Here is a 56,593-nt window from a genome sequence, read left to right as displayed (position 1 = left end):
CGGCGCGACCGGCGTGTTCACGATGACCGCGTTCGCCGCCGCCGCGCCGCGCCAGACCCGGATCTTCGGGACGCTCGGCAGCGTCGAGGGCGACGGGACGCGGCTCGCCGTCCGCGACTTCCGCACCGGCGGGCTGGAGGTCATCGAGACCGAGACCGGAACCGACCCACCGCCCGACGGCCGCCACGACGAGGCCGACGAGGCGCTGGCCGACGCGTTCGTCGAGGCGATCGCCACCGGCGACCCGTCCGCGCTGCACTCGGGCGGGCGGGAGAGCCTCGCCTCGCACCGCGTCGTCTGGGCCGCCGAACGCGCCCGGCGGAGCGGAACGGTCGTCGAGCTGAGCCTCGATAAGTCACCCACCGATCCCCCGGCGAAAGGCACGGTCCTCCCATGACGACCAGATCCCTGCGGGCCGGCGCGGCGACGCTCGCCCTGGCCCTCGGCGCGCTCGGCCTCGCCGCGTGCGGCTCCGGCGACGACGGCGGCGAGGCGGCGGGCCCGTCCGGCAACGACGCCCGGGGCCCGATCACGATCGCGCTCGGCAAGGACCTCACCCGGACGGTGCCGAAGCTCGTCGAGCGCTGGAACGGGGCGCACCCGAACGAGAAGGCGCGGCTGGTCGAGCTGCCCGAGGACGGCGACCAGGCGCGGCAGCAGCTCGTCCAGAACATGCGGATCAAGTCCGACGCCTACGACGTGGTGCGGCTGGACGCGGTGTGGACGGCGGAGTTCGCCGCCCGCCGCTGGATCCGGGAGCTGCCGAAGGACCTCGCCGACGCCCGCACGCTCGTCCCGGCCGCGCTCGGGACCGGCATGTACCGGGGACGGCTGTACGCCGAGCCGTGGCTGACCGGGACCGGCGTCCTGTACTACCGCAAGGACCTGCTGGCCAAGGCGGGCGTGCAGGCGCCGCCGGCGACCTGGGCCGAGATGCGCGAGGACTGCGCGAAGGTGAAGCGGCTGCCCGAGGGCAAGGGCGTGGACTGCTACGCGGGCCAGTACGCCAAGTACGAGGGGCTCACCGTCAACTACGCGGAGGCGGTGCAGTCGGCGGGCGGGCAGGTGTTCGACGCCGCGGGCAAGCCCCAGGTGAACACGCCGCAGGCCCGGGCCGGGCTCCGGTTCCTCGTGGACGGCTTCCACAACGGCACGATCCCCGGCAAGGGCGTGACGTTCAAGGAGGAGGAAGGACGGCGCGCCTTCCAGGAGGGTTCGCTCCTGTTCCACCGCAACTGGGCCTATGTGTATGCGCTCGCGTCCGAGAAGGACGGCTCCAAGGTGGCCGGACGGTTCGACGTCGCGCCCATCCCCGGCGAGCGCGGCCCCGGCTCGGGCGTGCTCGGCGGCAACAACCTGGCGGTGTCGGCGTTCTCCAAGCACCAGGCGAGCGCGCGCGACTTCATCGCCTACATCGTCTCGCCGTCCGTCCAGGGCGAGTACGGGCGGGCGCAGTCGTTCCCGCTGTCGCTCGCCGCGCTCTACGACGACCCCGGAATGATCAAGAAGTACCCGTACCTGCCGGCGCTGCGCAAGGGCATGGACAGCGCCCGGCCGCGTCCGGTCGTCGTCCGCTACAACGAGGTCAGCGTCGCGATCCAGGAGCAGGTCACGGCCGCGGTGACCGGCGGGAAGACCGTCGAGCGCGCCGCCGACGACCTCCAGAAGGCCCTCACCGCCCTCGCCGACTGACCCCGCCACGCCGCACCCCGCCACACCGCACCCCGCGCCGCCCCGCGTCCGCCGATCACCACTTGGAGCACCCCAATGAGATCCCCCCTGCCCGCGCGCCGCACGTTCCTGGCGGCGACCGGCGCCGGAGCCGCCGCGTTCGCGCTCGGCACCGGCCGCGCCGGCGCCGCGCAGACCGCCGGCCCGAGGGTCCCGGCCGACCCGTTCACGCTGGGCGTCGCGTCCGGCGACCCGCTGCCGGACGGCGTCGTCCTGTGGACGCGGCTCGCCCCCCGCCCGCTCGACCCGGACGGCCACGGCGGCATGCCGCGCAGCGCCTTCACCGTCGACTACGAGGTCGCCGAGGACGAGCGGTTCACCCGCGTCGTCCAGCGGGGGCAGGCGGTCGCGTCGCCGGAGCTCGGCCACTCGGTGCACGCCGAGGTGAACGGGCTGAGCCCGGGCCGGGAGTACTTCTACCGGTTCCGCGCCGGGACGGAGCTGAGCCCGGTGGGCCGCACGCGCACCGCGCCCGACCCGCAGTCCAGCCCGTCCGAGCTGCGGTTCGTCGCGGCGTCGTGCGCGGCCTGGTACCACGGCCACTTCACCGCGTTCCAGCACATCGCCAAGGAGGACGCCGACCTCGTCCTGTTCCTCGGCGACTACATCTACGAGTACGGCATCACCGAGAAGAACATGTGGCGGCAGGGCGTCGCGCTGCCCGGCGCCGAGCACGCCGTCGAGGCCACGACGCTGGAGCAGTACCGGCTGCGATACTCCCTGTTCAAGACCGACGCGAACCTCCAGGCCGCGCACGCCGCCGCGCCGTGGGTGTTCACGACCGACGACCACGACGTGCAGAACAACTACGCCAACGACTGGTCGGAGACGGGCATCGCGCCGGGCGACTTCCTGCGCCGCCGCGCCGTCGCCTACCGCGCGCTGTACGAGAACCTGCCGCTGCGCGCCGCGTCCCTTCCGGACGGCCCCGCCATCGACCTCTACCAGCGGCGGCAGTGGGGGCGGCTCGCGCAGCTGGACGTCCTCGACAACCGGCAGTACCGCGACAAGTACCCGGCCGGGCAGGTCGTGGACGACTCGCCGGAGCGCCACGACCCGCGCCGCTCGATCCTCGGCGACCGCCAGGAGCAGTGGCTCTACGACGGGCTGCGCACCTCCGACGCGACCTGGAACCTGCACGTCACCGGCGTCGTCATGGCGCAGGTCGACCGGACGCCGGGCGCGGGCGCCTCGTACAGCAACGACATGTGGGACGGCTTCCCCGCCAACCGCGACCGGGTGTTCTCCGCGTGGAAGCGGTACGGCGTCGCCAACCCGGTCGTGCTGTCGGGCGACATCCACCGGCACGCCGCCGCCGAGCTGAAGGCCACCTGGTCGAACCCCTCCTCGGCGACCGTCGGCACCGAGCTCGTGTGCGGCTCCGTCGCCTCGGACGGGGACGGCGCCGACACCGACGGCAGCGCCGAGGTCTGGCTGTCGAACCCGCACGTCAAGCTCTACAACGCGCGGCGCGGCTACGTGCGCTGCCGCATGACGCCGACGGCGCTGACGTCGGAGTTCATGACCGTGCCGTACGTCACCAGGCCCGGCGCCCCGGTGGCGACCGCGGCGCGTTTCGTCACCGAGGCCGGACGCCCCGGTCTGAACCGGGAGGTCTGAACCATGTCGAATCCAGCCATGTCGCGGCGCGCCGCGCTCGGCACCGCCGCGGCGGCCGTCCCCGCGGTGATCCTCGCCGGCCCCGGCAGGGCGTCGGCGGCCGAGGATCCGCTCCCGCCGGAGCGGATCCGCGCCGCCGCCGAGGTGGGCCGTATCCGGCTGACCTGGGAGGGCGAGGCGTACCACCCGCTCGTCGACCACTACGCCGTCTACGCCTCGCGGTCCCGGGACTTCACCGTCGGCCCCGACACGCTGCTCACCAAGACCGTCTACGCCTCGTTCCTGCACGACCGGCAGGGCGGCCACCGGCAGGACTGGTTCTACCGCATCGTGACGGTGGACGCGTCGGGCGCGCGGAGCGAACCGTCCGCCCTGGTCGAGGCGCACAGCGCGGAGTCGGTCGCGCTGTCGGCCCAGCCGATCGCCAGGGTCGGCAAGTACGACCACAAGAGCCTCGGGTTCGCGCTCGCCCCCGACGGATACGCCCAGTACAAGGACCGGTTCCCGAACGGCGTCGACTACACCTACGGCACGAGCAAGCCCGAGACCGACTGGTCCTACATCCAGCCGGGCCCGGCGGACAAATGGGCGGGCAGCCGGGAGAGCACCACCACGTTCCGGTTCAACCTGGACACCGTGCCCGCCGAGACGTGGCTGTCGTTCTGGCTGATCGACACGCACGCCACCCTCCCGGGCACGCTGCTGATCTCGGCCAACGGCACCGCGGTCCCCGAGGTGAAGCTGGAGAACGGCGCGACGCGCGGGTCGCTCGAAGGCGACGCCACGGTGCCGGGGACGCTGCTCAAGCCGTCCTATGTCGAGCTGCAACTCCCCCGCGCCGCGATGCGCAGGGGCAAGAACGCGGTGACGATCAGGAAGAAGACCGGTTCCTGGCACGTCTACGACGCCCTCGGCATCTTCGCCCGCTAGCCGCCCGTCGGCGCGCGGGATCGCGCCGGTCAGCCGTCCTCGTAGGGCTGGCCGGCGCCGAGCGGGAACAGGGGGGTCTTGCCGTCGCCCGCGTTGATCGGCTCCTGCGCGGCGGAGCGGGGCCAGGAGACGGGCAGGCGTCCTGATGGCGCGGTGTCGCCGAACAGGACGTCGGCGACACCGGCGCCCTCGGTGCCCGGGAGCCAGGACGCGACGAACCCGTCCCAGTGCCGCAGTTCGGACGTGACGTCCAGCGGCCGTCCCGAGACCAGCACCACCACGACCGGGATGTCGGCGGCGCGGAGCCTGTCGATGGTCTTCAGGTCCGTGCCGCTGAGCCGCAGGTCGTCGGTGCGGTCGCCCTTGTACTCGGCGTACGGGCGCTCGCCGACGACGGCGATCGCCACGTCGTAGGAGCGGTCGACGCCGGCGCCGTCCTCGGCGTAGGTGACGGTCCGCCCCTTTCCTGCCACCTGCCGGATGCCTTCCAGGATCGTGGTGCCGGGCGTGGTCGCGCCCGGCGCGCCCTGCCAGGTGATCGTCCAGCCGCCGGACTGGCGGCCGATGTCGTCCGCGCTCCGGCCCGCCACGAAGATCTTCTCGTCGTCCCGGTCGAGCGGCAGCACGTCGTCGTCGTTCTTCAGCACCACCTGCGACGCGGCGACCGCGCGGCGGGCGAGGGCGCGGTGCGCGGCGCCGCCGACCGTGGCCAGGTAGCGGCGGTCGGCCAGCGGGCGCTCGAACAGCCCAAGCCGGAACTTCTGCGCGAGGATCCGCCGGTTCGCGTCGTCGATCCGCGACATCGGCACCTCGCCGCCCTGCACGGCGGCGCGCAGGTCGTCGATGAACTCGCGCCACCGCTGCGCCACCATCACCATGTCGATCCCGGCGTTGACCGCGGCGGCGACCTCCGCGCGGGTGAACCCGGGTTCGCCGTCGATCTGGTCGATGCCGTTGTAGTCCGACACGACGAACCCGGTGAACCCCAGCTCGCGCTTGAGGACCTCGGTGATCAGGTAGCGGTTCCGGTGCAGCTTCACGCCGTTCCAGGAGCTGTAGGACGCCATCACCGACCCCACGCCCCGCCGCACGGCCTCCCGGAACGGCGGCAGGTGGACGGCGCGCAGCTCCGCCTCCGGCACGCGCATGTCGCCCTGGTCGTCGCCGCCGTCGGTGCCGCCGTCCCCCACGAAGTGCTTCGCCGTCGCGAGGACGGACGTCGGGCCGTCGCCCAGGCTGCGCCCCTGAAGCCCCTCGATCACCGTCGTCATGGCGGACGGCAGCCCGGGGACCTCGCCGAACGACTCGTACGTCCGCCCCCACCGGTCGTCGCGGACGACGCACACGCACGGCGCGAAGTTCCAGTCCGCGCCGGTCCCGGTCATCTCCTCGGCGGTCGCGGCGCCGATCCGCCGCACCAGTTCCGGGTCGCGGGTCGCGCCGAGCCCGATGTTGTGCGGGAAGATCGTCGCGCCGACGACGTTGTTGTGGCCGTGCACCGCGTCCACCCCGTACATCATCGGGACGCGCAGCGGCGTGCCGAGGGCCGCCCGCTGGTACCCGTCGTACATGTCCGCCCAGGAGCGCGCGTTGTTGGGGCTGGGCGCCGACCCGCCGCTCGACAGCACCGACCCGATCCGGAACCGGGCGACATCGGCCGGCTCGATGGACCGCCGCTCGGGCTGGACCATCTGGCCGATCTTGTCGTCCAGGCTCATCCGGGCGAGCAGGTCCTCGACCCGCTCCCGGACGGGATGCCCGTGGTCGAGATAGACCACGGGCGCGGCGCTCGCTTCGAGGGGCGCGCCGGCCAGGGTCAGCGCGAGAGCGACCGGCATGCCGAACGCCAGGAACCGGCGGCGTGCGACGCTGGCGGCGGAGAAGTCCATGGCGCGAACGTTTCCGGAATCGGCTCATCGCAAGGTAAGCGCGCGGACAATATCTGGCGTGGACGATAGCCGGATCTGGCGCGCGCGATATCCACCGCCGCAATCCGACAGAACACGATAACCAAACCAGGTCACGACAAAAGGGCGTCCGCCCGGGATCGAACCGGAACCTTCAGGATCACAACCTGACGTGCAGGCCACCACACCACGGACGCCGCGTCTCCGGCAGGATTCGAACCTGCGCCCTCCGGGTCCGCGACCCGGCGCGCTTTCCGCTGCGCCACGGAGACATGCTCGCGGAGGGTGCGAGATTCGAACTCGCGCAGGGTCGCCCCTGACCACGGCTTAGCAAGCCGATGCCTTTCCGCTCGGCCAACCCTCCGGAGAAAAACGAGACCGCCCGGACGGACATCGGTCCGCGGGCGGTCGTCATCGAAACGCGGGAATCACGTCCGACGGCGGCCCCCGAGACCGAAGCGGCTTCGACTGTGCACTCGATGGCGACGCATCGGCCCGCTCCTTCCACCCTCGTCCGTTCCCTTTCGAGACCAACTCTGACAGCGCGGGCCGCCACCCGGCAACTCCTTTTCCGCGCCCCTATTCCAAGGCGCCGTGAAGCGCGCGGAGCGCCCGGTAGACGCGGACCTTCACCACCTCCACCGGCACCCCCAGCAACGCCGCCGCCTGGTTGACCGAGCGGTCCCGGAAGACCGTCTCGGTGAGGATCTCGCGGTGCGCGGGCGGCAGCGCCCGGAACGCCCGCAGGACCGCGGCGCGCGACGCGACCGAACCGATGTCCTTGCCCATTCGCAGTGCCACCCAACGAACGTCGCACCCCCCGCCACCCGAGGCGTCCCCCTTATGCCCCCGTTAAGGAAGCGTTGAGGAACGGGTCCGATTCCGTCCGCCGCAGCCGCTCTGACACCCACTCACCTGCGCGAGCACAGCAAGGGAGGCCCACGACCCGTCCCTCGCGGCCGAGCAGGAGCGATCCACCTGGCCGCCCTCCACCCCACCCGTTGCCAAGATCAGCACACTTTACCTTACTTTTACCTTTCGTCAATTCGGCTCCACCCGAACACAACTTTGACCTTGACTATCTGTCAACGTCAGTAACTGAAAAGACTCTTTACTGGCACCGGATTGTGCTCCATGATCATTGGCGTACCTCCCGCCGACCACCACCCGCACCACCGCGAAACAGGAGACCGGTAAGAATGCCCCCCATCATCGCTGACACGCCGGGCCGAGCCGGCCCGTGGGGTACGTCCATCCGGTGATCATCGATCCTGAGTCGTTAACGACCCCCCAGTGTCTCGGGCTGGCCTGCGTGGCGTGCCATAAGCGGTTCCCACTGCCACGGGTGCCGGTCGGCACCCTGCCTGACGGCACCATCGTGCGGGCCTGCGAAGACTGCGCGTTCCTCATCCGGCCTCAGCACTGAAGCCGCGCCTTTCGACCACTGCCGAAAGGCGACCCGCACTCCCCCTGAAACCAGAGGTCGCCCATTTGACAACGCCCTGTCGTGACGGCGCCCGTCCCGATCCGGTTCACGGAAAGGAGAGACTACGGCCGGACGGCAGACCGTCATTGGGGTGTTCTCCCGAGATCGGGTCGCCGAACGCGGGCACCCCCAAGCCCGGGCCGTCCCACCGCAGCGGCGCCGCCTACAACAGCCTGCTGCACGCCGCCGACGCCCCGACCGGGATGATCTCGCCCGGCTGGCGGTCCCGGCTGGGCCAGGACGTGCGGCTGCACAAAGACGACGACGGCAATCGCACCAACCAGACCGTCGAGGGCACCATCACCCAGTCGCTGGCCTTCAATCCGGGGAATCAGATCACCTCATCGGGGTACGGCTACGACGCCGCAGGCAACCAGACCTCCTCCCCGACCGTGACCCAGATGACCCACAACGGCGACACCAACCTCCTCGGCTACACCGGCGCCCTGACCGCCCCGCCACCAACAACCTCTACCTCTCCCATCGCCACTACGCCCCCGGCCAAGGGAGCTTCACCCAGCAAGACACCTTTCCTCGACTCACCGACCCGATTCACGGCAATCTCTACGCCTACGCCAGCGACAACCCCGTCAACTACACCGACCCCACGGGCCGGTTCTCCCTCGGCAAAGCCCTCGGGGCAGCATCCGCTTGTATCAGCGGCGCTTTCACCGCCGCCACGGCTGCCGCCCCCTACACCCCTCTCGGAGCTGCGGCTGGAGGCGTCGGCGAAGGTGTTGTACTGCTGGGCGCGGCGGGGTTTGGACGCGGAATCGGCGTCACCGGATCGTTGACCGTGGGAGTTAACCCTCTGGGTTGACGTCTGCACCCTCGATGAAAGGATGAGACTATGGCCCTACTGCGCCCAAAGCGCGAGGTCCCCGACTCCGCACTGATGCCCACGTACCAGTATTCGATCTTCATGGCCGGGTTTTTTCTGGGCGCCGTAGGGCTCACCGCCTACTTGGTGGCATCCGCCACAGGGACGGCTCACGACGGAAACATCATCGTCTATATGGTCGTAGGAATCGCCGCCCTCTGCGGATACTGGCTGTCCTATCTTGGCTTGAAAATGACCAGGTATGCGCGAGCGCGGCACAGGAGTCATTCCAATCGGTGAACACAGACTCTTGAATAGGCCATCGCCCACGGCCGCCTTAGAAACGTCGCCGATACAGTCAAAGTGGAGCCACTCCTCCTGGCATCCGGCCGTGGAGAACTCGCTGAGGCTGCCCTCCCCGCCGCTGGATGTGCTGCCGAGGTTGCCCAGTAGCACTCAGCTTGACAAGAATGCCCTCAACTTCCCCCAAGGCGGAAATGTCCCCGGAGAAGGCTCAGAAGCCATCCGTTCGACCTCTCACCAACCTGTCGATTTGGTTCATTTCCGCCGGAGTGGCCTTGATTGTTGCCGCGGCATCCATATGGCTCGGATTCGCCGACGGCGATTGGGGAATCGCTACCGGCTGCCTGATCATCGGCTCAGCGGCGGCCGCTCTGGGGCTCTTCTTCCTGCGGGGCGCACGATCTCTCCGCAAACAGGGGGCTCGCGATGGCCGAGTTTCGTCTGAGTGAAGACCAGCGAACGGACACGGAGTTGGCACGGTCGGCGGCAGACCTGGGGAGCAGGAGGTGCGGCGCTGCCCTCGTCCCATCCGCCGAGCGAATGCCACCGCTCGCAGGGGTCATACCGGCACCGCGTCGATCTGGATACCGAGGAAGATATGTATCGCTTCCATAAACTGCGGATTATCTTGGTGTGCACATGCTGGGCCGCCTTCATGATCTATAAACCGATATATTCACAGCAAAGCACGAAGGCGATAGTTTCTTGGATGATCGGCGCCACTCTTCTGGCCGCGCTTTTGGTCTGGCTGACGGAGAGAAACCAACGTTTCAGAGACAGAGAGAAGTGATCTCGTGTCGAGGTCAGTGGTCGGCACCGGGGATGGCGCGGTAGAGGGTGCCTTCACCGGTGAGTTTCGGGGTGGACGCGTTCGCGGGGACGAAGGCTGCTTCGCCTGGGCGTAGGGACAGCGCGCCGTCCTGGCCGATGATGCGGGCTTTGCCCTTCACGCAAAGGAGCGCCTGCGGAATGCCCGTGGGGAGTTCGTGCGTCGCGCCGTCCAGGTCGTGGCGGACGAGGGCGAACTCGCGGACGGGCGGGCTGTACCGAAATTCGCCGCCCGGCCCGGCGTCCGGCGCCACCCGGTGGGGCGTCGTGGGCGCGAAGTCGACGACGCGCAGCAGCTCGGGAACGTCCACGTGCTTTCCGGTGAGGCCGCACCGCAGGATGTTGTCGGAGTTCGCCATGACCTCGACGGCGAGGCCGCCGAGATAGCAGTGCGGGACGCCCGCGTCCAGGAAGACGGCCTGGCCGGGCCGCAACGTGAAATGGTTCAGCAGCAGCGCCGCGAGAATTCCCGGGTCGCCCGGGTGCGCGCGCGCGATGCCGGCGTGGACGGGCCCGAGAGAGCGTTCCACGCTGGCGACCGGGACCCTCCCGTCCAGCATCTCCGAAAGCACGGTGGGCAGCGCCTTCTCCGCCGGTTCCGCGCGGAGCATCCGGGCCCACGGGAGCAGTTCGGCCACGCCGAGGCCTTCGAGCAGGTCGGCGGTCGCCGACGGCTCGCGGAACCCGCACAGGCCGTGGAAGTCGGTGATCGCGCAGATCATCTCGGGCTTGTGGTAAGGGTCCTTGTAGCTTCGGGCCCGGTCGTCGACCGGGATGCCGCGCGCCTCCTCCGCGGCGAACCCCGCCTCGGCCTGCGCGAGCGTCGGGTGGACCTGGAGCGACAGCGGCCGCTCGACCGCGAGGATCTTGAGCAGGTAGGGCAGCGTCGCCCCGAACCGCTCCGCCGCGGGCGCGCCGAGCATGCCGTCCGGGTCGGCGGCGATGAGCTCGCCGAGCGGGGTCCCGTCGGCGGACGAGGGCGCCGCCGGGTGCGCGCCGACCCACAGCTCCGCCTGCGGCCGCCCGGTCGGCGCGGTGCCGAGCAGTTCCGGCAGCGCGGTCACCGACCCCCAGTCGTAGGGGCGGATCGACGTCGTGAGGGCCATCGGCGCGGTGGTCGGCACGGTCGTCTGCACGGTAGCGCTCCTGCGGTCGGGGCTCACGGAGAGGGGCACGGCACCGCCCTCACGGTCGGGCCTCCCGGATCGATCAAGAAAGTCAGCGTATGAGGTGACGCCGGTCCCCCGGGGACCGGCACCGTCAGCCGAGGATAGGAGATCCGGGCCCCGGACGAGGCACGCCGGGGCGGGCGGCGATGAGTTTCCGCGGATACGGCGGTCCACCTGTCCATGACCACGAACCTGCCGGTGGAACCGGCCGTCGAGGAGCGCCCCGCCGTCCCCTACGCCGCGGTGCGGCGGAACGTCACAGCCGCCACGGTCGCGGAGATCGCCGACCGCGTCCCCGTGATCCTGGAGTGGCTGGCGGCCCGCGGCGTCGCACCGGCGGGCGCGCCCTTCATCCGATACGAGGTCGTCGACATGCCGGGCACCCTCGTCGTCGAGGCCGGGGCGCCCGTGGCGGCGCCCGTCGAGGGTGAGGGCGAGGTCTACCCGGCCGCGCTGCCCGCGGGCCGCTACGTCACCTACACCCATGTCGGGCATCCCGCTCGGCTGGTGGAGGTCACCGCCGCCGTCCTCGCGTGGGGGACGTCCCAGGGCCACACCTGGGACAGGGCACCCGCCGAGGGGGGCGAGCGGTGGGCGTGCCGCCTGGAGGTCCTCAAGACCCACCCGGCGGAGGTGCCCGACCCGAACGACTGGGTCACCGACCTCGTCCTGAAGGTCGCGGACGCCTGACCCGCCGCCGGATCGCCGGGCCCCCGGGGGGATCGCACGCGAAATGGGGGCGGTCCGCCGGTCGGGGCCCTACGATGGCCCGGTGGGCAAGCACACCAAGCCGCCGACGCGCTCCTGTCCCGGCTGCGACGGCACCGGCACCAGCACCGCGACGGGCGTCCGGTGCAACGTCTGCCGCGGGGCGGGGCGCATATGAGGTTCCCCCCCGACGGCTGCTCCTACGAGGTCCGCTACACGCTGGGCCGCCGCGGCACGGGCCTGGAGAGCTTCGCGGACGAGTACGCGCTCGGCCGCTGGTTCGGCGCGATGGCGGCCGAGGGCATGTTCGTCCCCGAGGACTTCGCCGTCCCGGACGAGGACGGCCGCAACGGCTACCAGATCTTCTGCGTCACCGGCACGGCCCGCGTCGGCATCAGCTACTTCCACCCGCGCCTCGTCCGGGGCCGGATCGAGGGCTCCCGGCAGCCGATCTGACCCCGGCGGCGGGCCCGCGTCCGGCATAATGCGCTAATGGTGTGGACAGCTCCTGAGATCGACCGTGTCCTGCAACCGCTGAGCGAGCCGACCGCGGACGAGCGCGCGCTCACCGAGGCGTGGCTCGACCTGCAACGCGAGACGCTGCTCTGGAAATGCGGCGGGCTGACCGAGGAGCAGCTCCGGCTGCGGTGCGTCGAGCCGTCGAACCTGTGCCTGCTCGGCCTCGTCCGGCACATGGCCGAGGTCGAACGCGACTGGTTCCGGACGAGGTTCGCCGGCGAGACGCCCGGCTACCTGTACTGCACCGACGAGAACATGAGCGCCGAGTTCGACCTCGACGGCGCCGACGCCGAACGCGACCTCGCCACCTACCGGCGGGAGATCGAACTGTGCCGCCGGGCGACGTCCGGCCGCGCGCTGGACGAGGTCTACCTCGACCCCCGGCGCGGCGTCGAGATGAGCCTCCGGTGGGTCTACCAGGCGATGCTCGTCGAGTACGCGCGCCACAACGGCCACGCCGACCTGCTCCGCGAACGCATCGACGGCGCCACCGGCCACTGACCCCGGCATGGCGGAGAGCCCGGAGCTGCTCAGGGGCCTGCAAGAGCGGGCCGCCCGCGCCGTCCCCGCGGAGCGGATCGAGGACGCCGGCGGGTGGTGGCTGCGCCATGCCCGCGGCGGCGCGTGGTGGGTGAGCTCGGCGCTGCCCCACGGCGGCACCGCGCCGGACGAGCTGGCGCGCGGGATCGCCCGGGCCGAGGCGTTCTACGCCGGTCACGGCGTCGCTGCCCGGTTCCAGATCACCCCTCCGGCGTGCGCGGACGCCCTCGACGCGATCCTGGCCGAGCGCGGTTACCGCAGGCACGACGCGATGTCGCTCCAGGCCGCGCCGACCGCGCACGTCCTCGCGCAGGCGTGGCCGGGCGCGCCGCGTGTCCGGCTGGACGACCGTCCGGGCGACGCCTGGTTCGAGGCCTGGGACGCGGTGCACGGCCACGGCGGCGACCCCCGCCACGAACGGGACATGCTCGCGCGCGTCCAGCGGCCGAGCGCCTACGCCAGCGCCCTCGTCGGGGACGAGGTCGTCGCGGTGGGGCGCGCGGTCGCCGACACGGGCTGGGCGGGGGTGTTCGGCATGGCCACGCTCCCCTTGGCGCGCGGGAAGGGCGCCGCCCGCGCCGTCCTCGCGGCACTGGCCGATTTCGCCCACAATCAAGGCGCGGATCGGATGTATTTGCAGGTGGAACGAGGCAACGCAGCGGCGCTCGGCCTGTACGGCCGCGCGGGGTTCGCTGAAATCTGCGGTTACCACTACCGCACGGCGGGCTGAATCCTCCGCGCCCGGGCGGTGAGGAGATCGTTTCGGGGGGCGCGGGCGGCCGGACGGTGGTTGAATTCACGGTCATGTGGCCCTCGTCACAACGATCACGCCCGTGGCGGCGGTGGTATCAGCCGGGGGTTCCCACCGAGATCGTGATCCCGGACGTCCCGCTGACGCGGCTGCTCGACGACGCCGCCGAGCGGTACCCGCGCAGGCCCGCGCTGATCTTCTACGGGCGGCGGATCGGGTACCGGGAGCTGCGCGACGCCGTGGACCGGTTCGCCGACGGCCTGCACCGGCTCGGCGTCCAGCCGGGCGACCGGGTCGCGCTGGTCATGCCGAACTGCCCGCAGCAGGTCATCGCGTTCTTCGGGGTGCTGCGGCGGGCGGCGGTCGCGGTGCCGCACGACCCGCGCCACACCGAGGAGGAGATGCTCCACCGGCTCGCGGACTGCGGGGCCCGCGTCGCGGTCGTGGTGGATCGTTCCTATCCGACCGTGCGGGCCGTCCGGAACCGGGCGCGGCTGGAGCAGGTGATCGTCACGTCCCCGGCCGACTACCTGCCGGTCGCCCGGCGGGCGGCGGCGCGGGCGCGGCGCGGACGGGCGGCGCGCGCGGCGGCCGTCCCGGACGAGCCCGGGGTGATCGCGTTCGGTGAGTTGCAGCGGCCCGCGCCGCGCGTCCGGCAGCTTCCGGTCGAGCCCGCGCGGGACCTGGCGGTGATCCAGTACACGGGCGGGGCGGAGGGGCGCCCCAAGGGCGCGATGCTGACGCACCGCAACCTCGTCGCGAACGCCTGCCAACAGCACGCCTGGGACCTCGGCGCGCGGCCCGGACGCGACGTCACGCTGGCCGTGCTGCCGCTGTTCCACTCCTTCGGCCTGATGAGCTGCCTGGTCGCGCCGGTGATGGCGGCGGGGGCGGTGGTGCTGCTGCCGCGCTTCCAGCCGGGCCAGGTGCTGGCGGCCCTCCGCAGGCACCGGCCGACGGTCTTCCCGGGCGTGCCGACGCTGTACGAGCGGGTGGTCGAGAGCCCCGGGTTCCGCCCGTCCGACCTGCGGTCGGCCCGGGTCCTCATCTCGGGCGCGGCGGGGCTGGAGCGGGCCACCGCCGAGCGGCTGGAGCGGCTGGGCGTGCGCGGGCTGATCCAGTGCTACGGCCTCACCGAGGCGTCCCCCGCCGTCGCCGCGAACCCGCTCGGCGGCGGCCGGGAGCACTCCGTGGGGGTGCCGCTGCCGAGTACGGACGCGGTCGTCGTCGACACCCGGCGGCCGACCCGGATCCTGCCGCCGGGCGAGGCGGGCGAACTGGTCGTGCGCGGCCCGCAGGTGTTCGCCGGGTACTGGAACGCGCCGCTGGCCACGGCGCGGGTCCTGTCGAAGGGCTGGCTGCGCACGGGTGATATCGCGGTGATGGACGAGGACGGTTTCCTCACCCTCCTGGAACGCCACCAGGACCTGATCAAGGTGGACGGGTTCAGCGTCGTCCCGTCCGAGGTGGAGGAGGTGCTGCGGCGGCATCCGGCGGTGCACGAGTGCGCCGTGGTCGGCGTCCCCGACGCGCGGCGCGGCGAACGGGTCGTCGCGTACGTCGTGGAGCACCCCGCCTACCTCTTCTCCTCAGACGAACTGCGCCGCCACTGCGAGCGCTACCTGTCGCGCTACAAGGTGCCCTGCGAATTCGTCCCCCGGGCGGATCTGCCCAGGAACGGCCGGGGCAAGGTCGTCCGGCGGCGGCTCCGCGACGGGGCGACCGATCCCGTCGCACGGCACAAATGACAGCCGGGGTGGTTGACTGTGCGCGTGCACACCGAGACCGCCCAGACCGGGCTCTTCGCCCGGCTCGCCGAGATCGGGCGCGACTCGGCCGGCGCCGGGGGCCCGTCCGCGGCGCCCGAGGTGCTGTACGACCGGCACGGTGTGCTCGTGGTGCGGGTCGGGGACGTGGTCGTGAAGGCACACCAGCCTGACCGCGAGTACGGAGTTCCCTTTCTCGGACGGATCCGCCTGGCCGAACGCCTGCCGCACCTCCTGGTGGGCCCGCTGGCCCCGCCTATGGACGTGGACGGGCGGACGGTCACCATCTCCCCCTACGGGGAGCCCGTGAACCCGCGGGAGGAACTCCCCTGGGAGGAGGGAGCCCGCCTCCTGGCGGCGCTCCACTCCGCGCCCGTCCCGGCGGACGCGCCGTCCTGGGGACGTCCCACCCGCGTGGCCCGCCTGGTGTCGCGGCTGGGCAGCGGCCCGGCCGGGGACGTGGTGCGCCGCGCGTTCGCCACGCTCCCCGCCTGGATCCGCGGCGAGGCCCCCGAGCCGCCCGGGCCCGGACACCTGATCCACGGTGACTGGCACCTCGGCCAGATGGTCCACCTTCCGGGCGGCGATGTCGGAAGCGCCCATGATGGAAATCGTCGGTGGCGGCTGATAGACATCGAGGATCTCGGGACGGGCGTCCCGGCGTGGGATCTGGCGCGGCCCGCCGCGCTGTTCTCGGCGGGCGTCCTGAGCCCCGAGGAGTGGGGGCGGTTCCTGGGGGCCTACACGCGGGCCGGGGGTCCGGCGGTGCCCGGCGACGGCGATCCGTGGGCGGCGCTGGACGTCCCCGCGCGAAGTCTCGCGATCCAGATCGCCGCCACCTGCGTCATATCCGCGGGGAGGGAAGATCGGCCGCTCGACGGGGCGGAGCAGGCGATGGTGGACGCCTGCGCGAGAATCACCGCGGCGGGCCCGCCCGCATGACGTGGCGGCGAACCTGCCCTACATTTAGCCTCTACCTGGGGATCCATACCGGAAGGACGGCAAGGCGATGCACTGCCCTAAGTGTCGTGGCGTGATGCGGACCTACACCCGCAGCGGCGTCCACATCGAGCAATGTGACAGCTGCCGGGGCATCTTTCTCGACTACGGCGAGCTCGAGGCCCTGAGCCAGATGGAGTCCCAGTACCGGGCGGCCCCTCCGGCCGCCGCGCCCGGCTGGGGAACCCCGGCGCCCGCGGTGCACCACCATCACCACGGTGGGCACCACCACCGCCCCCACCACGGGAGCGTCTTCCACATGCTGTTCTCGACCTGACGGTCGCGATGGCCGCGTGGCGGCCCGCCCCGGGCGAGGCGGGCCGCACAACCGCGTCCCGGGTCCGCTGAAGGCGGTCCCCGCGTCCGCTAGAGGCGCGGGTCCACCGGCTCGGACTCCAGCGCCAGCACGGCGAACACGGCCTGGTGGACGCGCCACACCGGCTCCCCCGCGGCGAGCCGGTCCAGGGCCTCCAGGCCCAGCGCGTGCTCGCGCATCGCCAGCGACCGCTTGCGGCCGAGCGACCGGCCGCGCAGCCGGTCGAGGTGCTCCGGCTCGGTGTAGTCGGGGCCGTAGATGATCCGCAGATACTCCCGTCCCCGGCACTTGACGCCCGGCTGCACCTTCGTGCCGTCCGGGAGGGGGCCGAGCGGCTTGACGACCATGCCCTCGCCGCCGGTCGCGGTGAGCTCCTCCCACCAGCCAGTTACGGCCTCTTCGGACGCGGCGTCCGCGAGGTCGGCGACCACCGCGCCCGTCCGCTGGAGGAGGCCGGTGGGGTCGGCGTCGGCGAGCCGTCCGGCGACGCCCAGGTGCCAGTCGTGGTCGCGGGAGCCCGCCCACGCCGTGCCGTCGCCCGCGAGCACCTGGAACGGGGCGAGCCGCAGCCCGTCCAGCCCGTCGACCGGCCAGCAGTAGCGGGCGTAGGCGTCGCGGAACCGGGCGGCGTTGGCGGCGCGCCGATCGACGTGCTCGCGCAGCCCGCCGAGGTCCAGGCCGCGCGCGTGGGCGCGGGCGAGCACGCCGGAGGCCATCGGCAGCGCGGCGCGGGCGGCGGCGCCGGTCGCGGCGTACTGCGTCCGGATGAGGTCCATGGCCTTCGCCGACCAGGGCAGCAGCTCGCAGTCCAGGACGAGCCAGCCGGTGCCGAGCTCGTCCCAGAGCCCGGCGGCGCCGATCGCGGCGCGGACGCGGTCGAGCACCTCGCGGGTGCGGGCGGGGTCGCGGAAGAACGCGCGCCCGGTGCGGGTGAACACCGCGCCGGTCGTCCCGTCGTCCACGCCGAAGCGCGCGGCGGCGACCGCCTCGTCGCGGCAGACGACCACGACGGCCCGCGAACCCATGTGCTTCTCCTCGCACACGACGCGGGCGACGCCCCGGTCCCGGTAGGCGGCGAGGGCCTCGGCGGGGTGCTCCAGGTATCCGGGCAGCGCCGAGGTCGCGGCCGGGGCCATGGTCGGCGGCAGGTAGACCAGCCAGCGGGGGTCCACCGCGAATCGGCTCATCACCTCCAGCGCGGCCAGCGCGTTCTCCTCCCGGACGGTGACGCGCCCCATGAGGCGGGTCTCGACGCCGCGGTTGTCCATGACGTCCTCGATGCGGAGGACGTCGCTCTCGCGGTGCCCTCCCGCGACACCTCCAGCGGACGCGGGCGCGTCCAGGGGCCGCACGGGCTCGTACCAGACCTCGCGGGCCGGGACGGAGACCAGCTCGCGCTCGGGGTAGCGGAGCGCGGTGAGCTTCCCGCCGAACACCACGCCCGTGTCCAGGCAGATGGTGTTGTTGATCCACTCCGGCTCGGGGACGGGCGTGTGCCCGTACACGACCATCGCCTTGCCCCGGTAGTCGCGCGCCCACGGATACCGGACGGGCAGCCCGTACTCGTCGGTCTCGCCCGTGGTGTCGCCGTAGAGGGCGAACGAGCGGACGCGCCCGGACGCGCGCCCGTGGTAGTCCTCCTTCAGCCCGGCGTGGGCGACGACGAGGCGCCCCCCGTCCAGGACGTAGTGGCTGATGAGGCCGTCCATGAAGCGCAGCGCGTCGGCGCGGAACTCCTCCGGTTCGGCGGCGAGCTGCTCCAGCGACTCCGCGAGGCCGTGCGCGACGCGGACCTTGCGTCCCCGCAGCGCCCGGACGAGCTTCGCCTCGTGGTTGCCCGACACGCACAGCGCGTTCCCGGACGCGGCCATGCCCATCGCCAGCCGCAGCACGCCGGGCGAGTCCGGGCCGCGGTCGACGAGGTCGCCGACGAACAGGACCGTGCGCCCGCCGGGGTGGTTCGCGTCCACGGCGCGGCCGGAGGCGTCCCGGACGATCTCGTAGCCGAGGCCGGAGAGGAGGTCCTCCAGCTCGGCGCGGCAGCCGTGGACGTCGCCGACGACGTCGAACGGGCCGGTCAGGTCGCGCCGGTCGTTCCACGACCGGTCGTAGGCGATCGTCGCGGCGTCGATCTCCTCGACGCTCGTCAGCACGCGGACGCGGCGGAACTCGCGGCCGAGACTGCGCAGCCCGCGCCGCAGCTCGCGGCGCTGCCGCGGCACGACGTGCTCGGGCAGGTCGCGGTCGGGGCGGGCGGCGTTGCGCTCGACGGCGACGTGCTCGGGGACGTCCAGGACGATCGCCGCCGTGAGGACGTCGTGGTCCTTGGCGAGCTGGAGCAGCGACTGCCGCGCCTTGCTCTGCACGTTGGTCGCGTCCACGACCGTGAGCAGGCCGCGCCGCAGCCGCTTGGCGACGATGTAGTGCAGCAGGTCGAACGCGTCGCCGGTGGCGGACTGGTCGTTCTCGTCGCCCGACACCATCGCGCGGCAGGCGTCCGAGGAGACGATCTGCGTGGGCGCGAAGTGCTTGCGCGCGAAGTGCGACTTGCCCGATCCGGACACGCCGACCAGCACGACCAGCCCCATCTCCGGAAGCCTGATCTCGGGCCTCGCGGAATCGCGTGTGTCGTCGCTCATCGGGTGAACACCCCCATCTGCGTCGGGGCGCCGACCTCCGGGTCGTCGTCCCCGACGGGTACGTGGCGGACGCGGTAGCCGTGCGCCGCGGCGACCCGGTCGGCCCACTCGCGGAACTCGGCGCGGGTCCATTCGAAGCGGTGGTCGGGGTGGCGCATCGCGCCCGGCGCCAGCCCCTCGTAGCGGACGTTGTGCTCGGCGTTCGGCGTCGTCACCACGACCACGCGGGGCGCGGCGTGGCCGAACACGACGCGCTCGACCGCGGGCAGGCGCGGCGGGTCGACGTGCTCGACGACCTCCATGAGCACGGCCGCCTCGTAGCCGCGGAACCGCTCGTCGGCGTAGGTGAGGGCGCCCTGGAAGACGTCCCGGACGCGTGATCCCTCGCGCCGCTCGTCGAAGCGGACCCGCCGCCGGGCGTGGCCGAGCGCGCGGTGGGAGACGTCCGTGCCGGAGATCTCGCTGAAGAACTCGTCGCCGACGAGCCGCGCGAGCAGCCGGCCCGACCCGCACCCGAGGTCGATGACGCGGCGGGCGTTCTCCGCGCGCAGCGCCTCCAGCACCGACCGGGCGCGCTGCTCGGACAGCGAGAGCACGGTCTCGTCAGGGGCTTCCGCGGCGAGCTCGTCGGCCGGCTCCTCGTCGATCTCGGCGGGGTCGAGGGCGTCCTCGGGCGCGCCGTCGGCGTCCGCGAGCCGGCCGAGGGCCGCGCGGACGAGCGCGCGCCGGTTCGCCAGGTAGCGGCGGGTGATCGCGCTGCGGTCCGGGTGCGCGGCGAGCCACCCCTCCCCCGCCCGGATGAGCTTGTCGACCTCGTCCGAGGCGACCCAGTAGTGCTTCGCGTCGTCCAGCACGGGCAGCAGCACGTAGAGCTGGTTGAGCGCGTCGGTGAGCCGGACCTCTCCGGTCAGCGTCAGCGTCACGTAGCGGGAGTCGCCCCACTCGCCGAACTCGGGGTCCAGCGGGACCGGCACGGCGGACACGTCCCAGCCCAGCGGACTGAAGAACCGCTCCGCCTGCCCTGGCCCGCCCCTGCACGGCAGGGCCGGGAGCACGATTTCGAGCGGAATCGGGGTCTGGGCCAGCTCGGGCCGGGCGTCGCACCGTCCGCGCATGGCGGTCCGGAACACGTTCGCCATGGCCGACGCCAGCAGCGAGGACGCCGCGTAGGGGCGGTCGTTCACGTACTGGCCGAGGGAGAAGTCCGGCGTGCCCTTGCCCCGCGTCCGCACGAGCTTGACCGGGTCGACGTCCAGCAGCAGCGCCGCCGTGCACCGCCGCTCGTCCGCGTCGGGGTAGAAGACGTGCGCGGTGCCGAAGGACTGCTCGAACCGGTGCGCCCGGTCGGGATGCTTGTGCAGGAGGAAGCCGAGGTCCGTCGCCTGGTCCAGGGTCGTGGTGATCGTCAGAAGCACGGCTCAAGTGTGGCGGAACGGGCGAACCGCCCCCATCCATTTTCGTTCACCGGCCCCCGAGGCCGCGGCTCAGGGCACGGCCGGGCCGGTCAGGTAACGGCCGCGCCGGTCGAAGGGCCAGCCGTTGATCACGCAGCCCTTCATCCCGAAGATCTGCTGCTGCATGACGGGCGCGGGACGGCCGCGTCCGGGGCAGGTCGCGTGCCCGAACCCGAGGCGGTGGCCGACCTCGTGGTTGATGGTCAGCGCGTGGTAGGCGTCGGGCTGCCCCCGGTAGTAGGTCGTGAGCAGGAGCCAGCGCTTCAGGTTCACCACCACCTGCTTGCCCCCACTACAGTTGACCTTGCCCTCCGTGGTCATGCCGTAGGAGCCGCAGATCTTGTCCACGGTGTCCGGCGCGGCGAGCTGCACCACGAAGTCGTAGGGCCCGGAGTCGACGCGCTGGAACGACCACTTGCCGGCCGCCGTCCAGCCGCGCCGGTCCCCGAGGATCTTGTCCACGCTGCGGGCGAAGGCGTCGGGGTCCTGCCTGAGGCCGCCCTCCACCTCGACCATGTAGCGCATCAGCTTGCCGTGCCCGTACACGCGCCCGCCCGCCGCCGGGCGGATGAACTTGCCGGTCCCCTTGGCGGGGATGTAGGGCTGCTTCTTCGGGGTGGCGAGCGGCGCCTCGGACTCCATCCTGTTCTGGTCCGGGGCGTTCTTCGGCTTGGACGAGGTGGACGCGGGCTCCGACGAGGAGTACCACAGCACCACCCCGCCGATCCCCAGCACGACCACCACGATCAGGGACGCGACCCCGAGGATGACGCCGCGCATCCGACTGCGCCGGGCACCCTCGAACTCGCGATCCAGCTCGTCGCTGATCCCCCCGACCGTCCCGGGACGGCGTCCGCCGCGCGGAGGACCGCCACGCGGCGGCACGGGCGGCGGCGGAGGCGGCACCGGGGGCGGAGGCGGAGGCGGCTGATGCGGTGGGGGCACCGGCCGGGAGCCCCGGCGATGGGACGTGGCCCGGCGGCGGCCCGATTGTGATCTCGGAGGCGGCATGGCGGTGCACAGCATGCCAGATACCCGGGAGAAAATGATCTTTTCTCGACAATGCGCAGGTAAGAGGCAAATCCCCACAACTTGGACGTCACGGAGAGCGACCACGCAGGGTGTCGGCCCGACCGCGCAGAGGTCGGCGCAGGCCGGGCGCCGTCAGGAGGACGCGTCGTCGTCCGGCACGTAGGAGGCGATGCCGCGGATCAGGATGTCGAGGCCGAAGTCGAAGCGCTCGTCGCCCGACGCCTCGGTGAGCTCGTCCACCATCCCCACGATGTTCGGGTAGCGGTCGGTGGGAAGCGCCTTCATGAACGCGCGGATCTGCTCGAAGCGCTCCTGGAAGTGCTCCCAGGGGTCTTCGCCGGGCGGGGTCCGTCCGGCGTAGATCGTGTCCTCGATGGCGTCGGCGTCCAGGTACATGCCGAGCGTGTCGACGGCGAGGCCGGCGATCCTCGGCGGGACGCCGCCCGCCCGCATGAGGGCGAGCTGCACCTCGGCGACGGCCAGCAGGTTGGGGCCGGTGGGGATCAGCCCCAGCGAGACCTTGGCGATGTCGCGGTGCGAGGTGTAGACGCGGCGGACCTCGCGCGACAGCTCCTTGAGCTGCTCCTGCCAGCGGGAGGGGTCGACCTCGGGCAGCTCCACCTCGGCGAAGACCGCGTCCAGCATCAGCTCGCGCAGCTCCTCCTTGCTCGAGACGTGCGCGTAGAGCGAGGCGGCGCCGGTGCCGAGCTCCTGCGCGACGCGGCGCATGCTGACCGCCTCCAGGCCCTCGGCGTCCAGCACGCGGACGGCGGTGGCGACGATGACCTCCTGCGTGAGCGGCTGCCGTACCGGGCCGGACCTGCGCTGCTTGCGCCAGGGGGGCGTCGGGATGTCGGTGCCCACGGCGGCCTCCAAACTCGCGATACATCTTGACAGCGGGGAATCGAGATATATCGTCTTCAGCGTACGAACACGAACATCGTACTTGACACGAACGCTGTTCGCACTTAAAACAGTGTTCGCACCGAACGAACGCTGTTCCCCCCGGAGGACCCATGACCGAGACACCGGCGACCACGCCGAGCGCGGAGGCGGGCTACCGCTGGCGCTGGGCGGCCCTGTTCGTGATCCTCGCGGCGGAGATCATGGACATGCTGGACGCGCTGATCACCAACATCGCGTCGCCCACGATCCGCGCCGACCTCGGCGGCTCCGCGAGCACCATCCAGTGGCTCGCCGCCGGATACACCCTCGCCATGGCGGTCGGCCTCATCACCGGCGGGCGGCTCGGCGACCTGTACGGGCGCAAGCAGATCTTCCTCATCGGCGCCGCCGGGTTCACGGTGGGCTCGCTGCTGTGCGGCGTCTCCGGCTCGCCCGGGATGCTGATCGGCTCCCGGGTGCTCCAGGGCCTGTTCGGCGCGCTGATGCTGCCGCAGGGCATCGGCATGATCAAGCAGATGTTCACGCCGAAGGAGATGGGCGCGGCGTTCAGCACGTTCGGGCCGGTCATGGGCCTGTCCTCGGTCGGCGGGCCGGTGCTGGCCGGCTGGCTGATCGACGCCGACCTCTTCGGCACCGGCTGGCGCATGATCTTCCTGATCAACCTGCCGCTCGGTATCGCGGCCGTCCTCGCCGGGCTGAAGTTCCTGCCCGCCGGGCGCTCCGAGCACGCGACGCGGCTCGACCTCGTCGGCGCCCTGCTGGCCGCCGTGGGCGCCGGGCTGCTGATCTACCCGCTCGTCCAGGGCCGCGAGCTGGACTGGCCCGCCTGGACGTTCGCGCTCATGGCCGCCTCGCTCGCCGTCTGGGCCGTGTTCGCCTGGTACGAGAGCCGCAAGCAGCGCGCGGGCGGCGACCCGCTGATCGTCCCGAGCCTGTTCCGCAAGCGCGGCTTCACCGGCGGCCTGGTCGTCGGCGTGGTGTTCTTCACCGGCATGGCGGGCATCGCGCTCGCGCTCGCCCTCTACTTCCAGCTCGGGCTCGGCTACTCGCCGCTCAAGGCCGGCCTGGCGCAGATCCCCTGGTCCGTGGGCATCGTCATCGGCTTCGTGGTCTCCCAGCCGGTGCAGCGGTTCGGCCGCAAGGTCATCCAGGGCGGCGCGCTCATCATGGCGGGCGGTGTCGCCGGGCTGGTCGGAACGCTCCAGGTCGCGGGCGTCGACGTCACGCCGTGGCAGCTCACCCCGGCGCTGCTCGTCGTCGGCCTCGGCATGGGGCTGCTGATGGCGCCGTTCTTCGACATCGTCCTCGCGGGCGTCGAGCCGGAGGAGACCGGCTCGGCGGGCGGCACGCTCACCGCGATCCAGCAGCTCGGCAGCGCGCTCGGCGCGGCCGTGCTCGGGACGATCTTCTTCGGGCTGCTCGGCGGGCACGTGGCCACCGCCGCCGACGACGGCGCGACCGCGCTGCGCGGACGGCTCGCCGCCGCGTCCGTCCCCGCTCCGCTCCAGGACCGGGTCGTCACCGGCCTGCACGACTGCGGCCGCGACCGCGCGACCGCCAAGGACGCCGTCGCCGTCCCCGCGTCCTGCGGCCGGCTGGAGGGCGAGGTCAGGGCCGCGATCGCCGCCGCGCCGCAGTCGGCGGGCGCGATCCAGAAGGCGGTCGCGGACGAGGGCGAGCGGACGGCGAAGACCGGCTTCGGCGACGCCATGAAGATCACGCTGTGGATCGAGGTCGGGCTGCTCGCCCTCACGATCGTCGTGGCGTTCCTCCTCCCCCGGTACGCCCGCCCGGAGGAGGAGGACGACTCCGCCCAGACCCCCGCGACCAGTGTCGAGGCACCGGCCGGGGCGTAACCCCCGGCGGCTCCCGGGTTTCCGGCGGCTCCCGGCTCGGCGCTCTCCGGCCCCGGTGGCGGGCACCGGAGATCCCCGTCCCGGCAACCCCGGAAGGGAAACGGCCCGCGGCGGAGGCGCGGCGTTCCAGATCACGGAACGCGCGACCCCCGACCGCGGGCCTTCTCGTTTCACCTACGTCCCGGGGCGTCCGGGCGTCAGACCTTGGCGAGGACCTCCGCCGCGATCAGCTCCAGGTGCTCCAGATCGCTCAGGTCGAGGACCTGGAGGTACACGCACTCGGCGCCCAGCTCGGCGAACCGGCCGATCTTGTCGACGATCTCGGCCGGCGTCCCCGCGAGCCCCTCCCGCCGCATGTCGTCCGCGTCCCGGCCGATGGCGTCGGCGCGGCGCCGGACCTCGGCCTCGTCGCGTCCGCAGCACACGACCTGCGCGGCGGAGTAGACGAGCGGCCGGGTCCGCCCCTGCTCCCGGCACGCCTCGCGGATCCGCTCGTAGGCCGCGCCGGTGTCCTCCGGGACGTTGAACGGGACGTTGTACTCGTCGGCGTACCGGGCGGCGATCCTCGGCGTCCGCCGGGCGCCGGTCCCACCGATGATCACCGGCGGCCCCTCCGGGCGGACGGGCTTGGGCAGCGCGGGCGAGTCGGCCACCGTGTAGTACTCGCCCGAGAACGAGAACGTCTCGCCGGGCGGCGTCCGCCACAGCCCCGTCACCACCTGGAGCTGCTCCTCCAGCCGGGCGAACCGCTCGCCGAGGCTCGGGAACGGGATCCCGTACGCGGTGTGCTCTTGCTCGTACCAGCCGGTCCCGAGCCCGACGTCGACGCGGCCGCCGCTCATCTGGTCGACCTGCGCGACGGCGATCGCGAGCGGGCCGGGCAGCCGGAACGTCCCGGCCGTCACGAGCGTGCCGAGCCTGATCCGGCTCGTCTCGCGGGCCAGCGCACCCAGCGTCACCCACGAGTCGGTCGGCCCCGGCTCGCCGGTGCCGCCGCCCATGACCAGATAGTGGTCAGAACGGAAGAAGGCGTCGAAACCGAGGTCCTCCGCCGCCTTCGCGACCGCCAGCTGGGTCTCGTAGCTCGCCCCCTGCTGGGGTTCTGTGAAAATCCGAAGTCGCATGGGCCCATCCTCGTACGAACCCGTGCCCGGACGTCAACGCGGCGGTTCCATCAGCCCCGGTCGTCCGCGCGGCTGCGGCGACGGCGGCGACCGAGACGGGTCAGCACGAACCCGGCCCCGACCATCACGACCGCGATCTCCACGATCGTGCCGGTGCGGGTCCCGGTCAGCGAGATCCCGCCCGCCGCCTTCGGCGTGCGCGCCGGGCGTCCGGCCGCGTACGCCAGCGGCCGGACGGCCATGCCGTCCCGCGCGGCCGGGGCGACGGCCTGCGAGGTCTCCTCGGTGGTCTCGTCGGCGCCGGTGGTGTCGTCGATGTCGGCGTCGCCATGGAGGTCGGCGCCGCCGTGGCCGGTGGGCCTGCTCGCGCCCGTCGAGCCGTCGGCGGGGGTGGGCCTGCCCTTCCCGGTCGACTTGCCCTTCCCGGCCGACTTGCCTGGCGCGGCGGTGATCCTGGTGCGCGCCACGGCCCGGTTGTTGGCGGTGTTGACGTCGATCGTGGACGTCGTGGCGGTGGACGGCGACTCCAGCGTCGTCCCGGCCCTGGCGCTCGCGTCCGGCATGACCTTGGTGCGCAGCGTCCGCGACTCGCCGGGCCGCAACGAGCCGACCGCGCATGCGTAACCCGCGCGCCGCGTGGCGCACGCGTTGTCGGGCCCGATCAGTTTGGCGTGCCCGCGCGTCCGGACGACCACGTTCTCGGCGGTGGACGGACCGAGGTTGCGCACCCGCATCACGTAGCGGATCGCTGTCCCGGCCCGCGCCTTCGCGGGCGCCTTCTTCGACATGACGAGATCGACCGTGCGCGCGACGCGCGACGCCGGGAACGCCTGCCTCGCCCGGGCCGTGCCCCAGGTCACGGTGGCGTCCGGCATGATCGTCTGTCCGGCCCTGGCGTGCTCGGCCACCTTCGCCCGCAGCACTCCCGGGACGGTCTGCCCCGGTTTGAGGACGCCCAGACGGCAGACGACCTTCCGGTCCTTGCCGACCGCGCAGTTCGACTGGCCGGACACGAACTTCAGCGTCTTGGGAAGCGTCACCCGGAGCACCGCGCGATGCGCCTGGGCACCCTTGGCCTGGGCTTGGACGGTCACCGCGAACGGCCAGTTGTACGCCCTACCAGGAACAACCGTGCTACCCGGACCGACCATGCTGAGCCTGACGGCCTCACCGGCGCCCTGCTTGGGGTTGGGCCTGGGCTGCGGCTCGCTCTTGGGCTTCGGTTTGGACGCGGGCTCGGCCTTCGGCTTGGCGGGGGGCTTGGGCGTGCCCGGCCCCGACTGCTGGTCGTCCGAATGCTGCTCGTCCGCGTGCTGGTCGTCCGAGCGCGCGTTGTGCGCGGCGGGCCCCGGCCCCTCGGCGAGGGTCCCGCCGTTCGCGTCCTGCATCGGAGCGACTCCGAGCAGCGGAGCCGCCGCCAGCAGCACGAACCCCCGCGCCCCGGCGCGACCCCTCACCTTCCCGAACAATGTTCCCCCCGGTGACCTGCGGTTTTACTGACGATGTCCGTTGTAGCGACCGGCCGGGCCTGGCGCTAGCGCCACGTCGGCGTGTCGTCACGCATCGTGATCGTGGCTGCCAGAGGAAGGGACAGCGCCGGTGACTCTCTGCGACTGTGATGTGACCATCGCTTGACCCGACGATGACCTGGTCTCGCCCCCGATTCCGCCTCCCGAACCGCCCCCTGATCTCGCGCATGGAGCACAGATGGCCGTCTTCGGCGTCGACTACGCGTGGGGACGCCCCGGCGCCGCCGCGCTACAGAAGGCCGGCGTGAAGTTCGTGTGCCGCTACCTCTCACACGACAAGACCGGCAAGAACCTGACCCGCTCGGAGGCGGAGGAACTGTCGGAGGCGGGCATCTGGCTCGTGGCCGTCTGGGAGTCCACCGCCTCGCGCGCGCTCGGCGGACGCGACGCCGGCGAGGCGGACGCGAAGGACGCCGCCGAGCAGGCCACCGCGTGCGGCATGCCCGACGACCGTCCCGTCTACTTCGCGGTCGACTTCGACGCGACGTCCGGCCAGCAGGACGAGATCAACGCCTACCTGGACGGCGCCGCCTCCGTCCTCGGCCGGGACCGCGTCGGCCTCTACGCCGGGCACGGCCCGATCAACCGCGCGTTCGACGCGGGGAAGATCACCTACGGGTGGCAGACCTACGCCTGGTCGGGAGGCAAATGGGACGGCCGCGCCCAACTCCAGCAGTACTCCAACGACCACGTGATCAACGGTGTCGACCTCGATTACGACCGCGCGATGGACCACGACTACGGGCAGTGGCGCGTCGGCGCCTCCCCCGGGAAGGACGACAAGCCCGGCTAGCCCGTCCGAGCGCCCGGTCCGGCCCGGTCAGCGGGATTCGTCGTGATGGTCGGCGGCGGCGGCGCGGGCGGCGTTGCGGATGACGCGGGTCTGGATCTCCAGATGCCGCAGGATCCGCCGCTGCTGCTCCCTGACGTCGCGGACCAGATGCACCGATACCAGCGACAGGGCGGCACCGGCGATGACGAGGCCGATGTTGATGAGGACGAGCAGTTCCGTCCGCCCGTCGAGCGCGGCGACGGCGGCGGCACCACCCGCGCCGGCCGCGACGACGCTGGCGGCAAGGGCCCCGGTCACGCCATTGCCACGGGTGGAGCGCATCGCCGTCCTTCTTTCACAGGGAGCGGGGACGTTCCTGAACCGCCCCGGCATTCCTAGTGTTCCCCACGCGCCAGAGCCCGCAACAACCGGTCAGTACCGGAAAACTCACAGAGCCACAAAAACCTATCGGCCGCCGGGTTCCCCATACAGCGCGCGCAGGAACGTCAGGGCCATGCGCCGCTTGTCCCCCGCGTCGGCCCGCAGGTCGGCGAAGTAGGCGTTGAGCTCCGCGAGCTCGCGGAGCGCCTCCTCGGGCCCGTCGCCGTCCGGCACACCGAGCGGCTCCAGCCCCTCCCCAATGCGAACCAGGTCACCGCCGCGCCACTGCAAGGTGTCCTCGATGGCACTCCGGGTCCGCGCCTGCGGCCACCGGTCGCCCGCCTCCAGGTTGTAAATCGTCTTGACCGTCACCCCGGCCCGCTCGGCAAGCTGTTCCTGGGTCAGGCCGAGCGATCCGCGCCGGGCCACCACGTACTTGGCGACCCGCTCCCGGTCCAGCTCTCCCGCCATGTTGCCCAGCATGACGGAAACATTATGGAACATCCAGTAACCGAAGGCAGAAACTTCCCTTCGTCAAGATTTCCATAACTTACCGGTTCACTCTTGATAAGTTACTGGTAAGTTCCTACTCTGGAAGTGGGTCCGCCGCCGGCGGACCGGATTGCCGGCGGGAACCCCCTACAGGAAGGGGCCCGATCGCCGTGACCGAGGATGGACCGTTCACCCTGGAGCTGGCGCTGGCGGAGCTGCGCCGCGACCTCGACGTGCAGATCGCCAACCTGGAGGGCCAGTTCGCACTGCTCCTCCAGCGCATCGAACTGCACGAGCAGCAGGCCCGCGGCCACATCCGCCACATCGCCGACCTCGACGACCGCATCACCTCCGCCGAGCGCAACCAGGTAACCCACGCCTATCTCGACAAGCGCTTCCGCCACACCATGACCCTGTTGTCCCTTTTGGCCGCGACCGCGTCAGTGGTCGTTGCCCTCGTCACCACCCTCCTCAGCACCTGAGATCTCGACGATGCCACCCCACCGGATCGCGACGGCCCATCCCCGGCGGGGGGATGCGGCCAGGGGTGGTCGGTGATTCGCCGGATTAATGGTGGGCCCTTTCGGGACGATGGACGAGTGCCTTCCCTCCCTCGCCCCCTGGAGCGCATGTGGCCCGCGGACTCACCTACGCCGACGCCGTCCGACTGCTCGGCGGCGGCGAAAGTAAGATCGTCACCGCGCTCGACCGCCTGACCGGCGGCCTGCTGCTGGCCGCGACCGGCGGCGGCAGCACCTTCGCACTCAGCCTCTTCGACGCCAAGGGCGAGCTTTTCCGGCACGGGCACGACCTCGTCCGGGGGCTCGTGGCGAAGAAGCGCGGCCTCGGCCGCACCGATCGGACCGAGCTGTTGGCGGCTGCCCAGCGCGTGCTGGTGGTCACGGCGTTCTTCGAGGCCGTGGCGGAGGTGGACCTTCCGTTCGACGTCCGGGAACTGCGGATCAGCAAGGCCGAACAGGTGGCGATAGCGGGCGGCGACCCGTCCGCCGTCCCCCTGCTTGTCGCGGGCCTGACCGGCACCGAAATCCCGCTGATCACGCCAGCAAGGCCTTACGAAATTCTAATGGACGACCTGCTGAGCTTTCAGAAGAAGCTGGGCCACGACTTGGTGCGCTTTATCACGGGTCTGGCCGTCTGGGACCGGCTAGGATTTACCGATCAGCGCCGCCTCCGCCACAATATCAGAATCGATGTGCCCTTGGCAGCTGTTCGGCTTTTCGAGGAGCATTTTCAAAAGCTCACGGTGGACTTCCCCGAGCTGTGCTTCTGGGTGGCCCGGACTGACCATGAGGCCACACGAAGTGAAATCCGCAAAATTCAGACAGGACTTATCGGGGTCCGGCAGGTCCTGGACAAGATTGCCGCTGACCAGTCCATAGGGGATCAGCGCACTGCACTGTCCCGTCGTTACCGCGCTCGGCTCCAGCGTCCGCTGTCCGAGTCCGATGGCGCACCCGCCGGAATGGTCATTCCCAACCTCGAAGCCGCGTACGTCAACCCTCGTTACCGTACGAAGTATGCAAGCCAGGTCGACATGCTTACCAAGGAGGATTGGTGGGAGGACGTTCCTGTCCGGGACGACCTCCAGGAGTTACTGATCGGCCATCTCACCGCGCCGGAGGCGGCGCAGAGACCCCTTCTGCTGCTCGGCCAGCCTGGGTCGGGAAAGTCGGTGCTCACCCAGGTCCTGGCAGCGCGGCTACCAGCAAACGACTTTATGACTGTCCGAGTCGTGCTCCGCGAGACCCCGGCTGATGTCGACCTCCAAACTCAGATTGAGCACGCCGTCCGCGATGCCACCGGCGAGTCAATAAAGTGGCCAAAACTGGCGGGAACAGCGCGCGGCGCCCTCCCTGTCGTCATTCTGGACGGCTTCGACGAACTTGTCCAAGCAACGGGAGTCAGCCAGTCGGACTATCTCCATCAGGTGGTCCGATTCCAGGAACGCGAGTCCGACCAAGGACGGCCCGTCGTGTTCATCATCACGAGCCGGACCACTGTCGCGGACTGTGCCCGTACTCCGTCCGACGGGGTCGACGCGATACGCCTTGAACCGTTCTCGGACCACCAGGTCACCCAATGGCTCGACACATGGAATAGCGCTAACGCTTCCTATTTTACAAATCGCGACCTTCACCCGCTTCCCACGGCCACAGCCCTATTGCATGGCGAACTCGCCCGCCAACCACTCCTACTACTAATGCTCGCCCTTTATGACGCGGACGCGAACGCACTCCAGAAATACGACGGCACCCTTGGCCTAGCGGACCTCTACCAGCGCCTTATGTCCCGCTTTGCTGAACGCGAGGTCAAAAAGACCAGCCCAGCGCTGAGCGACCAAGCAATTAAGGCGGCGGCCGATGATGAGCTCCTCCGACTGTCAATCGCTGCCTTCGCCATGTTCAATCGAGGTCGCCAGTGGACAACAGAACAAGAACTGAACGACGATCTTACCGCCCTTTTCCCTGGACGCACTGGTGGACCCAATATCGGCTTCAAGGCCCCCATCACCCCCGGCCAGGCTGTCATTGGACGCTTCTTCTTCATCCACCAAACACAGGCAGTCGCACATAAAACTCGGCTCAGCACCTACGAGTTCCTCCATGCCACCTTCGGTGAATTTCTTGTGGCCAGGCTGGTGACACGCGAATTGATCGGCCTCGCCGACGCCTCTCTCCGCAGCTCTCGTCATCAAGTAGTCGACGACACATTTCTCCGCGTGCTAATTTCCTACGCACCGCTCACCGCCCGCGAACCAATCGTCAAATTTCTTGTCGAACTGCTTTCCCACCTCCCAGAGGAGGAGTGCCAGGCCATAGGTGACTTCACCCTTGCTTGTTTTCACACCGCACTAGAAGCACGCGGTAACTACAATGAGTATGCGCCACGCCGACAGTCAGTCACCGCTCTTCATGCGATTTACATGGCAAACATCCTCTTCCTTACGACGGTCATCAAGGGGTCGGTGACCGGGCGCGAACTCTTCCCAGGCGCCCCGGATCCGGTGACGCCATGGTGGCGCTGCGCTCGCCTAATGCAGTCACAACTCCCAAAATCAGGCTGGTCAAGCCTGATCAGAACCATCCGACTAGAACGAACTCAGACCGCGCGCGGCAGGCGCGGCATCAAGCTCACCTGTCCAACTTCAGAGCTGGCCGTTCAATCATTCTCTGCCAACTGGACGTTCGGATACCTTCCCGACACTGCGAGCCTAATTTTTGCCGACACGATGGAGATGCAGATATCCGCACAGTTCTTGTGCGACGCAACGGAAGATATTCTGATTCACGCCTTGGCGCCGATGAGTCGCACAGAAAGCTTTGGACATGATCTCAAAACGACCCTGTTCACCACTACCGGCTCCAACAAAACCGTCTCGCTTACTCATGCACTTATCAAGCTATGGACCAGTAGAGCAAAACACGGAGGAGACAACCTCGAACTCATGGACGCTTATGAGACATGCCTTCGTTTCGGCGAAAATCGCATGGTCACATATGTTCTTATACGCCAACTCTCGGCGGAAGCCCGCCTTTTGCCCAGAGAGTGGCGAGCAGGCATACTCGCCACACTCGCCCCACAGATAAGGAGTACCCCGGAGCTCTACTCGTGGGCTCGGCAGGCGTTCTATGACCTGGACGTCGACTTCCTCAACGGCGATTAGTCCTAAATTTCATCAGAAATCGTCGTTGGTGTAGGGGGCCAGCGGTACGGCGAAGGCACGATCCAAACGTCCGGCCGCGTCCGGCGTGTGCTCGGTGACGACGCCGAGGCGCGCCAGCATGCGCACGCTCGTCCCACCCAGGTAGGCGGCGCCCAGTTCCGAGGCGCTCAGCGTCAGGTCGGGTGCGTCGTCAGTACGGTCGCAGGTTCCGGCGGCGAGGCGCCAGCGGCCCTGGTTGGCGGGGAGCCGTTCGTCCAGCAGCTCGATCACCAGCGAGTCATCGGAAGCCCAGGACCGGGCCCGCAGCGCGGCCGGGGCGTCGACGAGACGCACCCACAGGGCGCCGGACGAGCCGGTCACCTCGACGCGGTCGAAGTCGGCGACCATGTGCGGGATCAGGTCGTCCACGGGCCGGGACGGGGCCTTGATCTTGTTGGTGAGGTCGATCGACGCCAGGTACTGCCACAGCGCGGCCTCGACCTGCGGGGTGTCGGCGACGAGGTCGTCGACGCGGACGTGCCCCGCCCCCTCCCCGTGCGTCCGGTAGATCACATAGCCGCCGGGCTCGCCGTCCAGGACGGCGATGCGGGGTTCGGTGTACTCGTCGTCGTCCTCGTCGACGGCGGGCAGGATCCCCTTGTCCCACCACTCGGCGTCGCGGGCGAGGCCGCCGGGCCGCCGCGCGAGGGCGCGGGCGTGGATGGGGCCAAGGACCTCGGGGGCGGAGGCGCGGTCGAGCAGCCGCAGCGGCCGCGGATCGGGCTCGGTGCGCAGCGCGAGCGGGCGGGACGTGTCGATCTTCAGGCTGATCGCGCGGTCGGCGAGGCCGTAGCCGTACCGTCCGTAGATGGCGCTCTGGGACGCCCACAGGGCGGCGACCGGGCGGTTCGCGGCGGCCGCGTCCGCGAGCATCCGGTCCATCATCGCCGTCAGCACGCCGCGCCGCCGGTGGGTCGGCAGGACGCCGACGAAGGTGACCGCCGAGCAGTCCAGCAGCGCGCCGGGTACGGCCAGCCGCATCGGCAGGACAGCGGCCTGGCCTGCGCACACGTCATCGGCATAGGCGGCGATGCGCTCGGCGCGGCGGACTATCCACAGGTAGCGTTCGCGGTCCTCGGCCGGGGTGCGCTCGTGGAACACGAGGTTCGCGAGGTCCATCATCTGGTCGACGTCGGCCAGGGGAATGCCCCGGATCTCCAGGTCGCTCATGTCTCAACCGTATTGGTGGCGCGCAACCGGTTTTCCCAGGTGATGCGGTAGTACTTCAGTCGGTCGTCCGCGCCGACGAACTCCATGCCCACGGCGGCCATGACGCGCTGGGACGCGACGTTGCCGAGGTCGGTGTCGCCCTCGACCGCGCTGACACCGGCGTCGCGGGCGAACCGCAGCAGCCCTCGCAGCGCCTCGGTCGCGTAGCCCTTGCCCTGCGCGGCGGGGATCAGCCCGTACCCGATGGTGACGGCGCCGCGCTCGTCGGCGGCGCCGTGGAAGCCGAGGCCGCCGATGGCGAGGCCGTTGTCGCGCCGCCGGATCTCGTAGGCGCCGAACGGTTTCGGGTCGCCCGCGTGCACGCAGGTCGCCAGGTACCGCCGGGCCCCGGCGAGGTCGCTGTCGGTGGGGTATCCCGGTGCCCATCCGGCGCCGGACGGCCGTCCCTCGATCAGCCCCTCCGCCTCGGCGACGCTCAGCGGATGCAGCACGAGCCGTTCGGTCTCCAAGTCCATTCCACCACGCCTACCACACCGCCCGCGCCCGTCCCATCAGGGGGTTCGACGATGGTCGTGTCCCGTCCGCGACCAAAGAAGGCCGTGATCGACGTTCGGACGACGCGGCCCCGGCCCGCCCGGCGGAACAGTGGCGGCACGAGATCGACCGAGGAGGAGACTTGACGATGGTCAAACGGGGCGCCGTGGCCGTGTTCGCGGCGGGCACGCTGGTCGCGCTGCTGCCGCCACCAGCCGCGCACGCCGGACGGGGCCCGGACCAGTTGTACGTCGCGCCCTGGGGCGAGGACGCGGGCCCGGGCACCGCCGAGAAGCCCTTCGCGACCCTGGCTCGGGCGCAGCGGGCCGTGCGCGAACGGACATCCCACATGAAGTCCGACCTGGTGGTCAACCTGCGCGCGGGCACCTACACCCCGGCCGCACCCCTGAAGATGTCGGAGGAGGCAGGCGACTCCGGAAACAACGGGCATCGGGTGATCTACCAGGCCAACGGCTACGGGACCGGACGCCAGGAGCCCGTGACCATCAGCGGCGGACAGAAGATCACCGGCTGGCGCCCCGACCCGAACCTCAAGGGCGTCTGGCGCGCCGAGGTCGGCTCGCTCGACACCCGCCAGCTCTACGTCGACGGGCAGCGCGCCGCCCGCACCACCGTCAGAAAGCCCCTTCCCGGCAATTTCAAGGCAACAAAGACGGGATACGAAACCGACAGCGCCGTCCCGCAAACGTGGAAGTCCCCACAGGACATGGAGCTCCTCTACGAATACGGGTACGCCTCAGGCCGCTGCGGTATAGCGAGCATCACCGGTGACGCGAAGCATTCCACAATCACCATGGACGAGCCCTGCTGGTCGCTGGCCAAGGAACTGTACGGGGCCGAGGCAATTGCGGAGGTATCCGGAGTCGAGAACTCGCCGACGCTCCTGCGCGAGCCCGGCGGCTGGTACCTCGACCGTTCCCGTCCCGGACATCACGCGCTGCTTTACCTCCCACGCGAAGGCCAGGACATGCGGCGTGCCGACGTGGTCGTGCCCGTCCTGGAATCACTGGTGAACGGCACCGGAAGCCCAGGACGCCCATTGCACGACATAAATTTCCGGGGTCTGACCTTCGCCCACGCCACCTGGCTCGCCCCCAGCGAACCCGCCGGTTTCGCGTCGGCCTGGAGCATGTACATGCGTCCGGACGGACTGCACACGGTCCCCGGCACCGTCGCCTTCCATACCGCCGAACGGATCACATTCGAGGGCAACCGCTTCGTCCACCTGGGCGGGCAGGCCCTGGAGCTGTCCGACAACAGCTCGCACAATCTCATAGACGGCAACGTGATCACCGACGTGTCCGACGGCGGCGTTCTTCTGGGCGTCGTCCCACCCGCCGAAAAGGGCGTGAACCGGGGCAACCGAATCACCAACAACTGGATCCACCACATCGGCGTGGACTACCGCGCCTCGTCCGGCATCTGGGACACCGCGACCTCCGGGACCACGCTCGCCCACAACCAGGTGGACCACGTCCCCTACAGCGGCATCCTCTCGGGCCCGAGCGACGACCTGCGCGGGATCATGCACCGCAACCGGATCCTGAACAATCGGGTCTTCCAGACCAACCTCGCACTACCGGACGGTGGTGGGATCTACCTGCGCGGCGAACAGGGCACCTCGTTCGCGGACGGCGCCGTCATCAGCGGAAACGCCGTCAACGACAGCAAGAACCCCGAATGGAACGTCGGGATCTACACCGACGACAGCACCAACTACGTCACCGTGAGCCGCAACGCCACCTTCGACTACGCGGCGGCGATCGGCGGCTGTAGCGAGGTGTGGGGCAACCGCCCCGTCCAGAACGTCCGCTATGTGGGCAATTTCTGGGACGACGCCGTCCCCTCCTGGGTCGCGCGGCGCAGCTTCCCGGGCGCCTGGCCGACCGCCGAGCAGGATTGCGGCGACCCCAGCAAGCTCACCTTCACCAACAACACCCTCCTGAACCCCGAGAACCCGGCCCGAGCCTGCGCGGCGAACGCCGCCTGCACAGCAATCCTCAACAACGCGGGCCCCCTCCCCTCCTACCGCCGCGCGATGAACTTTCGCTAACTCGTTGAGGCCGCTCCTCCAATAGGGCACGCTGCTAGGACCGATTTCAGGAGGTCTGATGCTCCGCGGATTCCTAGTACTCAGCGCGATAATGATCACACTGGTCTCCGGGTGCTCCAACAGCCCCGGTCCCATCGTCGGAAAATGGCACGACGGGGGCGATGAGGACGACAGCGGGACAACGCTCGAGTTCCGCGACGACGGCACCATGGCCGTCCAGAGCGACGGCGGTGGCTGCATTGGAACCTTCAAAGCAGAGTAACAGCAGCGCACCTACCGAGCCATTTTCGACTGCGGCACGAGCAAGGGCGCCAGCACCTGCACCGTTTCCTTAGACGGAAAACACCTGACGGTCATCGGCACCAGCGGCGGAAAGGGAGAATACACCCGCGTCCCCGACTAAGACCAACATCAAGGCAACTTCCAAAGGGCCGCCCGCCCGGTGCTCCCGGACGGGCGGCAAAGCCCTACCCCCCCTTCCGCCCGGCCGCACACCGCTCCCCGCGCTTCCGCGCAGCGTGACGTTCAACGATGTTCCTCAAGACGCGGCGGCACGTCTGATCGGGGAAGGAGCCGCGCCGCCGCGTCGTCTAAGGTGCCGCTCGCCCGGGGATGCCGGCCCCCGAGCGGACAGCGGGCACGGACCTCGGGGCGTAGGGCCGTGCCGATGGTGCGGCGACGTGCACGCCGATCCCTGCGCCGGACGTCCAACCGCACGTGTGGGCGGGCGCGACGGCCGCTGCCGCGCATTTCAACAACCGCCGCGCCCACGTCATTGGGCCGACTCCTCGGCCGCGCCCTCGACGCGCCGCACGATCCCCGCGCGGAGCCCAGCAGCGCTGACCGCGTCCAGCGTTCCCCGCTCGTCCAAGTGCTCGCGGACGAGCGACCCCGCAGCGCCCACCACCGGCCACGGCCGGACGCAGGCCGAGCGCAAGCACCCCTCCAGTCGGGATTTCGGCGAGGACGGTCATCTCCAAGACGCGGCGGCACGGCCGCCGGGGGGAAGGAGCCGTGCCCCCGCGTCGTCGAAGGGCCGCCCGCCCGGTGATGCCGGGCACCGGACGGGCGGCGGACACGGACCTCTGGGGCGGGTGGGTCCGTGTCCATCGCGCGGCCTCGCTCTCGGCGATCCACAGCGCCGGGCGTCCGGCCGCACGTCGGGTGGGCGCGACGGCCGGTGCCGCGTGCAACGGGTCGCCGCGCCCACGTCATCGGGTCGACCTCGGGGGCCGGTTACCTGTCGCGCCCCGGAGCTGCTGGCGCAGCTCTTCAGCGGACGAGGTGGTGAGGCTGCCTCGCTCGTCCGTCCGTTCGCGGACGAGCCCGCGCGTCGCCCACCACCGCACGCCCCCAGCGGGCCGGGTGTAGACGATCGTCCAGCCGGGGAACTCCGCGCGAAGTTCCGCCAGCGTCTCGGCGAGGGCGATCATCGGGACTCCCGGCCGCGCCCGATGCCGAACGTCGCCGCGACCTGGTCGGCCGCCCGCTCTGGGTCCGCCGCGAGCCTCTCGCCCTTGTCCGGCCCGAACGACCACACGAAGGTCTCGACGTTCCCGTCCCAGCGGACCCGGCGCGTGTCGGCGCCGCGCCGGAGCCGCAAATGGTTCCCCGGCTCCGGAGGCCCGCACTCCAGACCGTCCGGCGAAGGCTCGGGGAGGTACTCGCAGCTCGCGCCGAGCTGCGGATACCGGTGCCGGACGGCCGCGTACAGGGCGTCCACCAGACCGAACGGCGGCTCCGACACCCTGAGCTGACCCGCCGCGATATGCATCGCGGCCTCGGTGACGTTCTCAGCGGGCGCGATCGGCTCGCCCTCACCGTCGAAGAACCAGAGCCGGTCGCCGTCGACCGCCCGCGCCCGGCAGGTGATCAAGTCGGACGGTTGCGCTATCGCACCCCCGGAGTTCGCCACCTCCAGCGAGGCGCCCAGTTCGCTCCGGATGCCGCGCCCCTGAAGCATGGCCGCCAGGGCCGCGAGGGGCGCGTAGGTGCGCGGGTGCTCGGTGCCGTCGTCTGCCATGCTCATCTCCCGATGCGATTCACTGTGGCGTTCCGGTGACGTTCAGTGAAGTCAGGACGGGAGCGCGGCGGGAGAGGGAGACTCGCAAGGGACCGGTAGACAGGGAAGCGGAGTGCTTCCCTCTCAGGCGAGAGGTGCATCGCAGTGCCGCCTGACAAGAAGGCCATCGGCGCTCGCCTACGCGAGCTGCGCGAGGAACCCCGCGACCAGCACGGACGTCCACACCGCTCCCGCGAGAAGTGGGCGATGACGTTCCGCACAGCGGCAGGAACGGCCGCTGACGAGCTGCCAGGCGTCACCAGCTTGGCGAAGATGATCCAGCAGGGGGAACGCGGCGACCACGTCCCCGGCCCGATATACCGACCGCTCTACGCTCGGGTCACAGGGATGACGGAGGAAGAACTCTTCGGCGTCCTCCCGCCTGCCGCGCCGTTCGTCGGCACCGACGAGGACCGTCGTCATCTCCTTGCCTGCCTCAGCCTTCTCGGCGTCGAGACCGCGTCCCGTACCGAGCCGCTCGAACCGATCCGGCAGGCACTCATGAAGGCTCTGCCTGGCGGCGCGCGGGAGCATCTCGTCCAGCATTGGGAAGAGGTCGCGTATGAGCAGGGGCACGCTTTCCTGACCACCCCGCCGGACCAGCTCCTGCCCGACCTCGCCGCCGACATCGTGACGCTCCTGGCCGGCGTCCAGTCCGCCAAGGGCAGCACCAAGCCGGCCCTGTGCGGGCCGGCGGGGAAGCTGGCCGCGCTCACGGCCATGACGGCGTCGAACCTCGGGCAGCAGCGGCATGCCCGGGACTGGTGGAGCACCGCACGGCACGCCGCCGACGCGTCCAAGGATCGGGACCTGCGGACATGGGTTCGCGGACACGAGGCAATGAACGCGCTCGGCTGGGGCCGTCCGCTGCCGGTGGTGCTTCGCCTCTCCCAGGACGCCATACAGATCGGAGGGGACCACGGGGGCGCCGCCGCACTGGAAGCCATGGCAACCCGCGCACAGGCACTCTCAATGATGGACGGCCGCGCCGACGAGGCCGCGGCCGCGATGCGGGCCCTCACCGACCGGTGGCAGCGCCTCCCGGCCTCCGCACCCGATGACCGTCTTACCACTGGAGCGTGGCCGGAGACGGCGCTCCACCACACGGCGGCATTCACCTACACCCACATCGAGGAAACCGCGCTCGCCGAGCAGGCCCGGACAGCGGCGCTGACCCACTACCCCATGTCGATGCGCCGCCAGCGCGCGCAGATCGAGTTGCTACGGGCAACCGGCCTGATCCGTGCCGGTGACGTCACCCACGGTATCGAGCACGCGGATCGGACGCTGGAGGGTCTCACCACCGTGCAACGAACCTCCCTCATTCAGCGCCGCGCCCGCATGGTGCTGGATGCGGTGCCCGGCACCGACCTGACCCGCCCGGCAGTGCAGGACTACCGCGCCAGATGGGCCCGGCCACCCGCCAGGGGGGAATGAACCGTGCCGGACGAGGCCGTAGTGAGTGTCCATGACAGGAGTGAGGCACTCGACCTCCTGGACGAACTGGCGGACCTCTACCAGCAGGTGTACGCCGAACCGCCCTACAACGCCGGACCGAAGTTCTCCCGTGCCCGATTCCTGGATCGTACGCGGGGCCAGACTCTCGCCTCGGGCTTCCGGCTGGTGGTGGCGCGACGTAAAACCGTCCCGATCGGGTTCGCGTTCGGCTTCTCGATGATGCCGGGGGCGTGGTGGGCGAACGCGTCGCCCCCTCCCCATGAGGTCCTCGAAGCGGACAAGTACGCGGTAGTCGAGTTGGTGGTGAGCAAGCCGGAGCGGGGCCACGGTCTCGGGCGCCTGTTGCTGAACAGGTTGCTTGCCGAGCGGTCGGAGCGGTTCGCGACGCTCGCCGCTGTTTTGGAGTCGGAGGCGTACGGGATCTACCTGCGGTGGGGATGGGAAAAGGTCGGAGAGTTCAGGGTCGAGCCGCCCTTCTCGGACGCGCTCGTCCTGGAGCTTCGTCGGAAGGCCGGAGGTGCCCCGACCTAGACCGAATCCGCGAGGCATCGGGCCCCCCGCTCGCCTCCGGTGTCCTTCGGCTTTCCGAGTCGCTCCAGCGCGCTGAGGGTGGCACCGCCCGCCGACTGGTAGGTCGACGGGCGGGTGCGGGCCACGGCTACGCCACCTGGGCCCGGTAGTTCGTCCCGAGGGCGTCCTTGGTGAACGTGATCGTCTTCGGCGCGAACCTGCCCTCCGCGCACACCAGGCCGGACGCCTTCTCCTTCGGCGCGAGCATCATCGTCTCGAACTCACCCTCGGCTTCGCCGACGGATGCCTTGCGCTTCTCGCCGCCGCTGTCGGTCAGCTCGAAGAAGAAGGGATTGACCTGCAGGTTCTTGCTGGTGTTGTTCGTGACGGTGGCTTTGACGCAGGTGAAGGCTCCGCCGTCGTTGAGGGGGCCGGGGCGGAACGCGGCGCGCTTGGCCTTGATGGCGACCGGGACCGTCTTCGGCTTCGCCTTGCCTGAGGTCTTGCCGCCCTTCGCCTCGGCGGGCTGAACGGCGTTGGGCTCGGTGCCGGTCTCGCAGCCGGTGAGCAGCAGAGCGGCGGCGAGGGCGACGAGCGCCGCGAGCTTGGGCATGAGGGTCCTCTCGTAAGGCGTCGCGGCGGGGGACGGGTGTGTGACGCACCGTGGCCGTCGCGGGTTGCGCCGAGCAACACGGCTGTCACGATCCGGCCATGCGAGAGGTTCCAGTGATCGTGCGTCACTCATGCGTCGAGAGGGTCGAGAACAGGGGCCAGTCGTGTCCCCAGCTGACCAAACCTGCCTCAAGGACTCGCAGGTCAGAGCAGTGATCAGCCTTTGACCAGGGTCGCCAGAAGCTCCACGTGTTGGGTCATGGGGAAGGCGTCGAAGGCGCGGAGGGACTCCAGGGTCCAGCCCTTGTCGCCGAAGTAGGAGAGGTCGCGGGCCAGGGTCGCGGGGTCACAGGAGACGTAGGCGATCTTGCGGTCGGCGAGGCGGGCGATGTGGTCGACGACCTCGCGGCCCGCGCCGGTGCGGGGCGGGTCGAGGACGACGAGGTCGGCGCGGCGGACGCGGGCGCCGCCGCGGTGGCCGGTGCCGGCGCGCTTGTTCTGGGTGCGGGACGTGGAGTCGGCGCGGCCGAACTCCAGGTCGGCGATGACCTCTTCGACCGGGCCGCGCTCGATGGAGACGTTCGTCAGGTCGCGGAGGTTGAAGCGGGCGTCGCGGACGGCCTGGCCGTCGGACTCGACGCCGACGACGAGGCCGTCGGGGCCGATGCGGTCGGCGAGGACGCCCGTGAACAGGCCGACGCCGCAGTACAGGTCGAGGGCGATGTCGCCTGGTTTGGGGTCGAGGGCGGCGAGGACGGCGTCGGCGAGGAGTTGCGCGGCGCCGGGGTGGACCTGCCAGAAGCCGCTGCCGCTGACCTGGAAGAGGCGGCCGGAGACCGATTCGCGGACGTAGGGCAGGCTCACGCCGGGCTCGGGCTTGCCCCGGACGAGGCGGACCGGCACGTCCAGGCGGGGGACGCGGATCTTGCGGCGTTCGCGGCCGCGCAGGACGACGAGGCGGTCGCCGGTCGTCGCCGAGACGATGCCCTCGACGCCGGACGCGCCGGGCCAGCGCTTGCGCTCGATGCCCATCAGCTCGACGCCCGGGTGGGCGATCAGGCACTCGTCCACCGGCTCGATGTCGTGGGAGCGGTGCCGGCGGAGGCCGACGGCGCCGCCGGAGACCGCGAACTGGACGCGGGTGCGCCAGCCGAGGCCGGGCGGCGGGACGATCTCGGAGTCGACGGGGTAGGGGACCTCCTCGACGACGACCGTGCGGGTGATCCCGGCGAGGCGCTGGAGCTGCTCCTCGACGACGGCGGCCTTGAGCGCGCGCTGGGCGGGCAGGGAGGCGTGCTGCCAGTCGCAGCCGCCGCAGCGTCCGGGCCCGGCGAAGGGGCAGGGCGGGACGACGCGGTCCGGGGAGGCCTCGATGATCTCGACGGCGTCGGCGCGCAGGAAGTTCCGCGTGGTGTCGGTGACCCGGGCGCGGACGCGTTCGCCGGGCAGCGCGTGCCGGACGAAGACGACGCGTCCCTCGTGCCGGGCCACGCAGAAACCGCCGTTGGCGACGTTGCCGACCTCGAGTTCGAGAAGGCCCGTGTCCTGATCAGTCACGGTCCGAAACACTACCGCCACCCGGGCGTGCCTCGGCCGCCGCGCGCGGCGGGCGCCGGGACGCGCCGGGCCCCGGCGGTTCGGCCCGGCCCTTGAGCCGGTCGGAGGAGTGCAGCTGCCACGCCACGCTGGTGACCATGACGCCGGGCTGGAACAGCAGCCGGCCCTTCAGGCGCAGCGCGCTCTGGTTGTGCAGGAGCTGCTCCCACCAGTGGCCGACGACGTACTCGGGGATGAACACGGTCACGACGTCGCGGGGGCTCTTGCGGCGGACCCCCTTGACGTAGGCGAGGACGGGCCGGGTGATCTCCCGGTACGGGGAGTCGAGGATCTTCAGCGGGACGGGGATGTCGAGCGCGTCCCACTCGGCCTGGAGGCGCTGCGACTCCTCCGCGTCCACCGCGACGGTCACGGCCTCCAGCGAGGACGGGCGGGTCGCCCGCGCGTACGCCAGCGCCCGCAGCGTCGGCTTGTGGATCTTGGAGACGAGCACGATGCCGTGGTTGCGGGCGGGGAGCGCGACGTCCTCGCCGGAGGGGACGAGCTCCTCGGCGACCCGGTCGTAGTGCCGCCTGATCCCCCGCATCAGCAGGAACAGCACCGGCATCGCGATACAGACGATGTAGGCGCCGAGCGCGAACTTGGTGATCAGCACGACGATCAGGACGATGCCGGTGAGCGTGGCGCCGAACGCGTTGATGCCCCGGGACGTCTTCATCCGGCGGCGCTGCGCGGCGTCCTCCTCGGTGGAGAGCAGCCGGTTCCAGTGCCGGACCATGCCGATCTGGCTGACGGTGAACGACACGAAGACGCCGACGGTGTACAGCGGGATCAGGCGGCTGACGGACGCGTCGTAGGCGTAGATCAGCAGTCCGGCCATCGCGGCGAGGATCAGGATGCCGTTGCTGAACGCGAGCCGGTCGCCGCGGGTGTGGAGCTGGCGGGGCAGGTAGCGGTTCTGCGCGAGCACCGACCCGAGGACGGGGAAGCCGTTGAAGGCGGTGTTGGCGGCCAGGAACAGGATCAGTGCGGTCATCGCCGTGACGAGCGCGAAGCCGGGGCTGAAGTTGCTGAACACCGTGTGCGCGACCTGCGCGATCACCGGGTCGGCGTCGGCGACCTCCTTGCCGGTGAGGCGGTCGACCAGGCGGCTGCCCGCGTCGGGGTCGGCGAACTTGGCGTCGGTGATGAACGCGAACGCCGTCACGCCGCCGAACATCGTCATCGCGACGACGCCGAGCATCAGCAGCGTCGTGGCGGCGTTGTCGCCCTTGGGCTTCTTGAACGCGGGCACGCCGTTGCTGATCGCCTCGACGCCGGTCAGCGCGGCGCAGCCGGACGAGAACGCCCGCAGCAGCAGGAACACCAGCGCGAAGCCGGCGAGGTCGGTCTCGTCCCCGCGGATCTCGTAGTTCGCGGTCTCGGCCTGGAGGTCGGTGCCGAACGAGAGCCGGATCAGCCCCCACAGCAGCATGCTGCCGATCGCGAACATGAACAGGTAGGTGGGGATCGCGAACGCGACGCCCGCCTCCTTCAGCCCGCGCAGGTTCGCGATCGTGATGAGCACGACCATGACGATCGCGACGGCGACCTCGTGCGGCTGCATGAACTTCAGCAGCGCCCCGAGGTTCTCGACGCCGGAGGACACCGACACCGCGACCGTCATCACGTAGTCGACGAGCAGGGCGCTCGCGACGACCACGCCCCAGTTGTCGCCGAGGTTGGTGGTGGCGACCTCGAAGTCGCCGCCGCCGCTCTGGTAGGCCCGGACGTTCTGCCGGTACGAGGCGACCACGGTGAGCAGGATCACCACCACGGCCGCGGCCACCCAGGGGGTGTAGTGGTACATGGCGAGGCCGCCCGCCCCGAGCGCGAGCAGGATCTCCTGCGGCGCGTACGCCACCGACGACAGGGCGTCACTGGCGAACACGGGCAGCGCGATACGCTTGGGCAGGAGCTGCTCGTGTTGCTGGGAGCTGCTCAGGGCGCGGCCCAGGAGCACCCGCTTCACAAGGTCCGGAACCTTAGACACGAACGAGACTCTAGCCCGTCGACGCGATCACTCCGGGTGGACCCGCCCCCTGCGCGCGGCCCGGCGTCGGAACGCTCCAGCGAGTCGGTGAAAGCCCTGGCGGGTAGTGCTCTCCAGGGCGGATGTGTAGGTTTGCAGCCCGGTAGGGATCATTCACTGTGAAGCGATCCTCGGGTGCGCACGGCGTCGGCAGCCCACGACGGATGCCGTGCACGGCGCGGGGGCTCCAGGGGGACCGTCCTCCTGGACGAATCGAAGGAACGGCCGTGCATATCGTGATCATGGGATGCGGGCGCGTCGGGTCGACGCTCGCCCACATCCTGGAGGACAAGGGCCATTCGGTGGCCATCATCGACCAGAGCCCCGAGGCCTTCCGCCGGCTGCGCAGCGGCTTCCGGGGCCGGCGCATCACCGGGTTCGGCTTCGACCGCGATGTGATCGCCGAGGCGGGGATCGAGCAGGCGTCCGCGTTCGTCGCCGTCAGCAGCGGCGACAACTCCAACATCATCTCCGCGCGGGTGGCGCGCGAGACGTTCGGCGTCGACAACGTCGTCGCGCGGATCTACGACCCCCGCCGCGCCGAGGTCTACCAGCGGCTCGGCATCCCGACGGTCGCGACCGTCCGGTGGACCGCCGACCAGATCCTGCGGCGGCTGCTGCCCGAGGGCGCCGAACCCCTGTGGCGCGACCCGACCGGCGCCGTCGTGCTCGCCGAGCTGGACACCGGGCACCTGTGGGTGGGCGAGAAGGTGTCCGCGCTGGAGGAGCACGCCGCCACGCGGGTGGCCTTCCTGTCCCGGATGGGTGAGGCACTCGTCCCCGAGCGGGACTCGGTCATCCAGGACGGCGACATCGTCCACATCATGACGCGCGCCGACGATCTGGAGCGGGTGAACGCCGCCGTCGCGGCGCGGAGCGGGGAGGACGCCTGATGCGGGTCGCGATCGCGGGGGCGGGCGCGGTGGGCCGCTCCATCGCGCAGGAGCTGCTGGAGAACGGGCACGAGGTGCTCCTGATCGACAAGAGCCCGAAGGCCATCAAGGTGGAGATGGTGCCGCGCGCCGAGTGGCTGCTGGCCGACGCGTGCGAGATCTCCGCGCTGGACGACGCGGCGCTGGAGCGCTGCCAGGTCGTCGTCGCCTCCTCCGGCGACGACAAGGTCAACCTGGTGGTGTCGCTGCTGGCCAAGACCGAGTACGGGGTCCCGCGGGTCGTCGCGCGGATCAACCACCCGAAGAACGAGTGGCTGTTCAACGAGTCGTGGGGCGTGGACGTGGCCGTGTCGACGCCGCGGCTGCTGTCGGCGCTCGTGGAGGAGGCCGTCAGCGTCGGCGACCTCGTCCGGCTGATGACGTTCCGGCAGGGGGAGGCGAACCTGGTGGAGCTGACGCTGCCCGAGGACGCGCCGCTCGGCGGCGAGCGGGTCGGCTCGGTGGCCTGGCCGCGCGACACGGCGCTGGTGGCGATCCTGCGGGAGGGGCGCGTGCTCGTCCCGTCCGCCGACGACACCCTCGAACCGGGGGACGAGCTGATGTTCGTCGCCAGCCAGGACGTCGAGGACGAACTCGCCGAACTCCTCGGCGCCCGCTAGTTCATTGCGGTGCCCTCGGCGTCGGGCGTTGAACGCCCTCCTTCCACGGGCACCGCAGCGATCGCTGGCATCGCTCCGAACTCGCCTGGCGGCTCGCTTCGCGATCGGTTTCTCGCAGGCTCGAAACCGGCTTCGCACGCGATCGCCGGGGTGGGCCGTCAGGCGGGTTCGGCCGGGGGCCGCTCGCGTTCGATGGGCGTGCGGCCCCGGGCGAGGAGCCACAGCATCGCGGCGAGGGCCGCCACCTGGAGCGGCCAGCCCATCACGATCTTCGCGGGGCCGAGCAGGCCGCTCTGGTCGCCGTCGGCCAGGTAGATCGGGTACTGGACGGCGACGCGCACCGCGCAGGGCAGCACCAGCAGCCACGTCAGCCGCATGCACAGTTTGACGACGCCGGGGTCGGACCGCCACGCCGTGGGGTCGCCGGTGACCGAGCCGATGATGAAGCCGACGATCGGCCAGCGCACCGCGATCGAGAAGATCATGGCGACCGCGTAGCCCGCGTTGAGCAGGATGCCGGGCAGGAACGCGTCCTCGGCCTTGCCGGAGCGCAGCGCGAAGAACGCCGCGATCCCGATGCCGACGAGGCTGTTCAGGACGAACTGAGGGTTGGAGCGCTGTGCAATCCGGATCAGCAGGAGTACCACCGCCGCGGCCACTCCCGCCGCGACGGCGGGCTTGATCTCGTCGGTGCCGATGTAGGTGCCGGTGAAGGCGAGCGTCGGGACGGCCGCCTCGATCATCCCGCGGACCCCGCCGAGCGCCTTGGCGAGCTGCGCCCGCACCGCCGCCTCGACCGTGTCGTGGGCGCTCGCCGCCTCGGCTTCGGTCTCGGCCTCAGAAGTGGGCTCGGTCGCGGGATCGGTCGCGGGGACGGACGGCGTGCTCGGGCCGGGGGTGCTCGCGGCGGTCGTCGCCGCTTCGCTCACGTCTTCGCTCACGTCGCTCTCCCGGCCGGCGGCTGTCACGAGCCGCCGCGCAGCTCGTATCGCGGATTGAACATGACCTTGCGCCCGTCCTGGAGGCTGACCAGGCCCTCGGCGCGCAGCCGGCGGCCCGGGTCGATGCCGGCGATCTTGCGGCGGCCGAGCCAGACCAGGTTGATCACGTCGGTGCCGTCGTAGAGCTCGGCCTCCAGGGCGGGGGCGCCGCCCCGCGGACGGAGCGTCACCGTACGCAGCGTACCGGCCACGCAGTGCCGCTTGCGCTCACCGCAGTCGGTGATGGGTGTGGCGCCCTCGTCGCCGGTCGTCTTCTGGAGCTCCTCGGCCTCCAGTTCGGCCTTGCTGGACGCCATGCGCCGCAGGAATCGCCGCAGGCCGCCGCCCTTGCCGCGCTCGGGCGCGGAGGAGCCGGGATCCCGTGGGGCTCCGGCCGAAACCTCGTCCATGTTCGAAGCGTATGGCATCGCGGGGACGAACCACCACAGCCCACCCGAACCCCTCCGCAAGTATTGGAATGAAGCGTTCCGTTCTGCTATTATCGGAACAGAACATTCCGCTCCTCTGGAAGGGCGACCCCCGTGACCACCACGCTCGACTCGCCGCACGAGACCCCCCTCGACTCCCCCGCGGCGCCGACGCCGCACCCGCGACGCTGGCTCGGCCTGTCGGCGATCCTCGCCGCGACCCTGCTGAACCTGCTCGACTCCACCGTGGTCAACGTGGCCGCGCCCGCGATCCGCGCCGACCTCGGCGGCTCGCTCGCCGCGCTCCAGTGGATGGCCGCCGGCTACACGCTCGCCCTCGCCGTGGCGCTGCTCACCGGCGGGCGGCTCGGCGACATGTTCGGCCGCAGGCCGGTGCTGCTCGCGGGCGCCACCGGGTTCCTGGTCGCCTCGGCCGCATGCGCGTTCGCCTGGTCGCCGGCGAGCCTGATCGGCTTCCGGGTGGTGCAGGGCCTGTTCGCGGCGGTGATGATCCCGCAGTGCTTCGGGCTGATCCGCGACCTGTTCGGCGCGCGGGACATGGGCAAGGCGTTCGCCCTGTTCGGCCCCGCGATCGGGCTCGCCACGATCCTCGGCCCGGTGGTCGCGGGCGTGCTGGTCGACGCCGACCTGTTCGGCACCGGCTGGCGCGCGATCTTCCTGCTGAACCTGCCGGTCGGCGCGTACGCGCTGGTCGTCGGCGCCCGCGTGCTGCCCGCCCCGGCGGGCACCGACCGCTCCGGCGGCATGGACGTGACCGGGATGCTGCTCGGCGGCGCCGGGATGAGCATGCTCGTCTACCCGCTCGTCCAGGGCCGTGAGCTCGGCTGGCCCGCGTGGTCGCTGGCGCTGCTGGCCGGGTCGCTGCCGGTGCTCGCGCTGTTCGCCGCCCACCAGCGGCGGCGCGGCACGGCGGGACGGGTTCCGCTGCTGCGGCTGAGCGTGTTCGCGAACCGGTCCTACAGCTCCGGTGTCCTGTTCGTGGTCGTGTTCTTCGGGCTGATCGCCGGGTTCTCGCTGGCCGCCGGGCTGTTCCTCCAGCTCGGCCTCGGCTACACGCCGCTGCGCGCCAGCCTCGCGATGGCGTCCTGGGCGGTCGGCGCGTTCGTCGGGTCGGCGTTCGGCAGCATGGCGATGAACAGCCTCGGACGGCGCGTCCTGCACCTCGGGCTGACGCTGATGGCCGCCGGGCTGGCCTCGCTCTACGCGGTGTTCGAGGCCGCCGGGACGGGGCTGACCGCCTGGCACCTGGCCGCGCCGCTGCTGCTGTTCGGCGCCGGGATGGGCATGATCTTCGTGCCGCTCTTCGACATCATCGTGGCCGACATCGCCGACCACGAGGTCGGCTCGGCCTCGGCGGCGCTGGAGTCGATCCAGCAGCTCGGCGCCTCGCTCGGCATCGCGGTCCTCGGCACGGTGTTCTTCGACGTGATGGACTCCGGGACCGGCGGCCACGAGCAGGCGGCGCTGGAGGGGGCGGAGCTCGTCGCGGGCCTGACGCTCGGCCTCACGGCGGTGGCGTTCCTGGTCGCGTTCCTCCTCCCCCGCAAGGCCCGCGCCGCCTGATCGAGAGCACATCGAGCATCCGGCTTGCCAGAATCGCCCTCCGTAGGTATTCCACTACGGAGGGTTCTGGTATGCGGCGAGCGGTGGGGGCGGGATATTGCGCGAGTTCGGGGACGGGATCACCGCATTGGCCCTGCTCCTGCTGCTGACGGCGTGCTCGCCGGGCGCGCCTCCTTCCGTGGCCGCGCGTCCGGCGCAGACGCAGCAGCCCGCGCCGACGGCCGCGCGGGAGGCTCCGCCGATCACGATCGCGCCCGCCGACGGCTCCCGGGACGTCCCGCCCGACGGGCGCGTGGCCGTCGTCGCGCGGCGCGGCACCCTCGGGCGGGTGACCGTCCGCGCCGGATCCGAGCCGGTGGCGGGACGGCTGTCGCGCGACCGCCGGTCCTGGCGGACGCGCTGGACGCTGCGTCCCGGCACCGCCGTCACCGTCACCGCCGCCGGGACGGACGAGCGCGGCGCCCGCACCTCCGCCACCTCCAGGTTCACGACGCTCCGCCCGTCCGGGACCTTCCGGGTGAGCGATGTCATGCCGCGGCCCGGGGAGGTCGTCGGGGTCGGCATGCCGGTGATCGTCACCTTCGACCGTCCCGTGGCGCGCCGCGCGGCCGTCGAGCGGTCGCTGGAGCTGCGGGCGTCGCGGCGGGTCGTCGGCGCCTGGCGCTGGACGTCGTCGCAACAGGTCGTGTTCCGTCCCCGCCGGTTCTGGCCCGCGCGGCAGCGCGTCACGCTGCTCGCCCACACCGCCGGGGTCCGGTCGGCGCCGGGCGTGTACGGGGCGTCCGGGAGCGCCACCGCGTTCCGCGTCGGCCCGGCGCGGGTCAGCACGGTCGACACGCGGCGGCACCGGATGACCGTCCGGGTGGACGGCCATCCGGTGCGCACGGTCGGGATCAGCGCGGGCAAGGGCGGACGCCTCGCCTACACGACCACCAGCGGCGTGCACCTGACGATGGGCAAGGGCGATCCCGTCGTGATGTCGTCGGCGTGGATGGGCGTGACCGACCGGCGGGACCCGCGCTACTACAGGCTGGCGGTGCGGCACGCGGTGCAGATCTCCAGCAGCGGCGAGTACGTCCACTCCGCGCCGTGGTCGGCGGCGGCGCAGGGGCGCGCGAACGTCAGCCACGGCTGCGTCAACGCCCCGCCGGGCTTCGCGCGCTGGTTCTACGCCGGTTCGCTGCGCGGCGACGTCGTCACCGTCACCGGGACGAGCCGCGCCCTGGAGTGGAACAACGGCTGGGGCTACTGGCAGCTCCCCTGGTCCCGGTGGGCGGCGGGCAGCGCGCTCGGCCCGCGCGTGATCAGGTGACGATGGGGACGGCGGCTCCGGAGACCCGCACGCGCGGATCGTCCGCGCGCAGGTCCACGCTCAGCACGCCGGGACGGCCCATGTCGTCGCCCTGGTGCAGGGTGAGCGTCGCGTCCCCCGCGATCTCGCCGCGTTCGCGCAGGTAGGCGCCGAACGCGGCGGCCGCGGCGCCGGTCGCCGGGTCCTCGACCACGCCGCCGACCGGGAACGGGTCGCGGACGTGGAACACCCGCGCCGACTCCCGCCACACCAGCTGGACGGTGGTGAGGCCGTGGGCGGTCATGAACGCGGCGAGCCGGTCGAAGTCGTAGTCGAGGTCGGCGAGCCGCGCGCGGGTCGCGGCGGCGAGGATCAGGTGGCGCGCCCCGGCGAACGCGAAGCGCGGCGGGAGCGCGGGGTCGAGGTCGGCGGCGTCCCAGCGCAGCGCGGCGAGCGCCTCGGCGACGTCGTCCGCCCCGGCCTCCTCGACGGACGGCTCGACGCTGGTGAGCGTGGCGCGCAGCGTCCCGTCCGCGCCGGCGGCCACCTCGACGGGGACGACGCCCACGGGGGTGGCGAACGCCACCGCGCCGGGCCCGTGCCGCTCGGCGAGGGCGACGGCGGCCGCGACCGTCGCGTGCCCGCAGAACGAGACCTCGGCCTTCGGGCTGAAGTAGCGGACGGTGAACGCCCGCCCCGGCTCGCCCAGCCCCTCCGGCGCGGCGGTGAGGAAGGCGGTCTCGGAGTAGCCGACGTCGGCGGCGATGGCGAGCATGTCCGCGTCGTCCAGGCCGGACGCGTCGAGGACGATCCCCGCCGGGTTGCCCCCGCCCGGGTCGGTGGTGAACGCCGAGTACCGCAGGACCGAGGCCGGTGATTTCGTCATGTCCGCAACCAACACCGGAGCACCGCCGCTTACTCCCGTCACGCGCGGCGGAGCCGGGCCCGCGCAAGGGAGGTGAAGTAGCCGAGTTCGGCGACGTGCAGCAGGCGCGCCGCGCCGAGGTAGAGCGCTCCCCCGCCGAGCCCGCCGACGACGACGGCCAGCACGCTCGGAAGGCGGTCGCCGTGCATGTGCCCGAACCCCCACACGACGACCGCCGCGAACGCCAGCGCGGGCAGCGCGGCGACGTGCAGCCGGACGAGGGTCCGGGCGATCCGGCGCCCGTCCAGCCCGCCGAGCCGCCTGCGCAGCACAAGGGTCGAGCAGAGCGCCCCGACCAGATAGAACAGGCCGTAGGCGACCGGCAGCCACAGCACGACCTGCCGCGCCGGGACGAACCGGAGCAGCGCGAACGCCGTCACCGCCTGCGCGATCCCGGCCGGGACCGCGATCAGGCCGGGCGTCCGCGTGTCGCCGAGCGCGTAGAAGACGCGCATCAGCAGCTGGTGCAGCGTGAACGGGACGACCAGCACCGCCAGCACGGTCAGGACGGCGCCGATGCGCCGCGCCCCGTCCGGCGTCATGCTGCCGTAGGCGAACAGCGCGACCGACCCCGGGACGGCGAACACCAGCATCCCGAGCGACAGCGGGACGAGCAGCGCGCACGCCAGCCGCAGCCCCCGGGAGAAGTCGTCGCGGAGCAGGTCGCGGCGGCCCCCGGCGACGTGCGCGCTCATCCGGGGCAGCAGGGTGGTGATCACCGACACGGCGATGACCGCGTACGGGAGCTGGAACACCACGAGCGCGAACTGGTAGGCGGCGAGCCCGCTGCCCGCGACGGGATGGCCCGTGTCCAGGGCCGCGCGGCGTCCGGCGCGGGTCGCGACGTTCGCGGTGACGAGCACCCCGGCCTGCGCGACGACGACGTACAGCAGCATCCACACGGCCGTCCGCAGCGCCTCGCCGAACCCGGAGCCGCGCAGGTCGAGGCGGGGACGCCAGCGGAACCCGGCCGAGCGGAGCGTCCAGGCGAGCAGCAGGCTCTGCGCCATCGTCCCGGCCGCCGAGCCGAGGCCGAGCAGCGTGAGCTGCGCGTCGGTGACGGTCTCCGGCGTCCGGCCGCGCCCGGCGACCCACAGGAACGCGAGCCCGGCGGCCATCGTGATCAGGTTGTTCGCGATCGGCGCCCACATCGGCGCGCCGAACCGCCGCCGGACGTTCAGCAGCGTGCTCGACAGGCCGCTGACGCCGATGAAGAAGATCTGGAGCAGCAGCAACCGGGTGAGCAGCACGGTCACCTCGCGCTGCCGTCCGGTGTACCCACCCGCGTAGACCGAGATCAGCCGGTCGGCGGCCAGCACCGCCGCGATCGTCAGCACCGCGAGCCCGACGAGCGCGACGCCCGCCAGGCGCCGCTCGGTGGCCGCTCCCCCGTCGGCGTCCCGCAGCCGCCGCTTCACCAGGAACGGGACGAACACGCTGGTCAGGAGCCCGCCGAGAAGCAGCTCGTACACGGTGTAGGGGATCATCTCGGCGGCCTGGTAGGCGTCGCCGAGCAACGCGGTGCCGAGCGCGGCGCCGATCACGACCGTCCGCAGGAAGCCGGTGAAGCGGGACACGACCGTCCCGGCCGCCATCACCGCGCCGGACCGCGCGACGCCGCCCGGCGGTTTCGGGGGCGGCTCCCCCGGCGGGTCGCCGACGTCCTCGGGGGCGCGGACGGGCACCAGCCCGGGCTCGGGCTCGCCGGGCGGCTCGTCGCGCTCGGCGGCCGCGAAGACCTCCGGCATGATCCGGCGTTGCTCGCGCTCTCCCATCGGCACCCCCTGGTGCCGCAGTATGCCCCGCGGGGCCGGGGGCGCCCCTCGTCCGAATGACCGAGGCGGGCGCCCCGACCCGTCCGAACGACCGATCAGGCGGTGGTGAGGTTCACGCGGTGGCGAAGTCGACCACCGAAACGGCGATCACGATCCCGGCCGCCGCCGCATATATCCAGGAGGCGATCGCGACGATCCGCGTCCGGCGGGCCTCGGGGAGCCCGGTGAGCGCCAGCGCCCAGGCCAGCGCGGGCAGGACGAGGATCGCGTGCATGGTCACGGCGTGCGCGGGCTTCAGCGCGCCCGCCACGTGGTAGGCGAGCTGCTGGTGCCCGGTCTGCACCTCGACCACCCCGCGCGCGATCATCGCGGCGCCGGAGGCCAGCGCCAGCATCAGCGCGACGAACCCGACCCGTACCGCGAGCCGCATGCTGGGCGCGACCTCCGGATTCTCCCGGAACGAGGCGATCGCGAGCGTCACCAGCGTCGCGATCAGGATGCCGCCGCCGGCCGCGAGCCCCCGCGAGATCGTCGTGTCGAGCGCCGTCTCCATGTTGAAGTGGGACGGGACGCGCCGCCACGCCTGCGTGGTGATCAGCGCGACCTCCGCGACGCAGTCGGCGGTGAACACCCCGAGCACGATGCTCCGCGTCCGGTCGCGGAGCGGCACGTACGAGCCGACCCAGGCGATCGTGATGAGCGTCAGCCCGAACGACAGCCCGAACGTGACGGCCTTGCGCCACGACACCGGCCCCTCCCAGGGGCCGCCGTCCACGGCGAAGACCCCGAGGTGGAACACCCCGGAGAGCAGCAGCAGCCCGCCGACCGCGTACGCGACGCGCTCGACCCGCCGCGCGCCGGTCCAGATCCGCAGGACGCCGCCGAGGACCGTCCCCGGGGCGAGCCCGCCCCGGACATCGCTCACGCTCATCATCAACTCCAAATGAGTGAGTACTCACCCATCATACTCCACCGCGCACGCCCCCGGGGTCGCGGACCATGTCCGCAGGTTCCTTCGAACGGCTCGGAAACGCCTTTCCGGTCTCGCGCCAAGTAGGGGTGTAACCGCGAAAGGAGACTGCATGGCCAAGCCTGAGAGCGGCCTCACCCGCAGCGGTTCGGACACCGCCGCCCTGGAGGAGTTCTACCGGCGGCATATCGAGGAGGTCAGCCGGTTCGTCGCCCGCCGCGTCCACGATCCGCACACCGCGGCCGACCTGACCGCGGAGGTGTTCCTGGCGGCCATCGACTCGGCGCACACCTACCGGCCCTCCGCCGGCAGCGAGTTGGGCTGGCTGTACGGGGTCGCGCGCAACGTCGTGTCCACGGAGCACCGCAGGGTGGCGAGAGAGTCCCGGGCGCTGGGGCGGATCGCCGGGCGGCGGCTGTTGGACGCCGGCGACATCGCCCGCCTGGAGGAGCGGATCGACGCCGAGAGCCCCGGCCGGCGGACCTACGAGGCGCTCGCCGACCTTCCACGAGGCATCCGTGCCCTGCTCGAACTGATCACGGTGGACGGGCTCACGGTCACCGAGGCGGCCACCGCCCTCGGAATCCGGCCCGTCACCGCCCGCGTCCGGCTCCATAGAGCCCGCAAGGCGGTGCACGCCGCACTGCCCGCCCAGTCCTCCGCCCTCGCCTACTCGAAGGAGTGATCATGCAGCGATTCGAAGAGCGGCTGCTGACGGAGCTCAAAGAGGTCGTCGCGGCCCGGACCGCGCCGGCGCCCTCGCCCACCCGGCCGGTCCTGCGGCGGCGGGCGGGCCTGGCGGCCGCCGCCGTGGCGGCCGCCGCGGGGCTGGCGATCGGTATCCCGGTGCTGACCGGCGACCGGGCGCCCCAGGCCAACGCGGTCGTGCGGGACCCGGACGGCTCGATCCGGATCTACATCCACGACCACCGCCATCCGGAGGTCATCGCCTCCCGGCTGCGCGGGCTGGGCGTGCCGGCGGCCGTCGACTTCGTGCCCAACGACAAGCGCTGCCGGACGCCCCGCGGGGCCCTCACCCCGGACGACGGCTCGCTCGTCACACGGGAGCCCGAGGACACCGACGAGCGGGGTCCCTTCAACCGCCTCCACCCGGACCGGCTCGGGCCGGGGAGGACGCTGGTGCTGGAGGTCAGGTTCACCGACTTCGGCGGGGGCGCGGCCGTCGCCTCGATGAACGTCGGCACCGCCACCGGCCGCGTCGCTCCCTGCGTCCTCGTTCCGGCGCCGCCCAAGGCGGTCCGAGGACAGGAGGGCGGTGTGGGCGGCTGAGCCGTCCCGCGAGGACGGGCCGGCCCCGGCTCCTCCGGCAGCCGCCGCGCCATGAAGTGCAACCCAAAGGTTGCGCATCAGGGTCGGAATGTGCAACTCTTGGGTTGCACGAGAACGGGAACAAGGAGAGGGGACCTCTGATGAGCGAGGACCGGATCGAGCGTGAAACCCTGATCGCGGCGTCCATGGAGCGGGTCTGGTCGCTGGTGGCCGACCCCGGGTTCTGGGCGTCCGACACGCCGGGCACTCCCGACGCCGCGAAGGAGGGGGAGACGACGGTGGCGCGCAACGCCAAGTACGGCGACTTCCCCGTCCGGGTGGAGAAGGTCCAGCGGCCGACGTACCTCGCCTACCGGTGGGCCAGCGCGTTCCCCGGCGAGGAGATCCGCGACGACAACAGCACGCTCGTGGAGTTCACGCTGTCGCCCGAGGGCGACGGCACGCGGCTGCGCGTCGTCGAGAGCGGGTTCGCCGCCCTGGCCGGGTCGGACGAGCTCCGCGCCCAGGCGCACAAGGACAACAGCGGAGGCTGGACCGAGGTGCTGGAGAACTTCAAGGCCCGCGTCGAAAAGGCGTGACGGACGAACGTGACCGATCACTCTGACGGCGCGGGCGGCGCGCCGGTCGACGGCGTGCTCGCCGCGCTGGCCGATCCGACGCGGCGCGCGATCCTCGACGTCCTCGCCGAGCACGGCGAGGCCAGCGCGACGGCGCTGGCCGGGCGGCTGCCCGTCTCGCGGCAGGCGGTGGTCAAGCACCTGACCGTGCTGGACGCCGCCGGGCTCGTCACGGGCGAGCGGGTCGGCCGCGAGGTCCGCTACGCGGTGCGGTCCGCCGCCCTGAGCGCGACGGCGCGCTGGATGGGCGCGCTCGCCGCCGACTGGGACCGCCGCCTGGCGGCCATCAAGCGCGTCGCCGAGGAGGCGGAGCGAGAGGACCGCTGACCCGGCCGCGAAACCGCGAGCGGCCCTGGCGACGGGGGGTCGTCAGGGCCGCTCGCGGTTTGTCTTCCGGACGGGGATCAGGGCGTCACCGCGTTCACCGCGGGGGTGCGGAGCGTCCGGCGGGTCGCGCCGTAGGCGGTGGCGCCGGTGAGGACGGCGGCCAGGGCGACGACCGCGAGGTAGGTCCACACGCTGCCGTCGGGGGCGGGCGAGTCCTTGCGGGCGATCCCGAACGGGACGATCGTGAAGACCGCGGCGATCGTGCCGCAGACGACGCCGGTGACGGTCAGGATGACCGACTCCAGCACGACGGTGCCGAGCACCTGGCGGGGCGTGGCCCCGGCGAGCCGGGTCTGGCCGAACTCGCGGCGGCGGTGCGCGGTGGCCGCGACCAGGGTGTTCACCAGCATGATCGCGGTGAACAGGACGACCATCCCGATCACGACCAGGTTCAGCGTCTCGATGCCCTTCTGGTCGGCGGTCTTGGTGACCCCCGCGGCGTGC

General features: G+C 71.4%; 54 protein-coding genes and 3 tRNA genes (2 of these 57 cut by a window edge). 29 read left to right on the top strand and 28 right to left on the bottom strand.

Features of this window, described 5'->3' with window-relative positions; genetic code table 11:
- The 4 genes from K2F47_RS21420 to K2F47_RS21405 all read left to right on the top strand — a co-directional run.
- Positions 1–397, top strand: partial view of a Gfo/Idh/MocA family protein gene (locus tag K2F47_RS21420; protein WP_242906480.1) — the end only. It extends 902 nt beyond the left edge of the window; only the last 397 of its 1,299 coding nucleotides appear in the window; the start codon falls outside the window, past its left edge; it ends in the stop codon at positions 395–397.
- On the top strand, positions 394–1,692 hold the full coding sequence (locus K2F47_RS21415) for an ABC transporter substrate-binding protein (protein ID WP_242906478.1): 1,299 nt from the start codon (positions 394–396) through the stop codon (positions 1,690–1,692). Before K2F47_RS21420 ends, K2F47_RS21415 begins: the two co-directional genes overlap by 4 nt.
- A 75-nt stretch (positions 1,693–1,767) precedes the next feature.
- Positions 1,768–3,351, top strand: a complete 1,584-nt coding sequence (locus tag K2F47_RS21410; RefSeq protein ID WP_242906476.1) for an alkaline phosphatase D family protein — start codon at positions 1,768–1,770, stop codon at positions 3,349–3,351.
- 3 nt (positions 3,352–3,354) lie between these two features.
- Entirely contained in the window at positions 3,355–4,281 is a 927-nt protein-coding gene (locus K2F47_RS21405; RefSeq protein WP_242906475.1) for a polysaccharide lyase family protein, read from the top strand.
- Between the two features lie 29 nt (positions 4,282–4,310).
- Here the strand turns inward: K2F47_RS21405 and K2F47_RS21400 are convergent, their stop codons facing one another.
- The 5 genes from K2F47_RS21400 to K2F47_RS21380 all read right to left on the bottom strand — a co-directional run bounded on the left by K2F47_RS21400 (position 4,311) and on the right by K2F47_RS21380 (position 6,989).
- Positions 4,311–6,170 carry a glycoside hydrolase family 3 protein gene (locus tag K2F47_RS21400; RefSeq protein ID WP_242906473.1) on the bottom strand — a complete coding sequence of 620 codons (1,860 nt, stop codon included), beginning with the start codon at positions 6,168–6,170 and terminating at the stop codon, positions 4,311–4,313.
- A gap of 143 nt (positions 6,171–6,313) precedes the next feature.
- Positions 6,314–6,385, bottom strand: a tRNA-His gene (locus K2F47_RS21395).
- Positions 6,386–6,387: 2 nt separating this feature from the next.
- Positions 6,388–6,460 (bottom strand) — tRNA-Arg (locus K2F47_RS21390).
- A 7-nt stretch (positions 6,461–6,467) separates the two neighbouring features.
- Positions 6,468–6,552: transfer RNA gene (locus K2F47_RS21385), tRNA-Ser, on the bottom strand.
- Positions 6,553–6,767: 215 nt separating this feature from the next.
- Complete coding sequence (locus K2F47_RS21380; RefSeq protein WP_242906472.1) at positions 6,768–6,989, bottom strand: sigma factor-like helix-turn-helix DNA-binding protein; 222 nt, start codon at positions 6,987–6,989, stop codon at positions 6,768–6,770.
- A 776-nt stretch (positions 6,990–7,765) separates the two neighbouring features.
- Between K2F47_RS21380 and K2F47_RS41745 the strand changes: the two genes are divergently transcribed.
- Both K2F47_RS41745 and K2F47_RS21370 read left to right on the top strand, forming a co-directional pair.
- Entirely contained in the window at positions 7,766–8,494 is a 729-nt protein-coding gene (locus tag K2F47_RS41745) for an RHS repeat-associated core domain-containing protein (protein WP_372490884.1), read from the top strand.
- Between the two features lie 748 nt (positions 8,495–9,242).
- Positions 9,243–9,587 (top strand): hypothetical protein, encoded by a 345-nt coding sequence (locus tag K2F47_RS21370; RefSeq protein ID WP_242906470.1) that lies wholly within the window; start codon positions 9,243–9,245, stop codon positions 9,585–9,587.
- A 13-nt stretch (positions 9,588–9,600) separates the two neighbouring features.
- On the opposite strand, the gene manA is transcribed toward K2F47_RS21370, so the two are convergent.
- A complete protein-coding gene (gene manA, locus K2F47_RS21365) occupies positions 9,601–10,761 on the bottom strand; it encodes a mannose-6-phosphate isomerase, class I (RefSeq protein WP_242906469.1) in 1,161 nt (386 codons plus the stop codon).
- A gap of 213 nt (positions 10,762–10,974) precedes the next feature.
- Here manA and K2F47_RS21360 point away from each other — a divergent pair, with 213 nt between their 5' ends.
- From K2F47_RS21360 to K2F47_RS21330, 7 genes are all read left to right on the top strand, one after another.
- Complete coding sequence (locus K2F47_RS21360) at positions 10,975–11,484, top strand: GyrI-like domain-containing protein (RefSeq protein WP_242906468.1); 510 nt, start codon at positions 10,975–10,977, stop codon at positions 11,482–11,484.
- Positions 11,485–11,676: 192 nt separating this feature from the next.
- Positions 11,677–11,958 carry a hypothetical protein gene (locus K2F47_RS21355; protein WP_242906467.1) on the top strand — a complete coding sequence of 94 codons (282 nt, stop codon included), beginning with the start codon at positions 11,677–11,679 and terminating at the stop codon, positions 11,956–11,958.
- 36 nt (positions 11,959–11,994) lie between these two features.
- Positions 11,995–12,522, top strand: a complete 528-nt coding sequence (locus K2F47_RS21350) for a DinB family protein (protein WP_242906466.1) — start codon at positions 11,995–11,997, stop codon at positions 12,520–12,522.
- Positions 12,523–12,529: 7 nt separating this feature from the next.
- Positions 12,530–13,291, top strand: a complete 762-nt coding sequence (locus K2F47_RS21345; RefSeq protein ID WP_242906463.1) for a GNAT family N-acetyltransferase — start codon at positions 12,530–12,532, stop codon at positions 13,289–13,291.
- 143 nt (positions 13,292–13,434) lie between these two features.
- The gene (locus tag K2F47_RS21340; RefSeq protein WP_242906462.1) at positions 13,435–15,060 is read left to right on the top strand and encodes a long-chain-fatty-acid--CoA ligase; all 1,626 of its coding nucleotides are present in this window, start codon (positions 13,435–13,437) and stop codon (positions 15,058–15,060) included.
- 24 nt (positions 15,061–15,084) lie between these two features.
- Positions 15,085–16,020: a phosphotransferase family protein gene (locus K2F47_RS21335; protein WP_242906460.1), complete on the top strand. Its 936-nt coding sequence runs from the start codon at positions 15,085–15,087 to the stop codon at positions 16,018–16,020.
- Between the two features lie 67 nt (positions 16,021–16,087).
- A complete protein-coding gene (locus K2F47_RS21330) occupies positions 16,088–16,354 on the top strand; it encodes a TFIIB-type zinc ribbon-containing protein (RefSeq protein ID WP_156215077.1) in 267 nt (88 codons plus the stop codon).
- An 89-nt stretch (positions 16,355–16,443) separates the two neighbouring features.
- Here the strand turns inward: K2F47_RS21330 and K2F47_RS21325 are convergent, their stop codons facing one another.
- The 4 genes from K2F47_RS21325 to K2F47_RS21310 all read right to left on the bottom strand — a co-directional run bounded on the left by K2F47_RS21325 (position 16,444) and on the right by K2F47_RS21310 (position 22,382).
- Positions 16,444–19,032 (bottom strand): polynucleotide kinase-phosphatase, encoded by a 2,589-nt coding sequence (locus K2F47_RS21325; RefSeq protein ID WP_242906451.1) that lies wholly within the window; start codon positions 19,030–19,032, stop codon positions 16,444–16,446.
- Positions 19,029–20,447, bottom strand: a complete 1,419-nt coding sequence (locus tag K2F47_RS21320; RefSeq protein WP_242906450.1) for a 3' terminal RNA ribose 2'-O-methyltransferase Hen1 — start codon at positions 20,445–20,447, stop codon at positions 19,029–19,031. The genes K2F47_RS21325 and K2F47_RS21320 overlap by 4 nt, the downstream gene beginning before the upstream one ends.
- A gap of 69 nt (positions 20,448–20,516) precedes the next feature.
- Entirely contained in the window at positions 20,517–21,266 is a 750-nt protein-coding gene (locus tag K2F47_RS21315) for a DUF3152 domain-containing protein (protein WP_242906449.1), read from the bottom strand.
- A 384-nt stretch (positions 21,267–21,650) separates the two neighbouring features.
- Positions 21,651–22,382: a TetR/AcrR family transcriptional regulator C-terminal domain-containing protein gene (locus K2F47_RS21310; protein WP_242906448.1), complete on the bottom strand. Its 732-nt coding sequence runs from the start codon at positions 22,380–22,382 to the stop codon at positions 21,651–21,653.
- Between the two features lie 152 nt (positions 22,383–22,534).
- On the opposite strand from K2F47_RS21310, the gene K2F47_RS21305 reads away from it, so the two are divergent.
- Positions 22,535–24,280 carry an MFS transporter gene (locus tag K2F47_RS21305; RefSeq protein WP_242906447.1) on the top strand — a complete coding sequence of 582 codons (1,746 nt, stop codon included), beginning with the start codon at positions 22,535–22,537 and terminating at the stop codon, positions 24,278–24,280.
- 197 nt (positions 24,281–24,477) lie between these two features.
- On the opposite strand, the gene K2F47_RS21300 is transcribed toward K2F47_RS21305, so the two are convergent.
- Positions 24,478–25,404 carry an LLM class F420-dependent oxidoreductase gene (locus K2F47_RS21300; RefSeq protein ID WP_242906446.1) on the bottom strand — a complete coding sequence of 309 codons (927 nt, stop codon included), beginning with the start codon at positions 25,402–25,404 and terminating at the stop codon, positions 24,478–24,480.
- Positions 25,405–25,454: 50 nt separating this feature from the next.
- Positions 25,455–26,861, bottom strand: coding sequence for a hypothetical protein (locus K2F47_RS41435; RefSeq protein ID WP_242906445.1), 1,407 nt, complete (start codon positions 26,859–26,861; stop codon positions 25,455–25,457).
- 250 nt (positions 26,862–27,111) lie between these two features.
- Between K2F47_RS41435 and K2F47_RS21290 the strand changes: the two genes are divergently transcribed.
- A complete protein-coding gene (locus tag K2F47_RS21290) occupies positions 27,112–27,726 on the top strand; it encodes a DUF1906 domain-containing protein (protein WP_242906444.1) in 615 nt (204 codons plus the stop codon).
- A 27-nt stretch (positions 27,727–27,753) separates the two neighbouring features.
- Here the strand turns inward: K2F47_RS21290 and K2F47_RS21285 are convergent, their stop codons facing one another.
- Both K2F47_RS21285 and K2F47_RS21280 read right to left on the bottom strand, forming a co-directional pair.
- Complete coding sequence (locus K2F47_RS21285) at positions 27,754–28,047, bottom strand: hypothetical protein (RefSeq protein WP_242906443.1); 294 nt, start codon at positions 28,045–28,047, stop codon at positions 27,754–27,756.
- A gap of 123 nt (positions 28,048–28,170) precedes the next feature.
- Positions 28,171–28,569 carry a helix-turn-helix domain-containing protein gene (locus tag K2F47_RS21280; RefSeq protein ID WP_242906442.1) on the bottom strand — a complete coding sequence of 133 codons (399 nt, stop codon included), beginning with the start codon at positions 28,567–28,569 and terminating at the stop codon, positions 28,171–28,173.
- A 179-nt stretch (positions 28,570–28,748) separates the two neighbouring features.
- Here K2F47_RS21280 and K2F47_RS21275 point away from each other — a divergent pair, with 179 nt between their 5' ends.
- Both K2F47_RS21275 and K2F47_RS21270 read left to right on the top strand, forming a co-directional pair.
- The gene (locus tag K2F47_RS21275; RefSeq protein WP_242906441.1) at positions 28,749–29,060 is read left to right on the top strand and encodes a hypothetical protein; all 312 of its coding nucleotides are present in this window, start codon (positions 28,749–28,751) and stop codon (positions 29,058–29,060) included.
- Between the two features lie 149 nt (positions 29,061–29,209).
- Positions 29,210–32,263 carry an NACHT domain-containing protein gene (locus K2F47_RS21270; protein WP_242906440.1) on the top strand — a complete coding sequence of 1,018 codons (3,054 nt, stop codon included), beginning with the start codon at positions 29,210–29,212 and terminating at the stop codon, positions 32,261–32,263.
- Positions 32,264–32,275: 12 nt separating this feature from the next.
- On the opposite strand, the gene K2F47_RS21265 is transcribed toward K2F47_RS21270, so the two are convergent.
- Positions 32,276–33,472: a GNAT family N-acetyltransferase gene (locus tag K2F47_RS21265; protein WP_242906439.1), complete on the bottom strand. Its 1,197-nt coding sequence runs from the start codon at positions 33,470–33,472 to the stop codon at positions 32,276–32,278.
- The gene (locus K2F47_RS21260) at positions 33,469–33,987 is read right to left on the bottom strand and encodes a GNAT family N-acetyltransferase (protein WP_242906438.1); all 519 of its coding nucleotides are present in this window, start codon (positions 33,985–33,987) and stop codon (positions 33,469–33,471) included. The genes K2F47_RS21265 and K2F47_RS21260 overlap by 4 nt, the downstream gene beginning before the upstream one ends.
- A gap of 167 nt (positions 33,988–34,154) precedes the next feature.
- Between K2F47_RS21260 and K2F47_RS21255 the strand changes: the two genes are divergently transcribed.
- Positions 34,155–36,080 carry a right-handed parallel beta-helix repeat-containing protein gene (locus K2F47_RS21255; protein ID WP_242907512.1) on the top strand — a complete coding sequence of 642 codons (1,926 nt, stop codon included), beginning with the start codon at positions 34,155–34,157 and terminating at the stop codon, positions 36,078–36,080.
- Between the two features lie 58 nt (positions 36,081–36,138).
- Positions 36,139–36,342, top strand: a complete 204-nt coding sequence (locus tag K2F47_RS21250) for a hypothetical protein (protein ID WP_242906437.1) — start codon at positions 36,139–36,141, stop codon at positions 36,340–36,342.
- A 510-nt stretch (positions 36,343–36,852) separates the two neighbouring features.
- Here the strand turns inward: K2F47_RS21250 and K2F47_RS21245 are convergent.
- The 3 genes from K2F47_RS21245 to K2F47_RS21235 form a co-directional block, all read right to left on the bottom strand.
- Positions 36,853–37,017: a hypothetical protein gene (locus tag K2F47_RS21245; RefSeq protein ID WP_242906436.1), complete on the bottom strand. Its 165-nt coding sequence runs from the start codon at positions 37,015–37,017 to the stop codon at positions 36,853–36,855.
- Between the two features lie 274 nt (positions 37,018–37,291).
- Entirely contained in the window at positions 37,292–37,513 is a 222-nt protein-coding gene (locus tag K2F47_RS21240; RefSeq protein ID WP_242906434.1) for a hypothetical protein, read from the bottom strand.
- Positions 37,510–38,109 carry a hypothetical protein gene (locus tag K2F47_RS21235; RefSeq protein WP_242906432.1) on the bottom strand — a complete coding sequence of 200 codons (600 nt, stop codon included), beginning with the start codon at positions 38,107–38,109 and terminating at the stop codon, positions 37,510–37,512. The genes K2F47_RS21240 and K2F47_RS21235 overlap by 4 nt, the downstream gene beginning before the upstream one ends.
- Positions 38,110–38,247: 138 nt before the next feature.
- Here K2F47_RS21235 and K2F47_RS21230 point away from each other — a divergent pair, with 138 nt between their 5' ends.
- Entirely contained in the window at positions 38,248–39,579 is a 1,332-nt protein-coding gene (locus tag K2F47_RS21230) for a hypothetical protein (RefSeq protein WP_242906430.1), read from the top strand.
- A 3-nt stretch (positions 39,580–39,582) separates the two neighbouring features.
- Positions 39,583–40,131 (top strand): GNAT family N-acetyltransferase, encoded by a 549-nt coding sequence (locus K2F47_RS21225; protein WP_242906428.1) that lies wholly within the window; start codon positions 39,583–39,585, stop codon positions 40,129–40,131.
- 127 nt (positions 40,132–40,258) lie between these two features.
- Here the strand turns inward: K2F47_RS21225 and K2F47_RS21220 are convergent, their stop codons facing one another.
- The 3 genes from K2F47_RS21220 to K2F47_RS21210 form a co-directional block, all read right to left on the bottom strand.
- Positions 40,259–40,723, bottom strand: coding sequence for a hypothetical protein (locus tag K2F47_RS21220; protein ID WP_242906427.1), 465 nt, complete (start codon positions 40,721–40,723; stop codon positions 40,259–40,261).
- 215 nt (positions 40,724–40,938) lie between these two features.
- On the bottom strand, positions 40,939–42,279 hold the full coding sequence (locus K2F47_RS21215; RefSeq protein ID WP_242906425.1) for a class I SAM-dependent RNA methyltransferase: 1,341 nt from the start codon (positions 42,277–42,279) through the stop codon (positions 40,939–40,941).
- On the bottom strand, positions 42,272–44,311 hold the full coding sequence (locus tag K2F47_RS21210) for an APC family permease (RefSeq protein ID WP_242906423.1): 2,040 nt from the start codon (positions 44,309–44,311) through the stop codon (positions 42,272–42,274). The genes K2F47_RS21215 and K2F47_RS21210 overlap by 8 nt, the downstream gene beginning before the upstream one ends.
- A 266-nt stretch (positions 44,312–44,577) precedes the next feature.
- On the opposite strand from K2F47_RS21210, the gene K2F47_RS21205 reads away from it, so the two are divergent.
- On the top strand, positions 44,578–45,243 hold the full coding sequence (locus K2F47_RS21205; protein WP_242906421.1) for a potassium channel family protein: 666 nt from the start codon (positions 44,578–44,580) through the stop codon (positions 45,241–45,243).
- Complete coding sequence (locus K2F47_RS21200; RefSeq protein WP_156215045.1) at positions 45,243–45,902, top strand: potassium channel family protein; 660 nt, start codon at positions 45,243–45,245, stop codon at positions 45,900–45,902. Before K2F47_RS21205 ends, K2F47_RS21200 begins: the two co-directional genes overlap by 1 nt.
- A 158-nt stretch (positions 45,903–46,060) precedes the next feature.
- On the opposite strand, the gene K2F47_RS21195 is transcribed toward K2F47_RS21200, so the two are convergent.
- Both K2F47_RS21195 and K2F47_RS21190 read right to left on the bottom strand, forming a co-directional pair.
- Entirely contained in the window at positions 46,061–46,843 is a 783-nt protein-coding gene (locus K2F47_RS21195) for a DUF3159 domain-containing protein (protein WP_372490883.1), read from the bottom strand.
- A gap of 23 nt (positions 46,844–46,866) precedes the next feature.
- On the bottom strand, positions 46,867–47,292 hold the full coding sequence (locus K2F47_RS21190) for an OB-fold nucleic acid binding domain-containing protein (protein ID WP_443611974.1): 426 nt from the start codon (positions 47,290–47,292) through the stop codon (positions 46,867–46,869).
- Positions 47,293–47,424: 132 nt separating this feature from the next.
- Here K2F47_RS21190 and K2F47_RS21185 point away from each other — a divergent pair, with 132 nt between their 5' ends.
- Both K2F47_RS21185 and K2F47_RS21180 read left to right on the top strand, forming a co-directional pair.
- Positions 47,425–48,894 (top strand): MFS transporter, encoded by a 1,470-nt coding sequence (locus K2F47_RS21185; protein ID WP_242906419.1) that lies wholly within the window; start codon positions 47,425–47,427, stop codon positions 48,892–48,894.
- A 97-nt stretch (positions 48,895–48,991) separates the two neighbouring features.
- Positions 48,992–50,206: a L,D-transpeptidase gene (locus K2F47_RS21180; protein WP_242906417.1), complete on the top strand. Its 1,215-nt coding sequence runs from the start codon at positions 48,992–48,994 to the stop codon at positions 50,204–50,206.
- Here K2F47_RS21180 and K2F47_RS21175 read toward each other — a convergent pair.
- The 3 genes from K2F47_RS21175 to K2F47_RS21165 form a co-directional block, all read right to left on the bottom strand.
- The gene (locus K2F47_RS21175; RefSeq protein ID WP_242906415.1) at positions 50,199–51,071 is read right to left on the bottom strand and encodes a PhzF family phenazine biosynthesis isomerase; all 873 of its coding nucleotides are present in this window, start codon (positions 51,069–51,071) and stop codon (positions 50,199–50,201) included. The two genes, K2F47_RS21180 and K2F47_RS21175, sit on opposite strands and share 8 nt — an antisense overlap.
- Positions 51,072–51,109: 38 nt before the next feature.
- Positions 51,110–52,885, bottom strand: coding sequence for a murein biosynthesis integral membrane protein MurJ (gene murJ / locus K2F47_RS21170; protein WP_242906413.1), 1,776 nt, complete (start codon positions 52,883–52,885; stop codon positions 51,110–51,112).
- 112 nt (positions 52,886–52,997) lie between these two features.
- Positions 52,998–53,810 carry a hypothetical protein gene (locus K2F47_RS21165; protein WP_242906411.1) on the bottom strand — a complete coding sequence of 271 codons (813 nt, stop codon included), beginning with the start codon at positions 53,808–53,810 and terminating at the stop codon, positions 52,998–53,000.
- A gap of 157 nt (positions 53,811–53,967) precedes the next feature.
- Here K2F47_RS21165 and K2F47_RS21160 point away from each other — a divergent pair, with 157 nt between their 5' ends.
- The 4 genes from K2F47_RS21160 (at position 53,968) to K2F47_RS21145 (ending at position 56,089) form a co-directional block, all read left to right on the top strand.
- Positions 53,968–54,540, top strand: coding sequence for an RNA polymerase sigma factor (locus K2F47_RS21160; RefSeq protein ID WP_242906409.1), 573 nt, complete (start codon positions 53,968–53,970; stop codon positions 54,538–54,540).
- Positions 54,541–54,542: 2 nt separating this feature from the next.
- Positions 54,543–55,145, top strand: coding sequence for a hypothetical protein (locus tag K2F47_RS21155; RefSeq protein WP_242906407.1), 603 nt, complete (start codon positions 54,543–54,545; stop codon positions 55,143–55,145).
- 140 nt (positions 55,146–55,285) lie between these two features.
- Entirely contained in the window at positions 55,286–55,723 is a 438-nt protein-coding gene (locus K2F47_RS21150) for an SRPBCC family protein (protein ID WP_242906405.1), read from the top strand.
- Positions 55,724–55,732: 9 nt separating this feature from the next.
- Positions 55,733–56,089 (top strand): ArsR/SmtB family transcription factor, encoded by a 357-nt coding sequence (locus K2F47_RS21145; RefSeq protein WP_242906404.1) that lies wholly within the window; start codon positions 55,733–55,735, stop codon positions 56,087–56,089.
- 77 nt (positions 56,090–56,166) lie between these two features.
- Here K2F47_RS21145 and K2F47_RS21140 read toward each other — a convergent pair whose 3' ends face one another.
- On the bottom strand, positions 56,167–56,593 hold the final stretch of the coding sequence (locus tag K2F47_RS21140; RefSeq protein ID WP_242906403.1) for an FtsX-like permease family protein. The gene runs 929 nt beyond the window's last position; only the last 427 of its 1,356 coding nucleotides appear in the window; its start codon lies off the right edge, out of view; its stop codon occupies positions 56,167–56,169.

It is taken from the genome of Actinomadura terrae (assembly GCF_022751215.1).
Taxonomy (GTDB): Bacteria; Actinomycetota; Actinomycetes; order Streptosporangiales; family Streptosporangiaceae; genus Spirillospora; species Spirillospora terrae.
Note: the sequence above shows the minus strand (reverse complement) of the source record. Positions and strands in the feature narration are given on the sequence as shown.

Coding starts and splice junctions, on each gene's coding strand:
- K2F47_RS21415 (WP_242906478.1), top strand. CDS start 394: ATGACGACCAGATCCCTGCGGGCCGGCGCGGCGACGCTCGCCCTGGCC.
- K2F47_RS21410 (WP_242906476.1), top strand. CDS start 1,768: ATGAGATCCCCCCTGCCCGCGCGCCGCACGTTCCTGGCGGCGACCGGC.
- K2F47_RS21405 (WP_242906475.1), top strand. CDS start 3,355: ATGTCGAATCCAGCCATGTCGCGGCGCGCCGCGCTCGGCACCGCCGCG.
- K2F47_RS21400 (WP_242906473.1), bottom strand. CDS start 6,170: ATGGACTTCTCCGCCGCCAGCGTCGCACGCCGCCGGTTCCTGGCGTTC.
- K2F47_RS21360 (WP_242906468.1), top strand. CDS start 10,975: ATGACCACGAACCTGCCGGTGGAACCGGCCGTCGAGGAGCGCCCCGCC.
- K2F47_RS21355 (WP_242906467.1), top strand. CDS start 11,677: ATGAGGTTCCCCCCCGACGGCTGCTCCTACGAGGTCCGCTACACGCTG.
- K2F47_RS21350 (WP_242906466.1), top strand. CDS start 11,995: ATGGTGTGGACAGCTCCTGAGATCGACCGTGTCCTGCAACCGCTGAGC.
- K2F47_RS21345 (WP_242906463.1), top strand. CDS start 12,530: ATGGCGGAGAGCCCGGAGCTGCTCAGGGGCCTGCAAGAGCGGGCCGCC.
- K2F47_RS21330 (WP_156215077.1), top strand. CDS start 16,088: ATGCACTGCCCTAAGTGTCGTGGCGTGATGCGGACCTACACCCGCAGC.
- K2F47_RS21325 (WP_242906451.1), bottom strand. CDS start 19,032: ATGAGCGACGACACACGCGATTCCGCGAGGCCCGAGATCAGGCTTCCG.
- K2F47_RS21315 (WP_242906449.1), bottom strand. CDS start 21,266: ATGCGCGGCGTCATCCTCGGGGTCGCGTCCCTGATCGTGGTGGTCGTG.
- K2F47_RS21305 (WP_242906447.1), top strand. CDS start 22,535: ATGACCGAGACACCGGCGACCACGCCGAGCGCGGAGGCGGGCTACCGC.
- K2F47_RS21300 (WP_242906446.1), bottom strand. CDS start 25,404: ATGCGACTTCGGATTTTCACAGAACCCCAGCAGGGGGCGAGCTACGAG.
- K2F47_RS21290 (WP_242906444.1), top strand. CDS start 27,112: ATGGCCGTCTTCGGCGTCGACTACGCGTGGGGACGCCCCGGCGCCGCC.
- K2F47_RS21285 (WP_242906443.1), bottom strand. CDS start 28,047: ATGCGCTCCACCCGTGGCAATGGCGTGACCGGGGCCCTTGCCGCCAGC.
- K2F47_RS21280 (WP_242906442.1), bottom strand. CDS start 28,569: ATGCTGGGCAACATGGCGGGAGAGCTGGACCGGGAGCGGGTCGCCAAG.
- K2F47_RS21265 (WP_242906439.1), bottom strand. CDS start 33,472: ATGAGCGACCTGGAGATCCGGGGCATTCCCCTGGCCGACGTCGACCAG.
- K2F47_RS21260 (WP_242906438.1), bottom strand. CDS start 33,987: ATGGACTTGGAGACCGAACGGCTCGTGCTGCATCCGCTGAGCGTCGCC.
- K2F47_RS21255 (WP_242907512.1), top strand. CDS start 34,155: ATGGTCAAACGGGGCGCCGTGGCCGTGTTCGCGGCGGGCACGCTGGTC.
- K2F47_RS21250 (WP_242906437.1), top strand. CDS start 36,139: ATGCTCCGCGGATTCCTAGTACTCAGCGCGATAATGATCACACTGGTC.
- K2F47_RS21240 (WP_242906434.1), bottom strand. CDS start 37,513: ATGATCGCCCTCGCCGAGACGCTGGCGGAACTTCGCGCGGAGTTCCCC.
- K2F47_RS21235 (WP_242906432.1), bottom strand. CDS start 38,109: ATGAGCATGGCAGACGACGGCACCGAGCACCCGCGCACCTACGCGCCC.
- K2F47_RS21220 (WP_242906427.1), bottom strand. CDS start 40,723: ATGCCCAAGCTCGCGGCGCTCGTCGCCCTCGCCGCCGCTCTGCTGCTC.
- K2F47_RS21200 (WP_156215045.1), top strand. CDS start 45,243: ATGCGGGTCGCGATCGCGGGGGCGGGCGCGGTGGGCCGCTCCATCGCG.
- K2F47_RS21190 (WP_443611974.1), bottom strand. CDS start 47,292: ATGGACGAGGTTTCGGCCGGAGCCCCACGGGATCCCGGCTCCTCCGCG.
- K2F47_RS21175 (WP_242906415.1), bottom strand. CDS start 51,071: ATGACGAAATCACCGGCCTCGGTCCTGCGGTACTCGGCGTTCACCACC.
- murJ (WP_242906413.1), bottom strand. CDS start 52,885: ATGGGAGAGCGCGAGCAACGCCGGATCATGCCGGAGGTCTTCGCGGCC.
- K2F47_RS21160 (WP_242906409.1), top strand. CDS start 53,968: ATGGCCAAGCCTGAGAGCGGCCTCACCCGCAGCGGTTCGGACACCGCC.
- K2F47_RS21155 (WP_242906407.1), top strand. CDS start 54,543: ATGCAGCGATTCGAAGAGCGGCTGCTGACGGAGCTCAAAGAGGTCGTC.
- K2F47_RS21150 (WP_242906405.1), top strand. CDS start 55,286: ATGAGCGAGGACCGGATCGAGCGTGAAACCCTGATCGCGGCGTCCATG.